Source organism: Azohydromonas aeria (assembly GCF_009760915.1).
Classification (GTDB): domain Bacteria; phylum Pseudomonadota; class Gammaproteobacteria; order Burkholderiales; family Burkholderiaceae_C; genus Azohydromonas; species Azohydromonas aeria.
Genome location: NZ_VIDQ01000038.1, coordinates 1 through 55,413, shown reverse-complemented (window position 1 = coordinate 55,413; position 55,413 = coordinate 1). Strand labels below are relative to the sequence as shown.

General features: G+C 69.0%; 55 protein-coding genes and 3 pseudogenes (1 of these 58 only partly in view). 31 read left to right on the top strand and 27 right to left on the bottom strand.

Translation table 11 applies throughout. The annotated features are described in order from the left end of the window. The 8 genes from mhpA to FJ694_RS20860 all read left to right on the top strand — a co-directional run. Window positions 1–294: the 3' portion of a bifunctional 3-(3-hydroxy-phenyl)propionate/3-hydroxycinnamic acid hydroxylase MhpA gene (gene mhpA / locus FJ694_RS20895; RefSeq protein WP_157269269.1), read on the top strand. It extends 1,497 nt beyond the left edge of the window; 294 of the gene's 1,791 nt are visible here — the last part of the coding sequence; its start codon lies beyond the left edge, outside the window; the stop codon is at window positions 292–294. Beyond that, window positions 291–1,241 (top strand): 3-carboxyethylcatechol 2,3-dioxygenase, encoded by a 951-nt coding sequence (locus FJ694_RS20890; RefSeq protein WP_157269268.1) that lies wholly within the window; start codon window positions 291–293, stop codon window positions 1,239–1,241. The genes mhpA and FJ694_RS20890 overlap by 4 nt, the downstream gene beginning before the upstream one ends. A gap of 19 nt (window positions 1,242–1,260) precedes the next feature. Beyond that, a complete protein-coding gene (gene mhpD, locus FJ694_RS20885) occupies window positions 1,261–2,049 on the top strand; it encodes a 2-keto-4-pentenoate hydratase (protein ID WP_157269267.1) in 789 nt (262 codons plus the stop codon). Between the two features lie 32 nt (window positions 2,050–2,081). Then, window positions 2,082–3,059 (top strand): Bug family tripartite tricarboxylate transporter substrate binding protein, encoded by a 978-nt coding sequence (locus FJ694_RS20880; protein WP_157269266.1) that lies wholly within the window; start codon window positions 2,082–2,084, stop codon window positions 3,057–3,059. A gap of 11 nt (window positions 3,060–3,070) precedes the next feature. After that, a complete protein-coding gene (locus tag FJ694_RS20875; protein ID WP_157269265.1) occupies window positions 3,071–4,015 on the top strand; it encodes an acetaldehyde dehydrogenase (acetylating) in 945 nt (314 codons plus the stop codon). 14 nt (window positions 4,016–4,029) lie between these two features. Continuing rightward, window positions 4,030–5,073, top strand: a complete 1,044-nt coding sequence (dmpG, locus tag FJ694_RS20870; protein ID WP_157269264.1) for a 4-hydroxy-2-oxovalerate aldolase — start codon at window positions 4,030–4,032, stop codon at window positions 5,071–5,073. A 34-nt stretch (window positions 5,074–5,107) separates the two neighbouring features. After that, window positions 5,108–5,971, top strand: a complete 864-nt coding sequence (locus tag FJ694_RS20865) for an alpha/beta fold hydrolase (RefSeq protein WP_157269263.1) — start codon at window positions 5,108–5,110, stop codon at window positions 5,969–5,971. Between the two features lie 118 nt (window positions 5,972–6,089). Further along, window positions 6,090–7,076 (top strand): Bug family tripartite tricarboxylate transporter substrate binding protein, encoded by a 987-nt coding sequence (locus FJ694_RS20860; RefSeq protein WP_157269262.1) that lies wholly within the window; start codon window positions 6,090–6,092, stop codon window positions 7,074–7,076. A gap of 131 nt (window positions 7,077–7,207) precedes the next feature. Here the strand turns inward: FJ694_RS20860 and FJ694_RS20855 are convergent, their stop codons facing one another. From FJ694_RS20855 to FJ694_RS20790, 14 genes are all read right to left on the bottom strand, one after another. Next, window positions 7,208–8,320: a porin gene (locus FJ694_RS20855; RefSeq protein ID WP_157269261.1), complete on the bottom strand. Its 1,113-nt coding sequence runs from the start codon at window positions 8,318–8,320 to the stop codon at window positions 7,208–7,210. Window positions 8,321–8,462: 142 nt separating this feature from the next. Then, window positions 8,463–8,903 carry a PaaI family thioesterase gene (locus FJ694_RS20850; protein WP_157269260.1) on the bottom strand — a complete coding sequence of 147 codons (441 nt, stop codon included), beginning with the start codon at window positions 8,901–8,903 and terminating at the stop codon, window positions 8,463–8,465. Then, window positions 8,893–9,672 (bottom strand): enoyl-CoA hydratase/isomerase family protein, encoded by a 780-nt coding sequence (locus FJ694_RS20845; protein ID WP_157269259.1) that lies wholly within the window; start codon window positions 9,670–9,672, stop codon window positions 8,893–8,895. The genes FJ694_RS20850 and FJ694_RS20845 overlap by 11 nt, the downstream gene beginning before the upstream one ends. A gap of 10 nt (window positions 9,673–9,682) precedes the next feature. Next, on the bottom strand, window positions 9,683–10,348 hold the full coding sequence (locus FJ694_RS20840; protein WP_157269258.1) for a 4-carboxy-4-hydroxy-2-oxoadipate aldolase/oxaloacetate decarboxylase: 666 nt from the start codon (window positions 10,346–10,348) through the stop codon (window positions 9,683–9,685). Between the two features lie 5 nt (window positions 10,349–10,353). After that, entirely contained in the window at window positions 10,354–11,007 is a 654-nt protein-coding gene (locus tag FJ694_RS20835; RefSeq protein WP_157269257.1) for an RraA family protein, read from the bottom strand. Between the two features lie 8 nt (window positions 11,008–11,015). Beyond that, complete coding sequence (locus FJ694_RS20830) at window positions 11,016–11,672, bottom strand: RraA family protein (protein ID WP_157269256.1); 657 nt, start codon at window positions 11,670–11,672, stop codon at window positions 11,016–11,018. An 8-nt stretch (window positions 11,673–11,680) separates the two neighbouring features. After that, window positions 11,681–12,679: a DODA-type extradiol aromatic ring-opening family dioxygenase gene (locus tag FJ694_RS20825; protein WP_157269255.1), complete on the bottom strand. Its 999-nt coding sequence runs from the start codon at window positions 12,677–12,679 to the stop codon at window positions 11,681–11,683. 15 nt (window positions 12,680–12,694) lie between these two features. After that, a complete protein-coding gene (locus FJ694_RS20820) occupies window positions 12,695–13,897 on the bottom strand; it encodes a CaiB/BaiF CoA transferase family protein (protein WP_157269254.1) in 1,203 nt (400 codons plus the stop codon). A gap of 11 nt (window positions 13,898–13,908) precedes the next feature. Then, window positions 13,909–14,322 carry a Zn-ribbon domain-containing OB-fold protein gene (locus FJ694_RS20815; protein ID WP_157269253.1) on the bottom strand — a complete coding sequence of 138 codons (414 nt, stop codon included), beginning with the start codon at window positions 14,320–14,322 and terminating at the stop codon, window positions 13,909–13,911. Between the two features lies 1 nt (window position 14,323). Continuing rightward, window positions 14,324–15,526, bottom strand: a complete 1,203-nt coding sequence (locus FJ694_RS20810; RefSeq protein ID WP_157269278.1) for a thiolase family protein — start codon at window positions 15,524–15,526, stop codon at window positions 14,324–14,326. A 14-nt stretch (window positions 15,527–15,540) separates the two neighbouring features. Further along, window positions 15,541–16,521 (bottom strand): Bug family tripartite tricarboxylate transporter substrate binding protein, encoded by a 981-nt coding sequence (locus FJ694_RS20805; RefSeq protein WP_157269252.1) that lies wholly within the window; start codon window positions 16,519–16,521, stop codon window positions 15,541–15,543. 39 nt (window positions 16,522–16,560) lie between these two features. Further along, window positions 16,561–17,691, bottom strand: a complete 1,131-nt coding sequence (locus tag FJ694_RS20800) for an acyl-CoA dehydrogenase family protein (RefSeq protein ID WP_157269251.1) — start codon at window positions 17,689–17,691, stop codon at window positions 16,561–16,563. A gap of 11 nt (window positions 17,692–17,702) precedes the next feature. Further along, window positions 17,703–18,902, bottom strand: a complete 1,200-nt coding sequence (locus FJ694_RS20795; protein WP_157269250.1) for an acyl-CoA dehydrogenase family protein — start codon at window positions 18,900–18,902, stop codon at window positions 17,703–17,705. Between the two features lie 12 nt (window positions 18,903–18,914). Further along, a complete protein-coding gene (locus FJ694_RS20790) occupies window positions 18,915–21,041 on the bottom strand; it encodes an acetate--CoA ligase family protein (protein ID WP_157269249.1) in 2,127 nt (708 codons plus the stop codon). Window positions 21,042–21,441: 400 nt separating this feature from the next. On the opposite strand from FJ694_RS20790, the gene FJ694_RS20785 reads away from it, so the two are divergent. The 12 genes from FJ694_RS20785 to FJ694_RS20730 all read left to right on the top strand — a co-directional run bounded on the left by FJ694_RS20785 (window position 21,442) and on the right by FJ694_RS20730 (window position 32,949). Continuing rightward, on the top strand, window positions 21,442–22,146 hold the full coding sequence (locus tag FJ694_RS20785) for a GntR family transcriptional regulator (RefSeq protein WP_157269248.1): 705 nt from the start codon (window positions 21,442–21,444) through the stop codon (window positions 22,144–22,146). A 14-nt stretch (window positions 22,147–22,160) separates the two neighbouring features. Then, window positions 22,161–22,559 (top strand): RidA family protein, encoded by a 399-nt coding sequence (locus FJ694_RS20780; protein ID WP_157269247.1) that lies wholly within the window; start codon window positions 22,161–22,163, stop codon window positions 22,557–22,559. Between the two features lie 11 nt (window positions 22,560–22,570). Further along, window positions 22,571–23,572, top strand: a complete 1,002-nt coding sequence (locus FJ694_RS20775) for an amidohydrolase family protein (protein ID WP_157269246.1) — start codon at window positions 22,571–22,573, stop codon at window positions 23,570–23,572. 38 nt (window positions 23,573–23,610) lie between these two features. Continuing rightward, window positions 23,611–24,849, top strand: a complete 1,239-nt coding sequence (locus FJ694_RS20770) for a Rieske 2Fe-2S domain-containing protein (protein ID WP_157269245.1) — start codon at window positions 23,611–23,613, stop codon at window positions 24,847–24,849. A gap of 29 nt (window positions 24,850–24,878) precedes the next feature. After that, window positions 24,879–25,859 (top strand): tripartite tricarboxylate transporter substrate-binding protein, encoded by a 981-nt coding sequence (locus tag FJ694_RS20765; protein ID WP_157269244.1) that lies wholly within the window; start codon window positions 24,879–24,881, stop codon window positions 25,857–25,859. A gap of 10 nt (window positions 25,860–25,869) precedes the next feature. After that, the gene (locus tag FJ694_RS20760) at window positions 25,870–27,150 is read left to right on the top strand and encodes an aromatic ring-hydroxylating oxygenase subunit alpha (RefSeq protein ID WP_157269243.1); all 1,281 of its coding nucleotides are present in this window, start codon (window positions 25,870–25,872) and stop codon (window positions 27,148–27,150) included. 12 nt (window positions 27,151–27,162) lie between these two features. Continuing rightward, on the top strand, window positions 27,163–28,131 hold the full coding sequence (locus FJ694_RS20755; protein WP_157269242.1) for a PDR/VanB family oxidoreductase: 969 nt from the start codon (window positions 27,163–27,165) through the stop codon (window positions 28,129–28,131). 105 nt (window positions 28,132–28,236) lie between these two features. Beyond that, window positions 28,237–29,031, top strand: a complete 795-nt coding sequence (locus FJ694_RS20750) for a crotonase/enoyl-CoA hydratase family protein (protein ID WP_157269241.1) — start codon at window positions 28,237–28,239, stop codon at window positions 29,029–29,031. A gap of 20 nt (window positions 29,032–29,051) precedes the next feature. Then, window positions 29,052–30,398 carry a 3-hydroxyacyl-CoA dehydrogenase gene (locus FJ694_RS20745; RefSeq protein ID WP_157269240.1) on the top strand — a complete coding sequence of 449 codons (1,347 nt, stop codon included), beginning with the start codon at window positions 29,052–29,054 and terminating at the stop codon, window positions 30,396–30,398. A gap of 25 nt (window positions 30,399–30,423) precedes the next feature. Then, window positions 30,424–31,203 (top strand): SDR family oxidoreductase, encoded by a 780-nt coding sequence (locus FJ694_RS20740; RefSeq protein ID WP_157269239.1) that lies wholly within the window; start codon window positions 30,424–30,426, stop codon window positions 31,201–31,203. Window positions 31,204–31,247: 44 nt separating this feature from the next. Next, the gene (locus FJ694_RS20735) at window positions 31,248–31,997 is read left to right on the top strand and encodes an electron transfer flavoprotein subunit beta/FixA family protein (RefSeq protein ID WP_157269238.1); all 750 of its coding nucleotides are present in this window, start codon (window positions 31,248–31,250) and stop codon (window positions 31,995–31,997) included. A gap of 1 nt (window position 31,998) precedes the next feature. Then, entirely contained in the window at window positions 31,999–32,949 is a 951-nt protein-coding gene (locus FJ694_RS20730) for an electron transfer flavoprotein subunit alpha/FixB family protein (protein ID WP_157269237.1), read from the top strand. A gap of 175 nt (window positions 32,950–33,124) precedes the next feature. Here FJ694_RS20730 and FJ694_RS20725 read toward each other — a convergent pair whose 3' ends face one another. Further along, window positions 33,125–33,337 (bottom strand): hypothetical protein, encoded by a 213-nt coding sequence (locus tag FJ694_RS20725; protein WP_157269236.1) that lies wholly within the window; start codon window positions 33,335–33,337, stop codon window positions 33,125–33,127. Further along, a pseudogene (locus FJ694_RS20720) lies at window positions 33,315–33,902 on the bottom strand (ATPase); the annotation flags it as partial. The pseudogene FJ694_RS20720 and the gene FJ694_RS20725, both read right to left, overlap by 23 nt. A 1,517-nt stretch (window positions 33,903–35,419) precedes the next feature. On the opposite strand from FJ694_RS20720, the gene FJ694_RS20715 reads away from it, so the two are divergent. The 4 genes from FJ694_RS20715 (at window position 35,420) to FJ694_RS20700 (ending at window position 38,451) form a co-directional block, all read left to right on the top strand. After that, window positions 35,420–35,566: a hypothetical protein gene (locus FJ694_RS20715; RefSeq protein ID WP_157269235.1), complete on the top strand. Its 147-nt coding sequence runs from the start codon at window positions 35,420–35,422 to the stop codon at window positions 35,564–35,566. Window positions 35,567–35,680: 114 nt separating this feature from the next. Then, window positions 35,681–37,141 (top strand): replication initiation protein, encoded by a 1,461-nt coding sequence (locus FJ694_RS20710; protein ID WP_157269234.1) that lies wholly within the window; start codon window positions 35,681–35,683, stop codon window positions 37,139–37,141. A gap of 537 nt (window positions 37,142–37,678) precedes the next feature. After that, a complete protein-coding gene (locus tag FJ694_RS20705) occupies window positions 37,679–38,206 on the top strand; it encodes a hypothetical protein (protein ID WP_157269233.1) in 528 nt (175 codons plus the stop codon). Next, on the top strand, window positions 38,203–38,451 hold the full coding sequence (locus FJ694_RS20700) for a hypothetical protein (protein WP_157269232.1): 249 nt from the start codon (window positions 38,203–38,205) through the stop codon (window positions 38,449–38,451). The genes FJ694_RS20705 and FJ694_RS20700 overlap by 4 nt, the downstream gene beginning before the upstream one ends. Window positions 38,452–38,773: 322 nt before the next feature. On the opposite strand, the gene FJ694_RS20695 is transcribed toward FJ694_RS20700, so the two are convergent. Beyond that, the gene (locus FJ694_RS20695; RefSeq protein ID WP_157269231.1) at window positions 38,774–39,676 is read right to left on the bottom strand and encodes a LysR family transcriptional regulator; all 903 of its coding nucleotides are present in this window, start codon (window positions 39,674–39,676) and stop codon (window positions 38,774–38,776) included. Between the two features lie 142 nt (window positions 39,677–39,818). On the opposite strand from FJ694_RS20695, the gene FJ694_RS20690 reads away from it, so the two are divergent. Further along, window positions 39,819–41,264 (top strand): MFS transporter, encoded by a 1,446-nt coding sequence (locus FJ694_RS20690; protein WP_157269230.1) that lies wholly within the window; start codon window positions 39,819–39,821, stop codon window positions 41,262–41,264. Between the two features lie 173 nt (window positions 41,265–41,437). After that, window positions 41,438–41,704, top strand: a complete 267-nt coding sequence (locus FJ694_RS20685; protein ID WP_157269229.1) for a hypothetical protein — start codon at window positions 41,438–41,440, stop codon at window positions 41,702–41,704. A gap of 25 nt (window positions 41,705–41,729) precedes the next feature. On the opposite strand, the gene FJ694_RS20680 is transcribed toward FJ694_RS20685, so the two are convergent. From FJ694_RS20680 to FJ694_RS20670, 3 genes are all read right to left on the bottom strand, one after another. Beyond that, window positions 41,730–42,275, bottom strand: coding sequence for an RNA 2'-phosphotransferase (locus FJ694_RS20680; protein ID WP_157269228.1), 546 nt, complete (start codon window positions 42,273–42,275; stop codon window positions 41,730–41,732). Continuing rightward, window positions 42,272–42,541 carry a hypothetical protein gene (locus tag FJ694_RS20675; protein WP_157269227.1) on the bottom strand — a complete coding sequence of 90 codons (270 nt, stop codon included), beginning with the start codon at window positions 42,539–42,541 and terminating at the stop codon, window positions 42,272–42,274. Before FJ694_RS20675 ends, FJ694_RS20680 begins: the two co-directional genes overlap by 4 nt. Before the next feature lie 140 nt (window positions 42,542–42,681). Continuing rightward, complete coding sequence (locus FJ694_RS20670; RefSeq protein WP_157269226.1) at window positions 42,682–43,875, bottom strand: GGDEF domain-containing protein; 1,194 nt, start codon at window positions 43,873–43,875, stop codon at window positions 42,682–42,684. Window positions 43,876–44,342: 467 nt separating this feature from the next. Here FJ694_RS20670 and bla point away from each other — a divergent pair, with 467 nt between their 5' ends. After that, window positions 44,343–45,230: a class A beta-lactamase gene (gene bla / locus FJ694_RS20665; RefSeq protein ID WP_198320921.1), complete on the top strand. Its 888-nt coding sequence runs from the start codon at window positions 44,343–44,345 to the stop codon at window positions 45,228–45,230. 131 nt (window positions 45,231–45,361) lie between these two features. Here the strand turns inward: bla and FJ694_RS20660 are convergent, their stop codons facing one another. After that, complete coding sequence (locus tag FJ694_RS20660) at window positions 45,362–46,735, bottom strand: alkaline phosphatase PhoX (RefSeq protein ID WP_157269225.1); 1,374 nt, start codon at window positions 46,733–46,735, stop codon at window positions 45,362–45,364. Between the two features lie 219 nt (window positions 46,736–46,954). Next, window positions 46,955–47,155 carry a hypothetical protein gene (locus FJ694_RS20655; protein ID WP_157269224.1) on the bottom strand — a complete coding sequence of 67 codons (201 nt, stop codon included), beginning with the start codon at window positions 47,153–47,155 and terminating at the stop codon, window positions 46,955–46,957. A 231-nt stretch (window positions 47,156–47,386) separates the two neighbouring features. Here FJ694_RS20655 and FJ694_RS20650 point away from each other — a divergent pair, with 231 nt between their 5' ends. Together FJ694_RS20650 and FJ694_RS20645 are read left to right on the top strand one after the other, a co-directional pair. Continuing rightward, window positions 47,387–47,647, top strand: a complete 261-nt coding sequence (locus FJ694_RS20650) for a hypothetical protein (protein ID WP_157269223.1) — start codon at window positions 47,387–47,389, stop codon at window positions 47,645–47,647. A gap of 57 nt (window positions 47,648–47,704) precedes the next feature. Further along, entirely contained in the window at window positions 47,705–48,901 is a 1,197-nt protein-coding gene (locus FJ694_RS20645) for a toll/interleukin-1 receptor domain-containing protein (protein WP_198320917.1), read from the top strand. Window positions 48,902–49,462: 561 nt separating this feature from the next. Here FJ694_RS20645 and FJ694_RS37185 read toward each other — a convergent pair. Continuing rightward, window positions 49,463–49,843, bottom strand: a pseudogene (locus FJ694_RS37185) (EAL domain-containing protein). Between the two features lie 271 nt (window positions 49,844–50,114). Between FJ694_RS37185 and FJ694_RS20630 the strand changes: the two are divergent. Both FJ694_RS20630 and FJ694_RS20625 read left to right on the top strand, forming a co-directional pair. Then, on the top strand, window positions 50,115–51,095 hold the full coding sequence (locus tag FJ694_RS20630; protein ID WP_157269219.1) for a Bug family tripartite tricarboxylate transporter substrate binding protein: 981 nt from the start codon (window positions 50,115–50,117) through the stop codon (window positions 51,093–51,095). A 121-nt stretch (window positions 51,096–51,216) separates the two neighbouring features. Then, window positions 51,217–51,858 carry a flavin reductase family protein gene (locus tag FJ694_RS20625; RefSeq protein ID WP_157269218.1) on the top strand — a complete coding sequence of 214 codons (642 nt, stop codon included), beginning with the start codon at window positions 51,217–51,219 and terminating at the stop codon, window positions 51,856–51,858. Here the strand turns inward: FJ694_RS20625 and FJ694_RS20620 are convergent. From FJ694_RS20620 to FJ694_RS20605, 4 genes and pseudogenes are all read right to left on the bottom strand, one after another. Beyond that, window positions 51,855–52,226, bottom strand: coding sequence for a hypothetical protein (locus FJ694_RS20620; RefSeq protein ID WP_157269217.1), 372 nt, complete (start codon window positions 52,224–52,226; stop codon window positions 51,855–51,857). The two genes, FJ694_RS20625 and FJ694_RS20620, sit on opposite strands and share 4 nt — an antisense overlap. Before the next feature lie 172 nt (window positions 52,227–52,398). Then, a pseudogene (locus tag FJ694_RS37985) lies at window positions 52,399–52,500 on the bottom strand (PEPxxWA-CTERM sorting domain-containing protein); the annotation flags it as partial. Window positions 52,501–52,620: 120 nt separating this feature from the next. Continuing rightward, a complete protein-coding gene (locus FJ694_RS20610) occupies window positions 52,621–53,109 on the bottom strand; it encodes a hypothetical protein (protein ID WP_157269216.1) in 489 nt (162 codons plus the stop codon). Between the two features lie 680 nt (window positions 53,110–53,789). Further along, window positions 53,790–54,947, bottom strand: a complete 1,158-nt coding sequence (locus FJ694_RS20605; protein ID WP_157269215.1) for a PEP-CTERM sorting domain-containing protein — start codon at window positions 54,945–54,947, stop codon at window positions 53,790–53,792. Between the last annotated feature and the right edge of the window lie 466 nt (window positions 54,948–55,413).

The following is a 55,413-nucleotide window of genomic DNA, read 5'->3' as shown; positions in this document are numbered from 1 at the left end:
TGGGAGCGGCTGGGCGCGCGCTTCGTCACCGTCAAGCCGGCGGTGCAGATGGCGCACCACGACGACCATCGCAACGGCGTGACCTGCATCGGCGACCTGGGCAACCGTCTCAAGGCCTGGTTCGCGCAGCAGCCCAGCTCGGTGGTGTTCATCCGCCCGGACCGCTTCGTTGCCGCGCTGTGCTCGCCGCAGGAAGTGGATGCCACCACCCGCGCGCTGGCCGATGCGCTGGCCATGCCGCTGGCCGCGCCGGCCACCGCCGCGCCGGTGCTGGAACTCGCGGAGGCCGCATGAGCAGCCAGCGCGCGTTCCTGGGCCTGTCCCATTCGCCGCTGATGGGCCTCAACCCCGTGGCGGCACCGGTCGAGGCTGCGCTGCAGGGTGCCATCGCGCAGGCCCGCGAGCAGGTGCAGGCCTTCAGACCCGAGCTCGTCGTGCTGGTGGCGCCCGACCACTACAACGGCTTCTTCAACGAGCTGATGCCGCCGTTTTGCATCGGCACGGCCGCGCGCTCGGTGGGTGACTACCTCACGCCGCCCGGCGAACTGCATGTGGATCCGGACGCGGCGCTGGCGCTGGCCAAGCACCTGATGGACGCGGACTTCGACCTCGCCGTCTCGCGCCGCATGCAGGTGGATCACGGCTTCGCCCAGGCGCTGCAGCTGCTGTGGGGCAGCCTGGACACGCCGCCAGTGCTGCCCATCTTCATCAACGCCGTGGCCCAGCCGGGCATCCCGCGGCTGCGCCGTTGCCGCCAGCTCGGCCAGGCCATCGGGCGCTTCCTGGACACCGTGCCAAAGCGCACCCTGCTCATCGGCTCGGGCGGCCTTTCGCACGAGCCGCCGGTGCCCACGCTGGCGCACCCGGACCCGGCCGTGCGCGAGCGCATCACCTTCAGGCGCGAACCCACGCCGGTCGAGCGCGACGCCAAGACGCAGCGCGTGATGGCCGCGGGCCGCGCCCTGGCTGCAGGCGACCCGGGCATGAAGCCGCTCAACCCGGCCTGGGACGCGCGCTGGATGGATGCGCTCGAAACCGGGGGCGCTGCGATCGACGCGTTGTGCACGCTGAGCGAGGACGGCATCGAGCGCGAGGCCGGCCTCTCGGCCCACGAGTCCAAGAGCTGGCTGGTGGCGCGCAGCGCCCTGCCTGCCGATCGTCCTGCGCACTGCACGCTGCGCCACTACCAGGCCATCCCCGAATACATCGCCGGCTTCGGCTTGCTGTGCCTGCAGGCCTGAACCCACTCCAGGAGAAGACATGGAAACCCGCATCAACGAATGGGCGCAGCGGCTGCGCCGGGCTGAAGCTCAGCGCGAGCCCATCGAGGCGCTGCGCGACGAGATCGGCCCCGATCCCGACGGCCGCATCGCCTACGCCATCCAGCAGGCCAACGTGGAGCACGCGCTGGCTCAAGGCCGGCGCATCGTCGGCCGCAAGATCGGCCTGACCTCGGCCGCGGTGCAGCAGCAGCTCGGCGTGGACCAGCCCGACTTCGGCACGCTCTACGCCGACATGCTCTACGGCGACGACGAGGTCGTGCCGCTTTCGCGCACGCTGCAGCCCAAGGTGGAAGCGGAGGTGGCGCTGGTGCTCTCGCGCGACCTGCCGGCCGCCGATACGACGCTCGTCGAGCTGATCAACGCCACGGCCTACGTGCTGCCGGCCATCGAGATCGTGGGCAGCCGCATCGCGCGCTGGAACATCCGCTTCACCGACACCGTGGCCGACAACGCTTCCAGCAGCCTGGTGGTGCTCGGCGGCGTGCCCAGGAAGCTCGATGGCCTGGACCTCAAGCTGTGCGCGATGTCGATGACGCGCGGTGAGGAGACTGTCTCCAGCGGCAGCGGCGCCGCCTGCCTGGGCCATCCGCTCAACGCCGCGGTGTGGCTTGCGCGCAAGCTCGCCGCGCTGGGGCAGCCGCTGCGCGCCGGCGACCTGGTGCTCACCGGCGCGCTGGGTCCCATGGTCGCCGTGCAGCCCGGCGACCGCTTCGAGGCCTGCATCGAAGGCGTGGGCAGCGTGCGCGCGCGCTTCTCCGCGGCCTGACCGCCTTTCAAGGCAAACCCCGAGGATTCACCATGAACCACTCCCGTCGCTTCACCCTGGGTGCGCTGACTGTCGCGATCGTCTCGGCACTGACCGGCCCGGCGCTGGCACAGGATTTCCCGAGCAAGCCCGTCACGCTGGTCGTGCCCTTCCCGCCCGGCGGCATCACGGACCAGATCGCGCGCGTGCTGGCCGGCAAGCTGCAGGAAGACCTGCGCCAGACAGTGATCGTGGACAACAAGCCCGGCGCGGGCGGCCAGATCGCGGCGCAGGCCGTCAGGACGCAGCCGGCCGACGGCCACACCGTTTTCGTGGCCGCCACGGAGATGTTCGCCGTCAACCCGACGCTGTACCGCAAGTTCAGCTACGACCCGGTCAAGGACTTCCAGCCCGTCACGGCGCTGATTTCCTCGCCCCTGGTGCTCGTCGTGCCCAAGGGCAGCCCGGTGAACTCGGTGGCCGAGCTGGTGGCTGCCAGCAGGAAGGATGGCGGCCTGAACTTCGCATCCCAAGGCGTAGGGTCCATCGGCCACCTGCTGGGCGAGCTCTACCGCAGCCGCAGCGGCGGCGATTTCCACCACGTCGCCTACAAGGGCTCGGCCCCGGCGCTGCAGGATCTCATGGGCGGCCAGGTGGACCTGATGTTCGACCCCGTCATCACCACCGCGCCGCTGATCCAGAGCGGCAAGCTGAAACCCCTGGCCATCGCTGCGACGAAGCGCGCGGCCCAACTGCCCGAAGTGCGCACGCTGCAGGAACTGGGCACCACGGGCGTGGACGCCAGCGTGTGGTTCGGCGCGGTGGTCAAGGCCGGCACGCCGGCGCCGGCCGTGGCCCGACTCAACGAGTCGCTGGCCAAGGCGCTGCGCAGCCCGGACGTGGTCAAGCGCTTCACCGACCAGGGACTGCAGCCCATGCCGATGAGCCCCGAAGCCTTCGGCAGCTTCATGAAGGAAGAGATCACGCGCTGGAGCGCGCTGGTCAAGACGAGCGGCGCGTCCGTCGATTGAGGAACTCACCCATGAACAGCACCAAGCTCAAGGCCGCCATCATCGGCAGCGGCAACATCGGCACGGACTTGATGATCAAGATCCTGCGCCACGGCAGGCACCTGGAAATGGGCGCCATGGTCGGCATCGACGCGGCTTCCGACGGCCTGGCGCGCGCGGCGCGCCTGGGCGTGGCCACGACGCATGAAGGCGTCGAAGGCCTGGCGAAGCTGCCGGTGTTCGCCGACATCGACATCGTCTTCGACGCCACCTCGGCCGGCGCGCACGTCAGGAACGATGCCTTCCTGCGCAGCCTGAAACCCGGCATCCGCATGGTGGACCTCACGCCGGCGGCCATCGGCCCGTACTGCGTGCCCGTGGTCAACGGCGAGCAGCACCTGGATGCGAAGAACCTCAACATGGTGACCTGCGGCGGCCAGGCCACCATCCCGATGGTGGCGGCGGTGAGCCGCGTGGCCAAGGTGCACTACGGCGAGATCGTCGCCTCCATCTCCAGCAGAAGCGCGGGCCCGGGCACGCGCGCCAACATCGACGAGTTCACCGAGACTACCTCCAAGGCCATCGAGGCCGTGGGCGGTGCCGCCAAGGGCAAGGCCATCATCGTGCTCAACCCGGCCGAGCCGCCGCTGATGATGCGCGACACGGTCTACACGCTGTCGGACTTCGCGGACGAGGCCGCTATTGCCGCTTCGGTCGAGCGCATGGCCGCCGACGTGCAGGCCTACGTTCCCGGCTACCGCCTCAAGCAGCAGGTGCAGTTCGACCGCATCGAGCAGCCGCTGCTGATCCCCGGCGTGGGCCGCATCGCAGGCCTGAAGACCAGCATCTTCCTGGAAGTCGAAGGCGCCGCGCACTACCTGCCCGCCTACGCCGGCAACCTCGACATCATGACCAGCGCCGCGCTGCGCACGGCCGAGAGCATCGCGGCGAAGCTGCTGAAGCCGCTCACGGCTTGAAGGAGACCCCCACCATGAACGGCAAGAAGCTCTACATCTCCGACGTGACGCTGCGCGACGGCAGCCACGCCATCCGCCACCAGTACAGCGTGGCGCAGGCCGCGCAGATCGCCAAGGCGCTCGACGAGGCCAGGGTGGACTCCATCGAGGTCGCCCACGGCGACGGGCTGCAGGGCGGCAGCTTCAACTACGGCTTCGGCGCGCACACCGACCTGGAATGGATCGAGGCCGTGGCCAGCGTGGTCAAGCACGCCAGGATCGCCACGCTGCTGCTGCCGGGCATCGGCACCGTGCACGACCTGAAGGCGGCCTATGACGCCGGCGCGCGCGTCGTGCGCGTGGCCACTCACTGCACCGAGGCCGACATCTCGAAGCAGCACATCGAGTACGCGCGCCACCTGGGCATGGAGGCCGTGGGCTTCCTGATGATGAGCCACATGACCACGCCGCAGAAGCTCGCCGAGCAGGCCAGGCTGATGGAGAGCTACGGCGCCACCTGCTGCTACGTCGTGGACTCCGGCGGCGCTTTGGGCATGCAGGACGTGCGCGACCGCTTCCGCGCATTCAAGGACGTGCTCAAGCCCGAGACGCAGACCGGCATGCACGCGCACCACAACCTGAGCCTGGGCGTGGCCAACTCGATCGTCGCGGTGGAAGAAGGGTGCGACCGCATCGACGCCAGCCTCGCCGGCATGGGCGCCGGTGCGGGCAATGCGCCGCTGGAAGTCTTCATCGCCGCGGCCGAGCGCCTGGGCTGGAACCACGGCACGGACCTGATGCGGCTGATGGACGCGGCTGACGACATCGTGCGCCCGATGCAGGACCGCCCGGTGCGCGTGGACCGCGAGACGCTGGCCCTCGGCTATGCCGGCGTGTACTCCAGCTTCCTGCGCCACTCGGAAGCCGCCGCCAGGAAGTACGGCCTCAGCACCGTGGACATCCTGGTGGAGCTGGGCCGGCGGCGCATGGTCGGCGGCCAGGAAGACATGATCGTCGACGTGGCGCTGGACCTGCTCAAGGCGCGGGACGCCGGCCGCTCTGCCGCCGAAGCCGCCTGATCCACTTCACCATTTACGCCTTGAAAGACACTCCATGAGCACTACGCCCCTGACCGAAGCATCCACCAGCCGCTTCGTCCGCATCCAGGAAGGCGACCTGGAACTGCAGCTCCACTACAACGACTGCGGCAGCGGCGACGAGACAGTCGTCATGCTGCACGGCTCGGGCCCGGGCGCCAGCGGCTGGGCCAACTTCAACCGCAACGTCGAGCCGCTGGTAGCGGCCGGCTACCGCGTCATCCTCATGGACTGCCCAGGCTGGAGCGAGAGCGACCCGATCGTGTGCACCGGCTCGCGCTCCGACCTCAACGCCCGCGCCCTCAAGGGGCTGATGGATACCATCGGACTGGACAAGGCCCACCTCGTCGGCAACTCCATGGGTGGGCACAGCGCCGTGGCCTTCGCGCTGGCCAACCCCGCGCGGGTCCGCAAGCTCATCCTCATGGGCGGCGGCACCGGCGGCGCAAGCTCCTTCGTGCCCATGCCCACCGAGGGCATCAAGCTCATCGGGGCGCTCTACCGTGACCCCACCATCGAGAACCTCAAGCGCATGATGAGCGTGTTCGTGTACGACACGAGCAGCCTGACCGAAGCGCTGTTCCAGGCACGCCTGGACAACATGCTCACGCGCCGCGACCACCTGGAGAACTTCGTCAAGAGCGCCGAGGCGAATCCGAAGCAGTTCCCGGACGTGGGCCACCGGCTGGGCGAGATCAAGGCGCCGGCATTGGTGATCTGGGGCCGCGACGACCGCTTCGTGCCGCTGGACACGGGCCTGCGCCTGGTGGCGGGGCTGCAGAACGCGGAACTGCACGTCTTCAGCCGCTGCGGCCACTGGGCGCAGTGGGAGCATGCCGACAAGTTCAACCGCATGGTGCTGGACTTCCTGGCGCACTGAGCAACGCTTCTCGGGTCACACTTCACCCGACACTCTCCATCTCATCGGCATGCGCCATCGCGCCCCGGGGCATCCCGGGCTGCGATGGCGCTGTCGTCGTTTCGCAGGAAAGACGCGCATGACATCGAACACGCTGCGCCGTCGCCAGGCGATGGCGCTGCTGGCGGGCCTTCCGCTGCTCGCCGGCCGTGGCGCACGGGCACAAGGCGGCTACCCGGACCGTCCCATCCGGCTCGTGGTGCCCTACGCGCCCGGCGCCGCGGCGGACCAGCTCGCCCGCGTGCTGGCCCGGCCGCTGGCGCAGGCGCTGGGGCAGCCGGTCGTGGTGGACAACCGAGCCGGCGCCGGCGGCACGCTGGGTGCGGACCTGGTCGCCAAGGCGAGCGCGGACGGCTACACGCTGCTGCTGGGCACCGACGCCACCCAGGCCACCAATCTTCACCTCGCCCGCAAGTTTCCCTACGACCCGCTGCGGCAGTTCACGCCGCTGGCGCCGGTGGCCGTCAACCCGATCGTGCTGGTGGTCCACCCTTCGCTGCCCGTGCGCAGCGTGGCCGAGCTCATCGGGTACGCCAAGGCGCATCCGCGCGCGCTGAGCTACGGCAGCTCGGGCATCGGCACGCCGCACCACCTCGCCGGCGAGCTGCTCAACGAGCGGGCCGGCATCGCCATGGTCCACGTGCCCTACAAGGGCGGCGGGCCGGCCATGACCGACCTGCTGGGCGGCACCATCAACGTGCTGTTCGCCAGTCTGGCCACCGCGTTGCCGTACATCCAGAACGGACAGATTCGCGCACTGGCGGTGACGCAGGCCCGGCGCCATGCCGGCCTGCCCCAGTTGCCCACCATCGGCGAGACGCTGGCCGATTACGCGCTCGCGGGCTGGCTGGGTTTCTTCGCGCCGGCCGGGCTGCCTGCGCCAATCCAGGCCCGACTGCAGGGCGAGCTCAACAAGGCCCTGGCCGAGCCTGGCGTGCGCACAAGCCTGGAGCAGGCCGGCCTGGTGCCGTCCGGCGGCACGCCGCAGGCACTGGCCGAGCTGGTACGCGAAGAGCTCGCCACGCGGGGCCGGCTCGTCAAGGGCGCGGGCATCGAACCGGAGTAGCCCGAAGCGAGAAAGGCCGCCGCTTTCAGCGGCAGCGCGGCAGTGAAAAGTGGCGCTGGCGACCACGCACCAGCGCCGCAAGCCGTGCCGCCCGGTGGCGGCAGCGGCATCCCTGGAAGCCTGAGCCCGCGTCAGAACGCGTGGCGCACGCCCAGCGCCAGCGAGCTGGCCGAGCCGCCCGCGGGCAGCGTGTTGCCGGGACCGAAGATGCCGTAGAGCGCCGTGGTGGCGCGCCCGTTGTAGCCGCCGTTGTCGTCTTCGATACGGGCGTAGCGCAGGTACACGTCGGTGCGCTTGGACAGCCGGTAGTTCAAGCCGACGTTGAGGTAGGTGTTGCGGCCCTCGGCCTTGGCCGCGCCGGTGGCATAGGCCTGGCCGTTGTCCTCCACGCGCGCCACCTGCGCCACGGCGCTCCAGGCCGTGCCGATCGGCACCTTCACGCCCAGCGCCAAGCCGCGCGTCTTGGGCGTGGCGCCGCCGACCAGCTCGTTGCGGTGCTCCCAGAAATTTCCGCCCACGGCATAGCCGCTGACGTTGTAGATGGCGCCGATGTTGTAGGACTTCTGGTCCGCGTCGCCTGCGGCCGTCGCCTGGCCGCCCTGGTGGTAGGCCAAGCTGGCGTCCAGCCCGCCACCCTGGTAACGCAGCAGGCCGCCGACGTTGCGCTTCATCGTGCCAGCGGCCACCCAGGGCGTGGGCACGCTGGGCGCGGTGGCAGCGTTCTCGCCCGCGGCCACGGCCACGGCGGCGCTGAAGCCGCCGAGGGACGGCGTCCAGTAGCTCACCTGGTTGTCCTGGCGGCTCTGGTCGCCGTTGGAGACGTACATCGCCAACACCGGAGAGAAGGCCGAGAAGGGATCGACGTCGCTGAACACCATCGAGTAGTGGATCGGCGCGTACTGCCGCCCCAGACGTACCTCGCCGGCCGCCGGCGAAGACAGCGACACGTAGGCTTGGCGACCGAACAGCCGCCCGCCCTGCAGCGAGGTCCCCGTGTCGATGGAAATGCCGCTCTCTAGCACGAAACCCGCCTTGAGCCCGTCGCCCAGGTCCTCGACGCCGCGCAGGCCCCATCGCGAGGGCTGCATGCCGCCGTTGGACACCTTGGCGGTGGACCCCTTGCCCGAGATCCGGGCGGACTCCACGTACGCGTCGGCAATGCCGTAGAGGGTGACGTTGCTCTGGGCGCAGGCGGCGCCGGCGCAGGCCGCGAGCGCGGCGGCGGTGATGCAGTTCTTGTTCACGGGTCGTCTCCTTGGATGTGAAAAGGCGGGCCCGTTCGGATGCGGGCCCTCGAAGGCAAGGCTCCGCCCGGCCGGGCGCCAAGCTCGGCTTGCGGTGAAGCCTCGGGAAATGAAGCCGCCGCGCCGAGGGCGGCGGCCTGCTTCAGCGTTTGCGCACGACCGTGCAGACGGCCGCTGCGGTGGCCACGACCCGGCCGTCCTGCAGCAGATCGCCCGCCACGTGGCAAACCTCGCGACCACGGCGTACCAGCTGCGCGCGGCCCTGCAGCGCGCCGGCGCGCGCGGGCCGCAGGAAGGAAAGGTTCAGGCTCAGCGTGGCGCAGTGCTCGCCCGGCGCCAGCGTGGCGGTGACGAGGAAGGCCGTCACGTCATCCAGCATCGCGCCCAGGACGCCGCCCTGCACCTGGCCGGCCGGGTTCAGGAAGGCCTCGCCGGCGTGGTAGTCGGAGTCGAGCGTGCCCGCCTCCAGGTCCACGGCGGTGATGCGCCCGCCCAGCGTGGTGCTCACGGGCGGGGGTGGCAGATCGCCACGGCGCACGCGCGCGAAGTAGCTCTCGGCGGCGGAGGTGATGTCAGCAGCCATGGAACTCGGGCTTTCGCTTGTGAACGCGCGCGGCGATGCCGTCGCGCTGGTCCTGGGAGGCATCGGCGTGCGCGATGTCGCGCCGCAGCTCGGCAGCGTCGAGCGTGCCGGCGGCGATGCGGTTGAGGTGCTTCTTCATGCCCAGCAGCGCCAGCGGCGCCATGCCGGCCAGGTGCTGGCTGAGCTCGTCCACCGTGGGCGCTAGCGCGTCGGCCTCGACCACTTGGTCCAGGAATCCGCACGCCAGCATCTGCGTGGCATCCAGCGTCTCGGCGGCCAGCAGCACGCGCCTGGCCACGCGCAGGCCCAGCAGGCGCACATAGCGCTCCATGCCGCCGCGGTAGAACAGGATGCCGATCTGCGCCGCCGGCACGAACATGCGCGCCTCGGCCACGCCGATACGGAAGTCGCAGGCCAGCGCCAGGTCGGTGGCGCCGCCGTGGAAGCCGCCGTTGATGGCCGCGACGGTGACCGGACGCGCCTGCTCGATCTCGCCGGCCAGGGCTTCGAACGACTCGCCGGCCGCGGCCACCGCCCCGCGCTCGGCCGTCTGCCCCAGGTTGAAGCCGCTGCAGAAATGCCGGCCCTGGCCGCGCAGCCGCAGCACCAGCACGCCGGGCGTGGCGTTGACCTCCCGCAGCTGCGCGCGCAGCAGCTCCAGGTCTTCGAGCTCCAGGCGGTTGCCGACGTCGGGCCGGCGCAGCGTGATGGTGGCGACGCGGCCGTCGATCGCCAGCTCCGGCGGGCTGCCGGTGGGTGAATGGCTCATGGCGTCCTCCCTACCGGAATCCGTACACCTGCATGGTGCTCTCGCCCGCGCGCAGCCGCGCCAGGATCGCGACCTCGTCGGCCTCGCGCCGCCGCGAGCGGTCCACGATCTCCGCAGCCCGTTCGCGCGGCAGCACGCACACGCCGTCGCCGTCGGCCGCTACCAGGTCACCGGCGTGGACCGCCACGTCACCGACGAGCACCGGCGCGCCGATCCAGCCGATGGCACCGTAGTCCTTGCCCGTGCCGCGGATGCACAGGCCACGCGCGAACACCGGGAAGCCGATCTGCTCCAGCAGCACACCGTCGCGCACGCAACCGTCGATCACCAGCCCGGCCAGGCCCCGCGCCTGGGCCATGGTGCTCATGATCTCGCCCCAGTAGCCGTGCTCGAAGACGCCGCTGGCGTGTACCACCAGCACGTCGCCCGGGCGGGCCACGGCCAGCGCGCGGTGCAGCCACAGGTTGTCGCCCGGCGGGGAGTGCACGGTCAGCGCCGGCCCGCAGGCGCGCATGGCGCGCCCCACGGGCTTGAGCGCCGAGGGCAGCGCACCGATCTTGCCCCCGGCCTCGTGCAGCGTTGCCGTGGGCAACTCGCCGGCGGCGGCCACCACGTCCGGGGCGATGCGCTCGAAATCCAGCCGCGTCGTGCTCGCGGCATCGTGTTCACGGGTCATGGCGTTCACACCTTGGTCTGCAGCTGGTGGTACTTGAACTGGCGCCGCGCCTCGTCGAGCCGCATGCCGCCGCGCACGGCCTCGCGGATGGCCTCCTCGGCCTGCTCGATGCCCTCGGCGACATCCAGCACGCGGTCCTCGAGATCACGCGGAATCACGACCACGCCGTCGGCATCGCCGCGCAGCAGGTCGCCCGGGGCCACGCGCACGTCGCCGATGTTGACGGGCACGCCCGTGGCCTCGACCTGCACCCGGTCCTTGCCGGTGCGCATCCAGTGGTCCTTGGCGAACACCGGGTAGCCCAGCTTCAGGCACATCGCCACGTCGCGGCACACGCCGTCTATGACGGTGCCGGCGATGCCGCGGCGGTGCGCGATCTCGGTGAGGATGTCGCCCCAGACGGTGGCGTTGTCGCGCCCGCCGTTGTCCAGCACCACCACGCTGCCCGGGGGCACGTCGTCGATGTAGTCGCCCACCGTGCCGGCCGGGTTGCCGGCCGGGCCGTAAAGCAGCGTCCAGGCCCGGCCCGCCATGCGAAAGCCGTTGTCGCGCGGCTTGATGCGGTAGCACTGGCCGTTGAGGCCCAGATTGTCGAGCGCGTCGCTTAGCGTCGCGGTGTCCAGGCGCGCGGCGCGCGCGACGTTCTTGTCCTGTTCCATGATGTCCCTCAGTCCTTGAGCATGTGTTCGTAGTTGCCGCCCATGACCTGGCCGATGGGCGTGCCCGCGGCGATGGCCTTGGCCATGGCCGCCTCCCGGGCGACGATCGTTTCGGCCGCATCGAGCACGCGCCCGATATCGCACGCGGCGATGAAGATGACGGCGCTCTGGTCGGCGAGCACGTAGTCGCCGGGCGCCACCTCGGCGCTGCCAATTCGCACCGGCACCTGCGTGCCGAGTTCGACCACGCGCCCGCGGGCCGTGAGCGAAGTGAGGCTGCGGCTGAAGATCGGGAACTCGTAGGCGACGGCCTCGTCCACGTCGCGCAGCGGGCCGTCGGTGATGACGCCGGCCACGCCGCGCACCTTGGCGCCCAGCGTCAGCAGCCCGCCCCAGCAGCCCGCCTCGATGCCGCTGCGCTGCTCGACGACGATGACGTCATCGGGGCCGGCGCTCTCGATGGCGCTGCAGCCCAGGTGGCGCGGCGGCCCGGGCGGCGGCTGGCCAGGGCCGACCTTCATGGTCACTGCCCGGCCGGCGATGCGCCCGCGCCCCGAGCGCTGCGGCAGCCCGGTGACGGCGCCGCTCAGGCCCAGCTTGTCCAAGGCATCGGACACCGCGCAGGCGTCGAGCCGGCGCAGGCGTTGCACATTGATGTCGGTCATGATGGTTCTCAGTCCAGGGTGTGCCAGGCGGCGAAGCACAGTCCGGTGCCGGTGAGCGCGGGGCTGCGGTAGCCCGGCACGTAGGACACCCATTCCAGGTCCAGCGCCTTCACGGCTTCGGCGGCGATGAGCCAGTTGCGGATTTCGGAGCTGCCGGCCTGCAGCTGCTTGGGGTCCAGGCCGGCGAGCCAGGCCATGTCCTTCTCGCGCAGCGCCTGGATGATCCCGTGGTCCAGTTCCTCGTCCACCACGAAATGGCTCAGGCCGCCGGAGGCGAGCACGCCCACGCGCAGGTCCTCGGGATAGGCCGCGACGAGCTCACGCAGCGCGGCACCAAGCTGGACGCAGCGCCGCGGCGTGGGCTGGTTGGGCGGGTCGAAGGTGTTGACGATCACGGGGATGACTGGCAACTCCGTGCCCTGCAGGTACCAGCGGTGGATGAAGCTGAAGGCGTGGCCCTCGAACTGGCCGCGCTCCAGACCGTCCATGGCGGTGATGTCGAAGTCGCGGTCGCAGAGCTGGCGGATGAGCCATTCGGCCATGTCGGCCTTGACCGGGTAGTCCCGGTCGGCGTCCGGCTCCTGGCGCGCCATGCGCGCGCGCTTGTACCAGCCGTCGCCGGGCGAGAGCTCGGCCCGGGCGTTGCGGATGGTGGCGCCGTAGTAGATGGCGAAGGCCGGGTTGTTGGTGGTGCGGAACAGCTCGTTCTGGTCGTCGCCGACCACCAGCAGCACGTCGAGCCGGGCCGCGTGGATGCGGCGGCGCAGCTCGGCCATCGCGGCCTCGGCGGCGTCGAAGCGCTCGCCCATCTGCTCGGGCGTGACCATCGACTCGGCGTGCGCGGGCGCCTGCGCCAGCAGCGCCTCGTAGCTCGTGCGCTCGCCGGCGCGGTCGTAGTAGTGAGGGTTCTTCGGATCGACTGCACGGAAGCCGTGCTGCCAGTCCTCGCGCTGCGAGGCCAGCATGATGCTGTGCGAGGAGCCGAAGGCGGCAACGATTCGGGCCATGGAATGGGTCCTGTCTCAGACGATGAAGGCGGCGCGCAGCTCGGCGACGCGCTGCGCTCCGTAGCCCAGCTCCTGCAGGATCGCGTCGGTGTCCTGCCCCTGCTGCGGCGCCGGGCGCGGCGGCTCGGTGCGCGGGTGCGCCGACAGCCGCATGGGCTGGCCGATGAGCGACACGTCGCCCAGCTCCGGGTGTGACATGGGCCAGGTGATGCCCAGGTGGCGCACCTGCGGGTCCTCGAACACCTGGTCGATGCGGTGGATGGGGCCGCAGGGCACGCCGGCCTTGAGCAGCCGCTCGGTCCACTCGGCCGTGCCGCGGCGCAGGAAGGCCTCGCCCACGGCGGCGTTGACGCGCTCGCGGTTGGCGCAGCGCTCGGGGTCGGAGCCGAAGCCGGGCTCGTCCACCAGGTGCGGCACCTCCAGCGCCTCGCACAGCCGCGTCCACATGGTCTGGCCAATGGCGGCGACGTTGAGGAAGCCGTCGGCCGTGCGGAACACGCCGGTGGGCACGGTCAGCGGGTGCTCGTTGCCGTTCTGGCCCGGCACCTTGCGGTCGATGAGCCACTGCACGGCCTGGAAGTCCAGCATCGCGATCTGCGACTCCAGCAGCGAGGTCTGCACCCACTGGCCCTCGCCCGTGGCCTCGCGTTCCAGCAGCGCCGCGAGCACGCCCTGGGCGCAGAAGTGGCCCGCACACAGGTCGGCGATGGGGATGCCCACGCGCATCGGGCCGTGGCCGGGCTCACCGGTGACGCTCATGAGCCCGCCCATGCCTTGCGCGATGGAGTCGAAGCCGGGCCACCGGGCATAGGGCCCGTCCTGGCCGAAACCCGAGATGCTGGCGTACACCAGGCGCGGGTTGATGGCGCGCAGCTGCTCAGGGCCAATGCCCAGGCGGTCCTTGACGTCGGGGCGGTAGTTCTCGATGAACACGTCCGCCTTGCGCACCAGCTCGTGCAGGATCGCCACGCCCTCGGGCGTCTTCATGTTGAGCGTGAGGCTTTCCTTGTTGCGGTGCAGGTTCTCGTAGTCGGCGCGGTTGTGGTCGCGCCCGCCGATCATGTCGTCGCCGCCGGGAGCCCCGGGCGGGATCTCCAGCTTGATGACACGTGCGCCCATGTCGGCGAACAGCCGCACGGCGGTAGGGCCGGCGCGCACGCGCGTGGCGTCCAGGATGGTGAAGCGCGAGAGCGCGCCCTGGCGGGGGGTGGTGGTCATGGGCGCTCCTCTCAGGCGGGCGTGAACATCGGCACGGCGTGGCCGCCGTCGCTGGGCTTGAATACGACGCGCACGCGCTGGGCTATGGCCAGCGCGGCGGGATCGCAATCGACCACATTCGTCATCAGCGTGACGCCCTCGTCGAGCGTGACCAGCGCCAGGGTGTAGGCGGCCTCGCCGCGGCCCATGGTGCTGTGGCTGTAGATGCGCCCGAAACCGCTGGCCTGCACCCAGCGGGTGCTGGCGCTCAGGCAGTGCGGACAGACGTCGCGCGGGTAGTGGTGCACCTCGCCGCAGTCGTCGCACTGCTTGAGCAGCAGCCGGCCTTCGTCGGCGGCACTCCAGTAGGGCTGCGACTCCGGCAGCACGCGCGGCGCGGGAATGCGCCGTGGCTGCGCGGCGCCCTTGTCTTGTGGCGAGCTCATCTCAAACCCTTTCCAGAATCAACGTGGCTGCGGTGTGGCGGGAGGCGAGTGCGCCGCCGATGCCACTGGCCAGCGCCAGGTCGCAGTTGGGTACCTGCACGGCGGGGTGCGCCTCGCCGCGCAGCTGGCGCACGGCCTCGATGACCTTGGTGACGCCGCCGCGGTTGGCGGGGTGGTTGTTGCACAGCCCGCCGCCGTCGGTGTTGAACGGCAGGCGCCCCACGCCGGAGATCAGCCCACCGTCCTGCACGAAGCGCCCGCCCTCGCCCTTGCGGCAAAAGCCCAGGTCCTCCAGCTGCATCAGCACCGTGATGGTGAAACTGTCGTAAAGCGAGGCGTACTTGATGTCGGCCGGGGTCACGCCCGCCTCGGCGAATGCCATCGGCCCGGACCAGGCGGCGGCCGAGTAGCTCAGGTCCACGCGGCCGGCCATCGAGTGCTTGGGCGCCTCCCCGGCGCCGCGCACCTTCACGAGCGCCCGCTTCTGCTGCGCCGCGATGTCGCGCGCGATCTCCGGGCGCGCCACGATCAGCGCGCCGCCGCCATCCGTCATCACGCAGCAGTCCAGCCGGTGCAGCGGGTCGGCCACCAGGGGCGAGGCCAGCACCTCCTCCACCGTCACCACCTTGCGCAGCAGCGCATGAGGGTTGTGCTGGGCGTGGTGTGAGGCGGCCACCTTGATCCAGGCCAGCTGTTCGGACGTGGTGCCGAACTCGTGCATGTGGCGCCGCGCCACCATGGCGTAGAGGTTTTGCGTGGCCGGGCCGTAGGGCAGCTCGAAGGCCAGCTCCGGCGCATCCGGGTCAGGCGCCTTGAGCGCGAGCTGCGGCGGCCTGCCGGCCTTGGCCAGCGCGGCCGAGGCTGCGCGCGGCCGCCCGGCCAGCGTGATCAGCGCCACGTTGCAGCGGCCCGCGGCAATCGCTTCGGCCGCATGCGCCACATGCAGGATGGGCGCGGAGCCGCCGCACTCAGTGCTGTCCACGTGGCGCAGCTTGAGTCCCAGGTACTCGGCCACCGTGGTGGTGCCCAGGCCCGGGGCGTCGCCGGCGCAGAAGTAGCCGTCGATGTCGGACTTGCTCAGCCCGGCGTCTTCCAGCGCGCCGCGCGCCACGTCGGCATGCAGCCGCACGACGGAGAGGTCGTCGGCCTGGCGGGTCGGGTGCTCGTAGGCCCCGACGATGTAGGCTTTTCCGTTGAGGCTCATGGTGTTCACGGCGCTCACTGCTCGGGCCGGAAGCCAGTGGCCTTGACCACGCCGCCCCAGTACTCGATTTCCTTGCGCACCAGCGCATCGACCTCGGCGCCGGGCCGGAAATCGGGCGTGATGGTCTGCTTCGTGATCAGGATCTCGCGCACCTCGGGCTGGGCCAGCACCTGCTTGACGGCAGCCTGCATGCGCTCCATCTCGGCCCTGGGCGTCCGGGCCGGTGCCCAGAGCGCGGTCCAGGCATCGCCGGTGTCCACGTTGAAGCCCTGCTCGACGAGCGTGGGCACCTCGGGCAGCAGGGGCGAACGCCTGCCGCCGAAGACGCCGATGAGCTTCACCTGCCCGCTGCGCTGGTGTGGTGCGATGTCGCCAGCCGTCATGATCCCGGCGGCCACCTGCCCGCCCACGAGGTCCGTCACCAGCGGGCCATTGCCGCGATAGGGCACGACGCCCAGATCCACGCCGGCGGCCTTGGCCAGCTGCAGCCCGTTGAAGTGCGTGTGGCCGCCCAGGCCGGCCGTGCCGAAGCTGCCCTGCCGGGGGTTGGCCTTGACCCAGGCGACGTAGTCCTTGACGTTGTTGACGCCGCTGCGGGCGTTGACCGCCAGCGCCAGCGGGTACGACACCACCATCGCCACCGGCGCCAGGTCGGTCAGCAGGTCGTACTTGAGCACCGAGGCCGGGTAGAGCACGTGCTGGAACACGGCCGTCGCGTTGGGCGCGAGCATGTAGGTCTGGCCGTCGGGCGCCGCGTTCTTGAGCGCCTGCGCCGCGAGCTGGCCGCCGGCGCCGGGCTTGTTCTCGACGATGACGGTCTGGCCCAGGGGCTGGCGCAGCTTTTCCGCCAGCAGCCGCGCCACTGTGTCGGTCGAGCCGCCGGGCGCGAAGCCGACGATGATGCGTACCGGCGGCTTGTCCTGCGCCTGGACGCCGACGCCCAGGGCCAGCACGGCCGCGGCCAGCAGCGTCTTGACGAATCGGACTTGGTTCATGGGTGTCTCCTGAAGTTGTCGTGCACGGGCGCTTGCGCCTCAGTGGGTCTGCTCGGTGAAGCGGCGCAGGTGGTGGTGGGCGTCGCCCAGGGTCTGCGCGATGGCCATGAGCCGCTTGGCGTAGTGCCCGACGCGGCACTCCTCGGTCATGCCCATGGCGCCGTGCATCTGGATGGCAGCCAGGCTGACCTGGCGGCCCAGTTGCGCGCTCATTACCTTGGCCGCGGACACCAGGCGCCGGCGCTGCGGCGCCGAGTCCGCCGCCAGCGCCATGGCCGCCGCGCAGGCCATCGACTTGGCCTGCTCCAGCGCGATCACCATGTCGGCCAGGCGGTGCTGCAGCACCTGGAACTTCGCCAGTGGCGCGCCGAACTGCCTGCGGGTGCGCAGCTGCTCCGTCGTGAGATCGATCAGGGCCTCGATGGCGCCGGTGGCCTCGGCGCACAGTGCGGCGTTGGCGCGGTCCAGCGTTTCGTCCAGCAGCACGTGGGCTGCACCTTCGGTGCCCACCAGCCGCCCGGCGTCCACCCGAACGCCGCGCAGCTCGACATGGGCAGCGCGGCGGCCGTCCAGGGTGTCGAAGCCGTGCAGGCGCAACCCTGGTGCGTCGGCGTCCACCGCGAACAGGCTCAGGCCTTCGGGGCCATGGCGCTCGCCCGCAGTGCGTGCCACCACCAGCAGGAGGTCGGCACTGTCTCCTTCGAGCACCAGGCTCTTGCGACCATCGAGCACCCAGCCTTCTCCGTCACGGCTGGCGTGGGTCTGCACGTCGTCGAAGTGGTAGCGCGCCTGGGGCTCGCTGCAGGCCAGCGCCAGCCGCAGCTCGCCGCTGGCCACGCGCGGCAGCCAGTGCGTGCACTGCTCTGGTGAGCCGGCGCGCGCCAGCAGCCCGCCGGCCAGCACGACGCTGGAGAACCAGGCGCCGCCGCCGAGCGCGCGACCCAGCTCCTGCGCCACCAGCATCGTCTCCACCGGGCCCTGGCCGCTGCCGCCGAGCTCGGGATCGAAGGGCAGGCCCAGCAGGCCCATCTCCGCCATCGCCGCGTGGCGCCGGGCGGCCGTCTCCGGCGCCGGCACGTTGCCGCGCTCGTGCGCGGGGTACTCGCCGTCGCAAAAGCGCTGCACCGCCTCGCGCAGCGCCAGGTGATCGTCGTTGAGCGCGAAATCCATGATGTGTCTCCTCAGGCCGACAGCACGGCCTTGGCGATGAGGTTGCGTTGCACTTCGTTGGCGCCGCCGTAGATGGACAACTTGCGTGCGTCGAGGCAGTTCGCCGCCAGCGAGCCCAGCTCGGCCGGGGCCGGCGGCTCGTCCAGCGCCTCCAGCATCTCCAGGTGCTGGTGCCCGGCGTCGAAGGGCACGGCGTGCGGTCCGGCGATGTCCACCAACAGCTCGTAGATCGCCTGGCGCAGCTCGGTACCGCGCACCTTGAGCATCGAGGCTTCCACCGCCGGCACGCGGCTGCCCTGGTTCGGGCTGAGCAGGCGCAGCGCCGTGAACTCCAGCGCCAGCAGCTCGATCTCGAACTGCGCCAGCCGGGCCTGCAACAGCGGGTCGCCGTCAAGCCCCTGCTGCTGAGCCAGGCGCCGGGCACGGGCGAGCTGCTGCTTGCACGAGCCGATGCCGGCGATGCCGGTGCGCTCATGGCCCAGCAGGTACTTGCCGCAGGTCCAGCCCTTGTGCAGCTCGCCCACCAGGTTCTCGGCGGGCACGCGCACGTTGTCGAGGAACACCTCGTTGAGGTCCTCGCCGCCTTCGAGCATGCGGATCGGGCGCACCTGCACGCCGGGCGAGGCCATGTCGATGAGCAGGAAACTGATGCCTTCCTGCGGCTTGGCCGCGTTCGGGTCGGTGCGCACCAGCGCGAACATCATCGAGCACCACTGCGCGTAGGAGGTCCACACCTTGTGGCCGTTGACGACGAAGTGGCGGCCGTCGGGCTCCAGCACGGCGGTGGTGCGCAGCGCGGCAAGGTCCGAGCCGGCGCCGGGCTCGGAGAAGCCTTGAGCCCACCAGGTGTTGCTGTGCCGGATGTCGGGCAGGTACTTCGCCTTCTGCTCGGCGGTGCCGAAGGCTATGAGCACCGGGCCCAGCATCTGGATGCCACTGGCAATGATGCGCGGCGCGCCGCCGAGCAGCGTTTCCTCGTCGAAGATGTAGCGCTGCAGCGGCGTCCAGCCCGGGCCGCCGTGCTCCACGGGCCATCCCGGCGTGATCCAGCCGCGCTCCTCCAGGATGCGGAACCAGGTCACGTAGTCCTCGTGCTCCAGGCGCAGGCCCAGCTCCACCTTGCGCTTGATGCGCGCGGGCAGCCGCTCCTGCACGAAGCGGCGCACTTCCTGACGGAAGGCTTCATCCGCGCGGGAAAATTCCAGCTTCATGCTCTCGGTCCTTCAGGCCTTGCACACCAGCAGCGCATCCAGCGCGAGCGCGCGCTCGGGGTAGGCCACCAGCGGGTTGATGTCGATCTCGGCGATCTCGGGGTTGGCGCGCATCTGTGCTCCCACGCGGGCGACCACGCGCGCCACCGCGCGCACGTCCACCGCCGGGGCGCCGCGCACGCCGCGCAGCAGCGAGGCCGCCTTCAGCCGCGACAGCTCCTCGACGATGTCGTCCTCGGCCATGTCGGCCGGGATCAGGCGCACGTCCTTGAGCGCCTCGATCCACACGCCGCCCAGGCCCACGAGCACCACCGGGCCCCAGTCGGCGTCGCGGCGGGCGCCGACGACCAGCTCCAGCCCGCGCGCGCCCATGGCCTCCACCAGCACGCCGTCGAGCTCCAGCTCGGGGCGGTGGCGCTTCACGCTGTCGTGCAACTGCTGCCAGGCCTGACGCAGCGCGGCCTCGCCGGCCACGCCGACGATCACGCCGCCGACGTCGCTCTTGTGCGGCAGCGCGCTGGCCTGCGCCTTGAGCACCACCGGGCCGCCGATCTCGCCGGCGATGCGCAGCGCCTCGTCGAGGCTGCGGGCCAGCGCGCCGCGGGGCGCCTCGATGCCGGCCTCGGCCAGCCAGACCTTGCCCTGGTACTCGGCGAAGATGCCGTTGGCCGGGACGGCGCCGGGCAGCTTCAACTTGCGGGCCGCGGCGGCGGCGCGGCCGGCGCGGGCCACGTTCTCGGCGTAGATCGCCACGCGGCGCAGCGCGCGCAGCGCGCGGTCGCCGGAGCGGAACATCGGCACGCCGCTGGCCTGGATGGCCTCGACGAAGAAGGGTTCGATCGGGCCGCCGTCACCGTTGAGCACCAGCACCGCGGGCTTTCTGGCGCGAGCCAGTGCGGGCAACAGGTGCTCGGCCTTGTCGCGCTGTGCCACCGCCGGACCCACGGGGATGGCCAGCACCAGGCTGGCGACGTTCGGGTCGGCCAGCAGCGTGTCGGCGATCTCGCCGACCAGCCCCGGCTGGCGCACGCCGATGGTGGTGTAGTCCAGCGGGTTCTCGGCCACGGCGTAGCTCGGCAGCTTCGCCTGCAGCGCCTCGACGGTGGCCGGCGCCAGGGCGGGCATGGGCAGCCCGATGTCGTCGGCAAAGTCCAGGGCAATGTTCTTCATCGCGCCCGAGCCGGTCATGAACGCCACTCCGCCCGCCTGCGGCGCGGGGTGGCACAGCAGGATGGCCGTGGTGTCGAACAGCTCGTCGAGCGAGTCCACCTGCAGCACCGCCTCGCGCGCCAGCAGCGCCGCGGCCGTGGCGTGGTCGCCAGCCAGCGCACCGGTGTGCGAGGCCGCGGCCTCGCGGGCGCGCTCGCTCTTGCCCGGCATCAGCAGCACCAGCGGCTTGCCGGCCTCGCGCGCCTGGCGCGCCAGCGCCAGGAACTGTTGCGGACGGCGCACCTGCTCGACGTAGGCCGCGATGACGCGCGTCTGCGCGTCGGCGATGTAATGGGCCAGCAGGTCTTCCACGCCCACGCCGGCCTCGTTGCCGGTGGAGAACACCGCCGTGAGCGGCAGGCCGCGGCCGATGAAGGCGTCACGCAGGCAGGCGGCCATCGCGCCGCTTTGCGCCACCACGCCGATGCCGGGGCGGCCGTTGCACGGATAGGGCGACACGGGCTCGAAGGTCAGCGGCACGCCGGCCTCGAAGTTCGTGAAGCCCATGCAGTTCGGGCCCACCAGGAGCATGCCGGCCTCGCGCGCCATCGCGGCGAGCTGCTCCTGGCGCTGGCGGCCTTCGTCACCGGTCTCGGCATAACCCGAGGCGAAGAGCACTGCGGCATGCGTGCGGCGCGCGGCCAGGCTGCGCACCGCGTCCATCACGCCTGCCTCGGGAATCGCCAGCACCGCCAGATCGATGCCCTCGGGCAGCTCGTCCACCGTCTTCACGCAGGGGCGGCCGTTGATCTCGCTGCTGCTGCGGCTGACCAGATGCAGCTGGCCCTGCCAGCCGAAGCGTTCCAGGTTGCCCAGCACGAAGCCGCCGAAGGAGCGGGGGTCGGCCGAGGCGCCAACGATGGCGATCGATCGCGGCTGGAGCACGCGGCCGACCGGCTGCAGGTCGGTACGCGGGGCGGAATCCGTCATCTCTAGTCCTCTCGCAACAGGCGTTGTGTCGATGGACTGGATTCTGTGGCATACAAAACAGCTGTGTAAATACACCAGACTACGCTCTTCGGTGTTTTTATCTGGGGGTTTTCCCGAAGACGTGATGCGCGTCGAAGCCGTTTCCCGAAGACGCCGGCCCCTTTGGCTGGGCGCTTCATCACCCTTGCCACCTAGGTACATGCGGCGCTGCTGGTACGGGCTGCTGCCAGATGTGGAATTGCGGCAGCGGAACGCTAAGCTACGGACACCACGGATGGGAAACCTCAGTGGAGCAAGGTTGTGGCATTCGGGAAATCCATTGCTTGCATGCCACAAAGAGTTCAACGTATATTTGCCTCACGCCATGAGCACGACCAACGAACCCAGCACGCCTACTCCCATGGACAGCACCCTCAGCACCGAAGAGCTGCGTCCGCGCGCCGGCCGGGCCAACGAGATCCGGGCCGCGCTGCAGGACGAGATCGAGAGCGGCAAGCTGCCGCCCGGCGCGGTGCTGGACGAGCGCGCGCTGGCCGCGCGCTTCGACGTCTCGCGCACCCCGGTGCGCGAAGCGCTGCAACAGCTCGCCGCACGGGACCTGGTGCGCATCGCGCCGCGCCAGGGCGTCACGGTGGCGCGGCTGTCCATCGGCAAGGTGCGCGGGATGATGGAAGCGCTGGGCGAGCTGGAGGCGGTGTGCGCCAAGCTCGCTGCCCGCCGCATTGACGACGAGCTGCGCCACCGCCTGGACGAGGCCGTGGCCCGCTGCCAGGACGCCGCCATCAACGGCGGCTCGGCTGAGTACGCGCTGGCCAATACCTTCTTCCACGAAACCATCTACGCCGGCAGCCGCAACGAGTACGTCGCCGAGCAGATCCGCCTGGCGCGCCGCCTCATCCAGCGCTATCGGGCCAAGGACTTCCAGAGCAAGGCGCAGATCAGCAAGTCGCTGCAGGACCACTTGAAGATCGCGCGCGCCATCCAGGCCGGCGACGAGGCGGGCGCGGCGCAGGCCATGTTGCTGCACGTGCCCATGGGCTCCACCGGCTTTTCCGAGTTCCTGGCCACCGTGCCGATGAGCTTCTTCGACCACGACGGCGCCTGACGCGCCGGCCCCTCATGAAACGCTTCCCCCGCTCCATCGACCTTCCGGGCCTGGCCCACAAGGCCCCCATCCCGCAAGCCGCCCGTGTCGGAGCGCTGCTGTGCTCTTCGGCCATTGCCGGCAAGGACCCGGCCACCGGCCAGTTGCCGGCGGACACCGCGGCGCAGGTGGCCAACGCCTTCGTCCACATGGACCGGCTGCTGGAGGCCGGTGGAGCGCGCCTGGACGACGTGGCCAAGCTCACCGTCTACCTCAGGGACCCGGCCGCGCGCGACGCCGTCAACGCCCAGTGGCTGCAGCGCTTCCCGGACCCGCACGACCGCCCGGCGCGGCACATCGTCGAACACGACCTGCAGCACGGCATGGCGCTGCAGCTGGAATTCCTGGCTTTCGTCCAACCTTCCGACCGCTGAGAGAACTTTTCATGATCATCGATTCGCACGCCCACATCGTCATGCCCCCCGAGAGCTTCCGCTTCATGGCGGAGCTCGTCGGCGGCCGGGCCAATCCGCACACGCTGCCCAAGATTCCCGAAGCCTCGGTGCGCAAGGTGGCCGAGGAGCTGGTGCGCACCATGGACAGCGTGGGCACCGACGTGCAGTTCATCTCGCCGCGGCCGTACCTGCAGATGCACTCGGTCAAGCCGGGCAAGGTCACGGAGCTGTGGTCGCGCCACTGCAACGACCTCATCGCGCGCTTCGTCGAGCTGTTCCCCGACCGCTTCCGTGGCGTGGCGGGCCTGCCACAGTACATGGACGAGCCGCTGGAGCAGCGCGCCATTCCGGAGCTGCGCCGCTGCGTCGAGCAGCTGGGCTTCGTGGGCTGCCTGATCAATCCCGATCCCACCGAAGGCGCCGGCCCCACGCCGCCGGGGCTGGGCGAGGAATTCTGGCATCCGCTGTACCAGGCGATGGTCGAGCTCGACGTGCCAGGCCTGATTCACTCCGCGGGCAGCTGCAGCGCGCGAGAGAGCTACACGCTCAAGTTCATCAACGAGGAGAGCATCGCCATCGTCTCGCTGCTGGGGGCCAAGGTCTTCGACAAGTTCCCCGAGCTCAAGATCGTGGTGGCCCACGGCGGCGGCGCGATCCCCTACCAGATGGGGCGCTTTCGCTCCTGGAACGCGCGCAAGGGCGAGGCCTTGAGCTTTGACGAGCAACTGCGCAAGCTCTATTTCGACACCTGCAACTACTCCAAGGAAGCCATCGAGCTCCTCATCAAGGTGGCGGGCACCGACAACGTGCTCTTCGGCACCGAAAAGCCGGGCACCGGCAGCGCGCGCGACCCGGTGAGCGGCCGCGACTACGACGACATGAAGCCCGTGATCGAGAGCATCGAGTGGCTCACGTCGAAGCAGCGCACCGACATCTTCGAGTGCAACTGCCGGCGCGTGTACAGCCGCGCCTTCCGCAAGGACGGCGAGTAAGCCTGCCCGACGCCGCACACACACAGAAGGAGACAGCCATGGCCATGACCAGGGAAGACAACGAACTGCTGACCCGCGTCGAGAACGGCGCGCCCATGGGCGAGATGATCCGCCAGCACTACTGGATCCCGGCCGTGCCGGCGTCCAAGCTCGTGGCCGACGGCGCGCCGGTGCGTGTGCGGCTGCTGGGCCGCAACTACGTGGCCTTTCGCGTGACGGACGGCAGCGTGGGCGTGGTGGACGAGCAGTGCCCGCACCGCAAGGCCTCGCTGGCGCTGGCCCGCAACGAGGACAACGGCCTGCGCTGCCTCTTCCACGGCTGGAAGTTCAACGTGCGCGGCGAGGTGGTGGAAGCACCCAACCACACCGGCGACCAGCGCCAGTTCTGCAGCCACGTGCGCGTCAACCGCTACACGGTGGCCGAGCGCGGCGGCATCGTCTGGGTCTGGCTCGGCCAGGGCGAGCAGCCGCCGAAGTTCCCCAACCTGCCCTTCGTGGACCTGCCCGAGGACCAGCGCGCCGTCACCAGCCAGGAGGTGCCCACCAACTGGGTGCAGGGCGTGGAGGCGTCCATGGACAGCTCGCACGTGGGCGTGTTGCACGAGTCCACCACGCAGATCACCGCCGGCTCGGGCAACGAGCGGCTGCACATGACCAAGGCGCTGGCGCCGAAGCTGGAGTTCGAGGAGCGGCCCTACGGCTACCGCTACGCCGCGCTACGCGCGTTGCCTGACGACAAGGTGTATGCGCGCGTCAACAACTTCGTGATGCCCTGGTACGGCATCATCTGCCCGCCCGACGCCAGGGGCCCCAGCACGGTGTTCTTCTCGACGCCGGTGGACGACGTCACGCACCGCGCCTGGTTCGTGCACTTCAACCCGCACCGGCCGCTGGGCATGACGGTGATGTCGGCCTCGCCCGACGTGTGGAACTTCCCGCCGCTGCCCCCCGGCAGCCCCGAGGACAACTGGGGCCAGAACCGCGACCTGATGCGGCGCGGCCACGCCACGGGCTTCCCGCAGCACCTGGGCACCGAGGACTTCGCCATGTTCATCAGCCAGGGCCCCATCGTGGACCGGACCGACGAGCAGCTGTGCTCGGCCGACGGCGCGGTGCTGCGCGTGCGCTCGCAGCTGCTGCGCTCGGTGCGTGAGCACATGGCAGGACAAACGCCCAAGCTCGCCGACAGCCCGGAGCTCGACTACGCCAAGGCCGTCTCGGTCGGGGGCGTGATCACCGCGGGCACCGACTGGCGCGTGCTGGCCGAAACCGCCTGAACGCAGGGCATTGCAGCGTGAACTACCGCATGACCTCCCCTGCCCGCCGCCGGTTGCTGCTGCTGAGCGTGGCCGCGGGCCTGGCGCCAAGCCTGCTGCGGGCGCAGCCGGACAAGCCCGTGCTGCGCATCCTGGTCGGGCTGCCGCCGGGCGGCGGCACCGACGCCATCGCGCGCGCCATCGCCGACCGGCTGCCCGAGCACCTGGGCCAGCCGGTGATGATCGACAACCGCGTGGGCGTGGGCGGGCGGCTGGCCTGCGATGCGCTCAAGGCGGCCAAACCCGACGGGCTGACCTGGATGATCGCGCCCAATGCCACGCCGACCTTCCAGACCCTGGTGTTCGGATCGCAGATCAAGTGGGACCTGTGGCAGGACTTCGCGCCGGTGGCCGGCCTGGTGAGCTACCCGCTGGGCATGGCCGTGAGCACTGCCACGGGTGCTGCCGGCGTGCGCGAGTTCGTGCAGTGGGTGCGCTCGCATCCGAAGGAGGCCAGCTTCGGCGTGCCGGGGCTGGGCGGCCAGAACCACTTCCTGGGTGCGCAGTTCGCCAAGGCCATGGGCATCGATCTGCCGGTCACGCCTTACAGGGGCACGCCGCCGCTCATCACCGATCTGGTGGGCGGCCACGTGCCGGCGGCGGTGACGCTGATGGACGAGATGCTCAAGCACCACCGCAGTGGCCGGGCGCGCGTCATCGGCATCTTCAGCGACAAGCGCTCGGAGCTGATGCCCGACATCCCGACCATGGCCGAGCAGGGCGTGAAGATGCTCGCCAGCGAGGGCTGGACCGCGATGTGGGCGCCGGCCAGGACGCCGCCTGCCGAGATTGCGCGCATGCAGCAGGCGCTGCGCAAGGTGCTGGAGACGCCCGCGGTTCGCGAGCTGCTCACCATGCGGCTGGCGGTGGTGCCGGCCTACCTCGACGGCGCACAGATGGCCCAGCGCCAGCGCGACGAGCTCGCGGCCTGGGAGCCCGTCATCAGGGCTTCGGGCTTCAAGCCGGAGTGAGGACGCCCAGATGCTGAGCACCGAGAAGAACCGCCGGCTCACCGAGGTCGGCCCCGGTACCCCGATGGGCGAGCTTCTGCGCCGCTACTGGCATCCGGTGGCGGGCATCGACGAGCTCGAACGCCACCCGGTCAAGGCCGTGCGCCTGATGGGCGAGGACCTGGTGCTATTCAAGGACGCCGAGGGGGCTTACGGCCTGGTGGACCGGCACTGCGCGCACCGGCGCGCCGACCTGTCATACGGCTTCGTCGAGCCAGGCGGCCTGCGCTGCAACTACCACGGCTGGCAGTTCGACGTGTCCGGCCGCTGCGTGCACCAGCCCTTCGAGGAGGCGGCCGACCCGCAGGCGCGCGCGAAGTGCAAGGTGCGGCTCAAGGCCTACCGCGTGCAACCCCTGGCCGGGATGCTGTGGGCCTACATGGGCCCCGAGCCCGCGCCGCTGCTGCCCGACTGGGAAGCCTTCAGCTGGGCCAACGGGTTCGTGCAGGTGGTGTTTTCCGAGGTGCCCTGCAACTGGCTGCAGGCGCAGGAGAACTCCATCGACCCGGTGCATTTCGAGTGGATGCATGCCAACTGGGGGCGGCGGCTGCGCGGCGCGGACGGCCATGCGCCCAGGCACCTGCGGCTGGGCTTCGAGGAGTTCGAGTTCGGCTTCACGTACCGGCGCATCAGCGAGGACACCGACGAGCAGCACCCGCTGTGGACCATCGGGCGGGTGTGCCTGTGGCCCAACGGCTTCTTCCTGGGCGACCATTTCGAGTGGCGCGTGCCGGTGGACGACACCCACATGCTCAGCGTCACGTGGAGCTTCATCCGCGTGCCGCGTGAGGCCGAGCCCTACGTGCAGCGCTCCATCCCCTCGTGGACCAGCCCGATCCGGGAGGCGGCGACCGGGCGCTGGATCACCAGCCACGTGATCAACCAGGACATCGTGGCCTGGGTCGGCCAGGGGCCGGTGATGGACCGCAGCCGAGAGACGCTGGGCGCCAGCGACCGCGGCATCGCCATGTTGCGCCGGCGCCTTTTCGACGACATGGACGCCGTGGCGCAGGGCCTCGACCCCAAGGGCCTGATCCGCGATCCCGAGCGCAACCAGCGCGTGTTCCTGCCCAGCGACTCGCGCGAGTTCTTCCTGCACGGGCTGCCGCGCGCCGAGTATGAGCGCCATCCCAAGTGGAGCAAGCTGCTGCACCACTTCATCTTCCACGCCGGCCAGCCCGAGGCCGTCCAGCGTGCCTGCGAGGAAGCCACCGGCGTGGCGATCCGGGCCGTGGACGTGGTGGACATCTAGCGAGAACGAAGCATGAGCTTTCCGCAAAGCATCGAGGTGCGCGTGCGCGCCGTCACCTGGGAGGCCGAGGGCATCTTCGGCTTCGAGCTGGTACCCCTGCCCCCGCGCAAGTCGCTGCCGCCCTTCACGGCCGGCGCGCACATCGACCTGCACCTGCCCAACGGGCTGATCCGCAGCTACTCGCTGCTGAACTCGCAGGACGAGACGCACCGCTACGTCATCGGTGTCAACCGTGACGCGGCCAGCCGCGGCGGCTCGCGCTACCTGCACGAGACGCTGCGCCCCGGCGACGTGCTGACCATCGGCGCGCCGCGCAACAACTTCGCGCTCAACGAGCAGGCCGCGCACAGCGTCTTCATCGCCGGGGGCATCGGCATCACGCCGCTGCTGGGCATGATCCGCCGCCTGCAGTCGCTGGGGCGGTCGTGGCAGCTGTTCTATGCCGCCCGCACGCGCCAGGGCGCAGCTTTCGTGGACGAGCTCCAGCGGCTGCGCGATGCCACCGGCGCCGCCGTGCAGTTCTGCTTCGACCGCGAGAACGGCGGGCGCATGCTGGACCTGGGCGCCATCGTGTCGGCGCTGCCGGCCGCAACCCATGTGTACTGCTGCGGCCCGCTGCCGATGCTGGAGGCCTTCGAGCGTGCGACGGCCGCCCTGCCGCCGGGGCAGGTGCACGTGGAGTACTTCGCCGCACGCGAGGCAGCCGCCACCGAGGGCGGCTTCACGGTGGAACTGGCACGCAGCCGCCGCAGCCTCGTGATCCAGCCTGGCCACACCATCCTGGACAGCCTGCTGGAGATCGGCGTGGAGCCGCCCTATTCCTGCCGCGAAGGCGTCTGCGGCACCTGCGAGGTGCGGGTCATCGACGGCACGCCCGACCATCGCGACCTCGTGCTCAGCGCCGCCGAGAAGGCGGCCAACGACCGCATGCTGATCTGCTGCTCCGGCGCACGCGGAGCCAAGCTGGTGCTGGACCTCTAGCACGCCGGCGCGCCGGCTCCGGGCCGGCCCCTGCCTCTTCAACCACCTCGCCGCTGCGCCGAATGCAGCGCGGCGGGCCCGAACACGCCCCTCCAGGAGACCTTGATGAACGAAGCCCTCGTCACCTACCAACTTGAAGGGCCGATCGCCCTGATCGGCTTGAACCGTCCCGCCAAGCGCAACGCGATCAACGAGGCCGTGATCGACGAGCTGCGCACAGCCGTGGCCCGCGCGGCCGACGAGGCCGACGTGGCGGTGCTGCACGGCCACGGCAGCAACTTCTGCGCGGGCCTGGACCTGGCGGAGGCGCTGGCGCGAGCCACGGGCCAAGTCCAGGCGCCGCGCAAGCGCAAGCGTCACAGCTGGCATGAGGTGTTCGACCTGATCGCGCGCGGCCCCATTCCCTACGTGGCCGCGCTGCACGGCGCCGTGGTGGGCGGCGGGCTGGAGCTGGCGACCGCAGCGCACGTGCGCGTGTGCGACGAAACCGCCTTCTTCGGGCTGCCCGAAGGGCAGCGCGGCATCTTCGTGGGCGGCGGCGGCACCGTGCGCATCCAGCGCGTGGTGGGCTACACCGTGATGGCCGACATGATGCTCACCGGGCGGCTGCTGTCGGCCGCGGAAGGCGAGCGCGAGCACATCGTGCGCTACGTCGTGCCGCCCGGCCAGGCGCTGGCCAAGGCGATGGAACTGGCCGCCAAGATCGCCCGCAACACGCCCGACACCAACTGGCGCATCACCAGCGTGCTGCCGCGCATCAACGACCTCTCGCACGACGACGGCCTGTTCATGGAGTACCTCAACTCCAACCTGCAGCGCTCGCCCGAGACGGCCGAGCGGCTGCGCGAGTTCGTCGAGGGCCGTGCGGCGCCGCTGCAGGCCCCGGGCCAGGACGCGTGATGCCGCAGCGAAAGACAAGCATGAGCACCGACCTGATGAACCCCACCCCGGCCGAGCGCGAGCAGGCCGCCGTCCACCTGGCCGCGGCGCGCGCGCAAGCCGCCAACGTCGGCCTGGCCGTGGGCACGCGCGAACGCCCTGTCAAGCGTGTCGCCGTGATCGGCGCCGGCACCATGGGTGGCGGCATCGCCATGGCCCTGGCCAATGCCGGCATCCCCGTGACGCTGATCGACGCCGATGCGAAGGCTCTTGACCGCGGCCTGGCCCGCGTGCGCGACAACTACGCCGTCAGCGTCGCGCGCGGCCGGCTCGACACCGCCGCGATGGAGCAGCGTCTGGCACTCATCGGGGCCAGCGTGGTGCTGGCCGAAGGCGTGCGCGACGCGGATCTCGTAATCGAGGCCGTGTTTGAGGACATGGCGCTCAAGCAGAGGCTGTTTCGCGAACTCGACGCTGCCGCCCGGCCAGGCGCGATCCTGGCCACCAATACCTCCGGGCTGGACATCGACGAGATCGCTGCCGTGACGTCGCGGCCGCAGGACGTCGTGGGGGCGCACTTCTTCAGCCCGGCGCACGTGATGAAGCTGCTGGAGGTGGTGCAGGCCCGGCACACGGCGCCGGACGTGATCGCCACGCTGATGGCGCTGGGACGGCGCATGGGCAAGGTCGCGGTGCTCGCGCGCATCTACCCGGGCTTCATCGGCAACGCGCTGTTCCGCAACTACACGCGCGAGGCGCATTTCCTGGTGGAGGATGGCGCGCTGCCGCACGAAGTGGACGCCGCGCTCAAGCGCTTCGGCTATGCCATGGGCATCTTCGCGGTTCACGACATGGCCGGCAACGACGTGGGCTACCAGACACGCAAAGCGCAGATGGCAACCCGGCCCACGGACCGGCGCTGGAACGACCTGATCCTGAAGCTGGTGGACCTAGGGCGCCTGGGCCAGAAGAGCGGTGCCGGCTGGTACCGCTACGAGACGGGCAGCCGGGAGCCGCAGCGTGACGTGGTGGTCGAGCAGTTCATCGTCGAGGAGTCGGCGCGCATGGGCATCCGGCGGCGCCCGGTGTCGCAGGAGGAGATCCTGCAGCGCTGCCTCTACGGCATGGTCAACGAGGGGGCGCGGCTCCTGGAGCAGGGCATCGCGCTGCGGCCCGGCGACATCGACGTCGTCTACGTCACTGGTTACGGCTTCCCGGCGCACCAGGGCGGCCCGATGTTCATGGCCGACCGCATCGGCCTGGACCGGGTGTACGCCGACATCCAGCGCCTGCATGAGGAGCACGGATACTGGTGGCAGCCCGCGCCGCTGCTGCAGCGGCTGGCGCGCGAGGGAGGCCGTTTCGCCGACCTGCAGGCCCGGGTCTGACCCTCCGACGAGCAAGGGACGACGCATGGATCTCGGACTCCAGGGCCGCCAAGCCATCGTGTGCGCTTCCTCGCAGGGGCTGGGCTACGCCTGCGCCCAGGCACTGGCCGCCGAAGGCTGCGCGGTGTTCCTCAACGGCCGCCACGAAGACAAGCTGCAGGCCGCCGCGCAGGCCCTGCAAGCGGCCAGCGGCGCCCGCGTGACGCCCGTGGCGGCCGACCTGCGCACCGAGGAAGGCCGGGCGCGGCTGCTGGCGGCCTGCCCCGAGCCCGACATCCTGGTCAACAACAACGCCGGTCCGCCGCCGGGCCGGCTGGCCGACTGGGACCATGCGGCCTGGCTGGACGCCTTCGAAGCCAACTTCCTGCCGGGGGCGCTGCTGATCCGCGCGGTCGTGCCCGGCATGCGAAGCCGGCGTTTCGGCCGCATCGTGAACATCACCTCGGCCATGGTGAAGTCGCCGCAGCCGGAGATGGGCCTGTCCGCCGCGGCGCGATCGGCCCTGACGGCACTGGCCAAGGCGGTGTCGCGGGAAGCAGCGATTGACAACGTGACGCTCAACAACCTGCTGCCCGAGCGCTTCGACACGCCGCGCCAGGAAGCCATGGCGCAGCGCCTGGTGTGCGAGCACGGCATCACGCGCGAGGAGGCGCGCGGCCGCATTGCCGACACCCTGCCCGCCCGGCGCCTGGGCCGTCCCGAGGAGCTCGGCGCCGCCTGCGCCTTCCTGTGCAGCGTGCATGCCGGCTTCATCACCGGCCAGAACCTGGGGCTGGACGGCGGCGCAGGCACCAGTCTGCTCTGAGGCTAGGTCTCCAACTTTGCAAATCATCGAACTCAGGAACAGCCATGAAGATTCTCGTGCCCGTGAAGCGGGTGGTGGACTACAACGTGAAGGTCCGGGTGAAGTCCGACGGCTCGGGCATGGACCTCGCCGGCGTGAAGATGAGCATGAACCCCTTCGACGAAATCGCCGTCGAGGAAGCGGTCCGGCTCAAGGAGAAGGGCGTGGCCACGGAGATCATCGCCGTGTCCTGCGGCGCAAGCGCATGCCAGGAGACGCTGCGCACGGCGCTGGCCATCGGCGCCGACCGCGCCCTCCTGGTCGAGACCGACGTCGAGCTGCAGCCGCTGGCTGTGGCCAAGATCCTCAAGGCGCTCATCGACAAGGAACAGCCGGGCCTGGTGATCCTGGGCAAGCAGGCCATCGACGACGACTGCAACCAGGTCGGCCAGATGCTGGCAGCCCTGGCCGACCTGCCGCAGGCCACCTTCGCGTCGCGGATCGAGGTCGGCGACAACCAGGCGCGGGTGACGCGCGAGGTCGATGGCGGGCTGGAGACGCTGAGCGTGAAGCTGCCGGCCGTGGTGACCACCGACCTGCGCCTGAACGAGCCGCGCTACGTGACGCTGCCCAACATCATGAAGGCCAAGAAGAAGCCGCTGGAGAACGTCAAGCCGGCGGACCTGGGCGTGGACGTGACGCCGCGGCTAAAGACGCTCAAGGTCAGCGAGCCGCCCAGGCGCGGCGCCGGCGTGAAGGTGCCCGACGTGGCCACCCTCGTGGACAAGCTCAGGAACGAAGCCAAGGTGATTTGACATGACCGCACTCGTCATCGCCGAACACGACAACGCGGGCCTGAAGGCCGCGACCCTGAACACCGTCACCGCCGCGCTGGCTTGCGGCGGCGAGGTGCACGTACTGGTGGCCGGCGAGAACGCCGCCGCCGTGGCGCAGGCCGCCAGCCAGATCGCCGGCGTCGCCAAGGTGCTGCATGCCGACTCGCCGGCACTCGGCGCGCAGCTGGCCGAGAACGTCGCGGCTCAGGTGCTGGCCGTGGCCGACGCCTACAGCCACATCCTGTTCCCGTCCACCGCCGCCGGGCGCAACGCCGCGCCGCGCGTGGCCGCGAAGCTGGACGTGGCGCAGCTCAGCGACATCACCAAGGTGCTGAGCGCTGACACCTTCGAGCGCCCGATCTACGCCGGCAACGCCATCGCTGTTCAGCAGAGCGCCGACCCAGTCAAGGTCATCACGGTGCGCACCACCGGCTTCGACGCGGCGCCGGCCACCGGCGGCAGCGCGGCCGTGGAGACCATCCCGGCCGTCGCCGACAGCGGCAAGAGCGCCTTCGTCGGCCGCGAGCTGACCAAGAGCGACCGGCCAGAGCTGACCGCCGCCAAGATCATCGTCTCGGGCGGACGCGCGCTGGGCTCGGCCGAGAAGTTCACGGAAGTGCTGACGCCGCTGGCCGACAAGCTCGGTGCCGCGCTGGGCGCCAGCCGCGCCGCGGTGGACGCCGGCTACGCCCCCAACGACTGGCAGGTGGGCCAGACCGGCAAGATCGTGGCCCCGACGCTCTACATCGCCTGCGGCATCTCGGGCGCCATCCAGCACCTGGCCGGGATGAAGGACTCCAAGGTGATCGTGGCGATCAACAAGGACCCGGAGGCGCCGATCTTCAGCGTGGCCGACTACAGCCTGGAAGCCGATGTCTTCACGGCAGTCCCCGCGTTGACGGCCTCACTGCAGGCGGGTAGTGGCGGGTAGCCGCGCGAACTGCGCCGGCGCTCGCCGGTTCCTGACGCGCCTTGACGGTCGAGTCCCTCTCGCAACAAGGTGCGGACCAGGGGATCACCTGGTGCTTGTCGGGGAGAGCCGCCGTGGCAGCGGCCGAACCAAGCCCAGCAAATAGAGCCCGGGACAGTCCAGCCGCCACGATCGGTCAGCTGGTGTGTTCGCTGCCCTTGTCCTGCCGTGGCGTGCTCACTGCGGACGAGCCAGGCGTCACGCTGGCGTCGCTGACCAAGCGGCCGTTGAGCGAATACCAGTTGGGAATGCCCAGCGCGCGGTTGCGGGCCTGTGCCTCGCGCACAGCCTGGTTGCCGATGCGCATGATGCTGGCGGACCAGCGTTCAGCCTTCTTCGGAGGGGTCATGTTTCGGAGTAGGAAGGAGGGCCTGGAAAGCGGTCCACATCTGCTCGTCGTAGACCTGCCACTGGCCGTCCAGCGTCTCGGCAACGACGAGGAAGGATTCTCCGCCATTGAACACCACCATGCTTTGGTGGGCCAGCGGGCGGTACTGGTGCCAGAACACCGGGGCAGCCCGCAGGAAACGGCGGCGCACGTCTTCTTCCGGCACGTCGTGACCACCCTGCGCAACCCGTTCGGTGATGCGGCGCAGGCACAGCTCGGCGCTGTCAAGGAAAACGAACACCAGCGTGACCTCGTAGCCGCGCTCGCGTGCCTTGGCGATGCTGCGAGCGAGGCTCGCGCCAGAGAGGGTTGACTCAATCACCAGTGACTCGCTGGCCTGCAGCGCGACGCCGAGCCTCTTGCTGAACTCGCGCCCGGCAGCTACGCGCACACGGGCTGGATCCGAAGGCGACAACTGCAGGGCAATGTCGTCAGCGCCCAGGTAGGGCAGCCCTTCGCTGCGGGTGTAGAGCCGGGCAAAGGTGGTTTTGCCTGCGCCATTGGGGCCGCCGACGAGGACCAGCCGCGGCTGGCGGTGAGTAGATCATGGCGGAATTTTCGTTGTTTTCCATGGGGCCGCTGCAGCGTTGCTGCTTGCCAAGGCTGGCTGCTAAACAACGTGCGTGGTGCATGTCCAGCCTCGTTCAGAGAAAGGCCACCGAAGGCGCTATTGGGTATCAGGAACACAGTGCAGCCAGCAAACAAGCAACGAGGGCTTAGTTGCAACATACCCGAATCCCACAACCCACCCACCAGCCGGCTCCCCTTCCCTCCCCCTTCTCCCCTCTTCAAAGCGGCCGGAGCAGGCGGGGCGGGTGGGGAAAACGGGCTCGGCAGGGGTGGTGGGAAGTACTCTCAGGTATGTTGTCTTGATGGCAGAAGCAGGATCATGCTGCTGCAACGTCTTGCCTGGCCAAGCGGTGGTGCAACGCCACAGCGCGCACTCCGGGCTGTGGCGCGCGACTTGGCACCAGGCATGGCGTCAAGACCGCACCTTGCGCGGCCGGCCGCGGCGTTTCACCGCAGGCGGCAACTCCAGATCCGCCGGCGTCAGGTCGAAACCGCGTATGGGGTTTCTGATCCTCGCCAACGCTTCCAGCCGGGCGTCGTCCTCCAGCGACTTCAACTGTGCCTGGGCCTCGGCCAGTTCGGCACACAGCTCCGCGATGCGAGCCTGTAGAGATTCACGGATGGGTTTGGCTACCGGCTTGACTCAACCGGCCGGCTCGTCTGTCATGTACATCCCAGATGGATGCCGCTCCAACCCTGGGCTTCCAGATCACCTACCCCAAGGTGACGGATTCTGTGCAGAAGCGATGCTCCTGGTGCCGAGCCGCTGGGCGCTTCTCCCGATTGGACGACAGCACAGGCCACATGCTGCGGTGCCCATCCGCACAGAAACCGTCACCTTGGGGCGGACCAGCGTGATGGCCTGGGGACGCCAGACGTCGGCGAGGTCCTTTCGCACATAAAGCGTCACCTTGCATGGCTGGAATCTGGTCGCACGCGTTGACTCCATGATGGCCTGCACAGAAACCGTCACCTTGGATGTCATGCAGGGTCGGCTCAAGGGCCACGTGACGCTACCGCTTGCGGTTCTCTGCACAAAAACCGTCACCTTGGGCAGCCTCTGCGCAGTCATGAGGATGCATGGCGCCTCCACTTCACCGGGTTGCACAGATTCCGTCACCTTGTACCGGGACCTATCAGTCGCAAAGCAGCAAGTTGCCGTGCTCAAGCGCCTGCACAGAAACCGTCACCATGAGGCACCTCCACCGTCTGACGGTGACGCGTAACACGGGTTGCACAGAAACCGTCGCCTTGCACAAGAACCGTCACCTTGCTGCACAGAAACCGTCACCTTGCTTTGCACAGATTCCGTCACCTTGGGTAGTTGTCCACCACAGAAACCGTCACCTTGCCTTGGAAACTGCACAAATACCGTCACTTTGACTTTGCTAAGTAGTTGATCGGAAAAGATTTTTTTGCTTCTGAAATGCTTGCTGGCTTACTAATTTATTAAGCTAGCTGGTGGTGCAGACCTTGAAGAGCAAGACTTCTTCGGCCAGCGGTTTGATGCTGGGACGGCAGCTCAACGCCAGCGCCGACGTACTGATGAAACCCAACGGCATACCTATGCGGCCGCACGCCAAGGCGCAAGGCAAGGTGACGGAGTCTGTGCAGGCATAGCTCGTGCCGTTGGCGCAAAGCTGTGATGGAAAAGTGACTGCTTGCGTTGACCAGCAGTCACCATGCGGTTAACCTGCGGCGCCGTTCACATTCGCAGCAGCCGCACGAGGCTTCATGGCCAAGACCAAACCGGGACAGGCAAAGACCGCGGTTGCCCAAGCGCGGGACTCCCTGAGCGAGCAGTACGCGCTGCAACTCTTCGAGGACACCATCGGCCGCAAGGGCCGTTCCGCAACGATCGCGGACGCTGAAAGCGATCTCACATTCCCGAAGAACAACGTCTTCGTGGACGTGTCGGGAATAGGCCTGCTGGCACGGCGCGGCCTCAACGTGATGAACTACCTCGCCGGCGACGCCCCGGTCGAGCAGTTGGACTTCGACTGTGACGTCGACCTGTTCAAGTTCCTCATCAACTACGCCAGCCGCAACCAGAAGCACCTCAAGGATGCGCTGCGCGAGGCTCAGAAGACCAGCATCGTCGTCGAGCGCGACAGGCCCGAGAATGCCCCAGGCAACCCCGAGTTCGTCTCCATCCCGCTCGTCGGCATGGTCGGTATTGCCAATGGCCGGGTCTTCTTCCGCTTCGATCCCACGATCCGGAAGCTGCACAAGGATCCTCGTGGCTACACGCTGTTGTCGTTGCGCATGACATCGAACTTCAAGTCGGTCTTCGCGCACTCCCTGTACGAGAAGCTGAAGTCGGTCGCCTATCGAGGGTCACCAACGGAATGGCTCACCGTGGAGGCAGCACGGGTCTGGGTAGGCGCACAGGATTCCAAGTTCATGGACGAGTTCAAGATGTTCCGCCAGCGGGCGCTTTCCGTGGCGATCGAACAGATCAACGAACTGTCCGACCTTCATGTCGAATACGAAACCAGGAACGTCCCCGGCTCGAAGAAGGTCTCGCACATCAGGTTCGTCTTCCGTGTCCAGGAAGGAGAGATGACGCAGTCGATGCGCTTGACGGAGGTTCGCAAGACCATCTACGACACCCTGCGGGGAGAGTTCGGCGTTGGGGCCATAGACCTGCAAGCCATCACGATGAATGCCGAGAAGTTCACGCCGGAGCGCATACAGGCCGCCATCGACTTCGTACGGCACCGCATGACCACGGGTCGCGGCAAGAAGGTCCAGTTTCCGGGACGCCTCTTCATGAAGGCTCTGCAGGAAGGATGGACCGTACCAACGGCTGAAGTGCAAGACGCTCAGCCAGCAGCCGCCAGGCGCAAGCCTGCTGTCGCAACGCAGGTTGCGAGCGCAAGCGTGGTCGAGGAACCGAACCCCCTCGCAGAGGCCTTGCGCCAGGAATTCGTGCGCGATGGCGAGCAAGGTTTCAAGCTTTACTTGGCAAGCGATGCCGAGAAACGCCGGGAGCAGCTGGCAAGCTTTGCCAGAACGGCGCACTTCCGTGTCCTGTGCAGCCAGCTGCAACTGGACAAGAAATCCTTTTCAGAGGAAACGTTGCACTCCAACGAGCGTCTGAGGCACGCGTTCGGCAAGCATGTTCTCAACGCTCGAAAGAAGGCCGCGAGAAAAGGGCAAGACACGTCCCAGGTCGAAATGGTTCTGTCCTGATTGCCGGGAACGAAGGCATCTTGTCACACCGTCAGCGATCGTTGTTGAACCATGCTCAAGCAGCTCGGCTGCATTGCCGCAGCAGCATCGCGGTGAAGACAAGTCCGATGGCATCAACGCAGCCACTGCACCGCGGCGGCCGGCTCAAGTGCCCTGCTCCACTGGCGGCGCGGCATCGAAGTGCTTGGCGCCCATGGAACTCCTACGGCTCCTGATTTCGCGGGCCAGGGCCTTGTGAGCTGCAGTTGCAACAGGCAGGCCAGGGCCGAAGCGTTGGGTGTGGTCGGGGACCGTACGTCGTTCGCAAGCCCCATGCCGCGTTGATGCCGTGCCGGTCAAACGGCAAATTCGGATCCACCAGGGCGAACCTCGGCAGCCTCAAGGGCGACGTGCGGCACTGGATGCGCCCGGGCTTGGCTGCATAGCACGATGCACTTGCCCCGTGTACTGGCCGGTCGGTCTGTGTTGGCAGGGTTTCTCAGGAACCCGCGCACGGTACGCTCGATGCTTGGCAGACGAATGCGCGGGAGTGGGGAATTGAGGAACGATGTCGCCGAGGCACTGGCGGCCGCTACGGACGTGGTCAACGAATGGCTGGTGGCCCAGCAGCATGCCGGCGTCACACTGGCCTTGGCCGATGCGCAGACGATCAAGGACACGGTGCAACGCTTCCTGCGCGGCGCCCGGCGCCGCAAGGTTTCGCACTGGGACTGGGAGCGCAAGTTCTACAAGCGGGTGCGTCATCGAGACGCCTGGATCTTCGACCTGCGCCGAGGCAGCCAGCCGATGGTGCTGTGCCTGGGCACCATCGCGATCCGTGAGGACCATGTCATCCTGGAGTACCTGGAGCGTCGTGCCTATGCACGGGTCAAGGGCGTGGCGCTTGCGGCGGCCTACCAGTTCGCGTTGGCCGTCGCCAACGTGCTCGGCCTTTGCGAGGTCCGCGTCAACGACCCGATCAACGACAAGCTCGCGCGCTACTACGAGCGCAAGCTCGAGATGACCCCGGTTCGGCATCCTGCGGACGGCAGGGTAAAGTACCTGTATCGAAGGATCGAACCATGAAGCGCATCACCATCCGCCCCGGCAAGAGCGTCGTCGTCAGTGACGAGGCGTTGGCGCGTGCTCGTGGCGCCCTTGCAGCGTTCGGCGTGCGCGCTGATCAGCTCACGCAGTTGGCTGCCTACAAGGGCGACGTGACGATCGGCAAGGCCGGCCGTGGCGGCAAGAGCCGAGTGGTGCGCGCGCGTACTGGTAAGGCCGGCCAAGGTGCTGCCTCTGCCCGGCAGGCCAAGCTGGTTACGGAATAGGATTTTCAGCCCTGCAGACACCGAAGCCTGCCGCGCGCGGGCTTTGTCTTGAGCGTTTTGCCTTGAGTCGACCGGCCTTGACGCCAGGAGGTCGCCTCGCGTGATGGCGCGCCGCGGCGGGTCAGTCCAGGCCTGGGCTTCGTTGGAGCCCAACAACGCTTGTGTTTAAGGCATCAAGCCACGCGGCTGGCAAGCCTGGGCGATCATGCGCACTACCACAGACTGGCCGCAGGCCTGCAGGCAACGCGCGCCAGTCCATAGCGTCCACTGCACAAGCCACCCCAACGCCTCTTGAGGCCGGGTGCTGAGCAAGGCTCGACGGCTACCAGGTGGCTGGTCCCGCGCAGGCGTCCTGGACGCAGCCGCGCAGCCAGCGGTGAGCCGGATCGGCATCCAGCCGCGGATGCCACAGCAGCGACACCGTGATCTCCGGTACCCACACCGGCAGGGGAAAGCACAGCATGCCTGCGCGCAATCCGGCGGTGTGGCGCTCGGGGACGCTGGCGATGAGGTCCGACGCGCGCGCCAGCGCCAGCGCCGCGGAAAACCCGCCCACAACCGCCGCGACGTCGCGCTGCAGGCCTACGGCGGCCAGCGCATCCTCCACCGGCCCCTGCGCCAGGGCCCGCCGCGAGACGAGCACGTGCCTGCCCTGCGCGTAGCGTGCGGGCGTGACCTCGCCCTCGCCCAGCGGGTGGCCGGCGCGCACGACGCCGACGAAGCGGTCCCGCAGCAGTGCCTGTGCCCGCACCTCCGGGCCCATCGCGCTGCTGACCACGCCGGTCTCCAGGTCCGCGGTGCCGTCGCGCAGCAGCGTGCTGTCCTTGTCGAGCTTGGGCATGAAGCGCAGGCGCACGCCGGGCGCCTCGACGCCGACCCGCTGGATCAGCCTCGGTCCGAAGGTCTCCACGAAACCGTCGCTGGTACGCAGCGTGAAGGTTCGCACCAGCCTGGCGAGGTCCGGCGCCGTGACGGGGCGCAGGGCAGCCTCGGCGTCCTGCACGATGCGGCGCACCTGCTCGCGCAGCTCCAGCGCCCGCGGTGACGGCACCAGGCCCCGCCCGGCGCGCACCAGCAGCGGATCGCCCGTCGTCTTGCGCAGCCGCGCCAGGGACCGGCTCATCGCCGAAGGGCTCAGGCGCAGCCGCCGGGCCGCGCCCGCGACGCTGCCTTCGGCCAGCAGGACGTCAAGCACGGCGAGCAGGTTCAGATCGGGATGTGACATGGCAAGCGCGCCAGCGTAAGCGGCGCTGGCATGGCGTCAGACGCACGAATGAAGTGCAAATGATGCGCCTTCCGCCGTGACCGGCCCGTGCCTATTGTGACCGTGACGGCTGCACTGGCAGCCCTTGATCAGGAGAAGGCACATGTCGGAAACCTCAGCAAGTCACCAAGCCGCGTCCGCGGTGGGCGTCATCGCGCCGGCCGGCGGGGCACCGTGGGCGCTGGCGCTGTGCGCGCTGTTGCCCGCCTTGGGTACCAGCATCGCCAACGTGGCGCTGCCGACCTTCACCGAGGCCTTCGGTGCCTCGTTCCAGCAGGTGCAGTGGGTGGTGCTGGCCTACCTGCTGGCCAACACCACGCTGGTGGTCGGCGCCGGGCGGCTGGGCGACCTGGTCGGGCGCCGCCGGCTGCTGCTGGTCGGCCTGCTGGTCTTCATGGCCGCCTCGGCGCTGTGTGGCGTGGCACCGTCGCTCGGGCTGCTGATCGCCGCCCGGGCCGTCCAGGGCATGGGAGCGGCCGTGCTGATGGCGCTGTCCGTGGCCATGGTGGGCGAGGTCGTGCCCAAGGCCCAGGCCGGGCGGGCCATGGGGCTGCTCGGGGCCGCCTCGGCCGTCGGCACGGCGCTGGGCCCGACGCTGGGCGGGCTGCTCATCGCCGGCCTGGGCTGGCCGGCCGTCTTCCTGGTCAACGTGCCGCTGGGCCTGCTGGCCTTATGGCTGGCATGGCGCCACCTGCCCCGCGACCGCCGCGTGCCAGACGCGGCCCGGGCCGGCTTCGACGGGGCGGGCACCGTGCTGCTGGCTCTGACGCTGGCGGCCTATGCACTGGCGATGACCACAGGCCGCAGCCGCTTCGGAGCGCTCGACCTGGCGCTGCTGCTGGGCGCCCTGGCGGGCTTGGCACTGTTCCTGTGGGTGCAGACTCGGGCGGCGGCGCCGCTGATCCGGCTGGCGCGGCTGCGCGACCCCGTGCTGGGCGCGGGCCTGGCGGTGAGCGTGTTCGTCTCGACGGTAATGATGGCGACGCTGGTGGTGGGGCCCTTCCACCTCGGGCGCGCGCTGGGCCTGCAGACCCTGCACGTCGGCCTGGCCCTGTCGGCCGGCCCGGTGGTGGCGGCGCTGGCCGGCGTGCCCGCCGGGCGCCTGGTGGACCGCTTCGGGGCGCGGTACATGACCGTCGCCGCACTCGCCGGGATGGCCGCGGGCTGCCTGGCGCTGTGCCTGGTGCCCACCGCCTGGGGCGTTGCCGGCTACGTGCTGCCCATGGCCCTCCTCACGGGCCACTACGCGCTGTTCCAGGCGGCCAACAACACCGCAGTCATGGCGGACGTGGCCGCGGACCAGCGCGGCGTGGTGTCCGGACTGCTGAACCTCTCGCGTAACCTTGGACTGGTCACCGGGGCGGCCGTCATGGGCAGCGTGTTCGCATGGGCCGCTGCAGGCGTGGACTTCGCTGCGGCCTCACCCGAGTCGGTCGCCGGCGGCATGCGCACGACGTTCGCGGTGGCGGCAGGACTGATCAGCGTCGCGCTGGGTGTTGCAGCGGTCAGCGGGGGCAGCCTGCGGCTGGGGCGGCATTGGCGGGCGTAGGTCATGCGCAACGCAACCAGGCTCCTGATCGGCCTTGGCCTGTTGCCCGGCATCGCTTGGGAACCCTGCGATGGTCTGGCGTCCGGGTGGCCGGGCCCCGGGGGCCGCGCGATGAATGCAGGCGCGCGTGTTGCCGCACCCCCGCGCATGAGTCATGGCTCGGGTCGATCAGCATGAGCCTGTCGGTAGAGCTGGACACCGCCGCTGGCGAGGCCCGGCCCCGTGCCATCCACTTCGGCAGCCGGCGTGTTGCGGTCAACGAGGTGTGCGACCGCTGGCATGGCCGGTATCGCACCTGGTGGAAGGTCGCCACTGACAAGGGCTTCTACATCCTGGTGTGCGAGGACTCGACCGGCCAGTGGGACCTGGCCGCCGCCGTCGGCGAGGCGCCTCGGGACGATGCCTGGCCTGCGCCGCGGCGCCTCGCACTGAAAACCTGATGCCGGCGCCGGCGTCGCCGCCACATCAGCCGGCGCGGCGCAGGAATGCCGGCGGCACCCTGGCCGTCAGCCACACCCCGTTCTCGGCCTGGTGGAACACGAAGCCCTGCGCATGCATGCGTGCGGCGTCCACCACGAGCACCACGGGCAGCCCGTAGCGGATGCCGACAGCGCGGGCCGTCTGCTCCTCAGCCGACAGGTGCACGTGGTGCCGCGAGCCGGGCTTGAGGCCTTCCCGATCTATCGCCGCGACGAAGCGCGAAGCCGTGCCGTGGAACAGTACCTCGGGCGGCTGCCGCGGCTCGAACTGGCGCTGCACGCTGCGCGTCGAGTGGCCCTGGACCGCACGGATGCGCTGGCCGTCGGCCGAGAACTCGAAGCGCTTCTTGTCGTTGGTGGCCACGACCTGTTCGATGAGCTCGCGGGAAAGCTGCTTCCCTTGCCGCGCAGTGCCGGCAATGAGTTCGTCCACGTTGCCCCAGCCGTCGGCGTCGAGCACCAAGCCGATGGCTTCGGGCTGGTGGCGCAGCACGAAGCTGAGGAACTTGCTGGCCTGGACGATCTTGCTCACACCGGCCCCTGGCCCGGGTCCAGGCGCGCCAGCAGCGCCTTCACAGCAGCCTTTGCCTGGCTCTCCTGCCAGTACGGGCTCCGCAGGGCCCAGGCGCAGTGGGTGCCGTGGCTGCCTTGAGCGTCCTCGTAGAACACGGCAGGCCCACTGACTCCCTCACCGATGTAGACGGCGCCCAGCGGGCAGCCCAGTTCTGCCGCGATGAATTTCAGGACGGCGGCGTGCTTGACGGAGAGCGCTTCGTTGAAGGGGAAAAGACGACTCACGGCAAAACCTCTGCAGTGTGCTTTGAAGGGTACTTGACATCCTCATTGCCCCGAAGACACAGCAATTCCGGCCCGAGTCCCCGACTGGCCCGTTCCGCGACCCCGGTCCCTGCCGGGAGCGCGGATATGGACCCGCAGCGTCATGGCTCCAGGCAAGCGCGGTTTCGGCCGCTTCGCTTGGCCTGGTACAGCAGCGCATCGGCTTGGCTCTGCAGCGACTGTAGCGAGCCGACGCCCGCGGCCGTGCACTTCAGGCCGCCGACGCTTATCGTGACGATGCCCAGGCCGTCGGGACGGTGCGCATGGCGGATGCCGTGCGCGCGTACGGCTTGCACCATGCGCTGGGCGATCCGGCTCAAGTCGCCCGCATCGTCGGTTCCCACCAGCACCGCGAACTCCTCGCCGCCATAGCGGCCGACGAGGCACTCCGCCTTGCGCAGCTCGGACTCCAGCAGCCGGGCCACCTGCGCCAGGCAGGCATCGCCGGCGGGGTGGCCGTAGTGGTCGTTGAAGGCTTTGAAGTAGTCGATGTCCACCATCAGCAGCCCGAAGCCCTGCCCATGCTGCCGGTACCCGTCCCAGTACCGGTGCGCCTGCCCGTCAAGGTGGCGCCGGTTGGCGATGCCGGTGAGCGCATCGGTCCTGACCAGCGCGGACAATTGCGCATTGGCCCGCGTTAGCGCATGGCTGGCATGCCGCGCCATGTGGTGGCGCAGGAAGGTGCGCCGGCCCGCTACCGTGTTGCTCCAGCTGATGAAGAGGCTGAACAGCAGCACCGGGAGATACACCAGCAGGAAGACGATCTGCGGCTCGTGCTGGCCGTGGCTGAGCCGCCGTGAGCCGTCCAGGATCACGGCCGAGATCAGCAGCGACACCAGCAGCGCCGGCACGAACCGCACGCGCACGCACAGGTTGGCCAGCACGATGAAGATGAGAGCCGCGTACTGGTAGGTCTGCACCGCGGGGCTGGCACTGCGCTCGAGCAACCCGTACCAGAACGGCACCACCATCAGGATCGACAGCGGCAGCACCAGGTCCAGCACCCGCATGTCGCGGCACCAGCGCAGCGCCGACTGCGACGCCGCCACCGCAAGCAGCACCAGGCCGCTGCGCGTGAACAGCGACTCGCGGGCCATGTCCGGTATCACGTAGGCGTCAGCCAGCCAGTACGACAGGAACGCCAGCTGGCCCAGGACGTTGATCAGCAACAGGAAGCGCCGCTGGTGCCGGAACTGGTAGGCCAGGTAGCGCCTCAGCAGGCTGCGCGGCAGCAGGCACAGCGGGGTGCGAGCCAGGCGCGCCAGCTCGGTGTCGGAAGGCAGGGATTCGTACATCTTCTTGGCCGCGAGCGTGCCGCGACCCACCGCCGCCGGGCCTGACGGGCCGAAACTCTGCGCACGCCGGGGCCGGCGCGACTGCCGCTTGTCGTTGAATGTTGTGCCCGGCATTGGCCCACAGGCGCCGGCTGGCGGCATCACGGGATCGTGAACTCTTTGGCAGACCGGGCCCGGATTCGAGAGGCCGATGCGCAAGGGCGTGCGGAACGAGGACGCTGCGTGCCGATGCCGGGCAGCACGCGCGCAGACGCCGGCGCCGTGCACTGAGCGCCTCGAACCGATGCCTGCCCAGCAGCCGCAAGGCGCAGGCCCAGTGCATTGGCGCGGTTGGGACCGGTGTCAGCAGAGGTCGGTGTCAGGGCTGTTCACATGCCTGACACTTGATATCGCGGCAAGGCGACAGATGCAGCCGCGGTGAAATCGCACTCTTGCCTGAAGCCTGGTCCATGCCCATGCCCATGTCCATGACCCGACGCGCCGCCTCGCTGGCGCTTGGCAGCTTGCCGCTGCTGACCGCCCTGCCCCGTGCTGTCTTCGCTGGCACCGACCCTGCGCAGGACGCGCTGTCCCGAGCGCTGCCTGTCATGGAGGAGCGTCTGGGCGCACGGCTGGGCGTGCACATCCTCGACACCCATACCGGGCACCAGTGGACACACCGTGCCGGCGAGCGCTTCCCAATGTGCAGCACCTTCAAGGTCCTGGCCTGCGCCGCCGTGCTGGCGCGCGTCGATGCGGGCGCCGACAACCTGAAGCGGCGCATCCGCTTTCAGGGCAGCGACCTCGTCACCTACTCGCCGGTGACGGAGCCGCACGCTGGTAGAGAAGGCTTGCTTCTGAGCGAACTGTGCGAGGCCGCCATGACGCGCAGCGACAACACGGCCGGCAACCTCATCCTGCGCAGCCTGGGCGGTCCAGCCGCGGTGACGGCCTTCGCGCGCTCCCTGGGAGACGAGGCGACACGGCTGGATCGGTGGGAGACGGCTCTCAACGAGGCGCGGCCCGGCGATCCGCGGGACACCACGACACCCGCAGCCATGAGCACCTGCCTGCAGGCCCTGGTGCTGGACCAGCGTCTGGCGCCCGAGTCCCGCGGGCAGTTCGTGCGCTGGCTGCTGGCCAACCGCACCGGCGACGCGCGGCTGAAGGCCGGGCTGCCCGCCACTTGGCGCATCGGCGACAAGACCGGCAGCGGTGACTTTGGTACCGCCAACGACGTGGCAGTCATCTGGCCGCCGGGCCGCTCAGCAGTGATTGCCAGCGTCTACATCACGCAAACCGTTGCTTCCTTCGACGACCGCAACGCGGCGATCGCCGAGATTGCGCGGGTGCTGTCCACGGTGGTGGGCCACTGATCGACGCCGGTGCCGCCGCAGGGCCGCTGCACATGCGCCGGTGCCGTGAGATACCGCGGGCCAATCGCGACTGCCCGGTCCAGCAGTGCGTAGGCCGCACCGACCGCACTGGCGACCTGCGCGGCTGATTTTCAGCGTTGACCCTTGCGCCAGGGCCCCTCGATCACCAGCGTGATGCCCGGTGACTGGATGTTCACGAACATGAAGCGGCCGTTGTGCGAGAAGCAGCCGCCGCAGAACTCGCTGTCGTTGATCCGGTTCTCCGCCACGCGGAACAGCTCACCCTGCGAGTTCAGGCCCACGATGTTGTTGCCGCCGGCACCGTCCTCGTACATGTATAGCCGCCCGTCGGGGCCCAGCGTGATGTTGTCCGGTGCCTCCAGCACCGCACGGTCGGTGGACTCGACCACCAGCGTGAGCGTCTCGCTCGCCGGGTCGTAGGCCCACACCTGGCCGGCGCCGATGTCGCCGCCACTGGTGCAGCAGAAGTACACCAGCCCGTTGCCCCACCAGGCGCCCTCGCCGCGGCGAAACCGCGCCGCGCCCTTGGCCTGGCCCTGGGCGCGCGTGCTGTTGGCAAAAACGTTGTCCGCAGGGTCGGGGCTGTCGATGGTCACCCATTCCACAGGCAGCGGCTTATTGAGGCGGCCCAGGAAGCCCGTGCTGGTGTCCATCGAGGCGGCGGACTCCCTGAGTTTGAGCGCCTGCAGCGTGCCGCCGGCGAGCAGCTGGCCCGGCACCTTGGGCACGTAGCGGTAGAACAGGCTGTCGCCCGTGTCCTCGGTCTCGTAGATGATGCCGGTGCGCGGGTCGGTGGCGGTGGCCTCGTGGTTGAAGCGGCCCATGCCCACGATCGGTTGCGCACGCGTCGGCCCAGAGGCCATGGCCGGCACCTCGAAGACGTAGCCGTGGCGCTGCCGATACGTGCCCGCGTTAGCCAGGCTGGTCGACTCCTCACAGCTCAACCAGGAACCCCAGGGCGTGGGGCCGCCGGCGCAGTTGTTGTTGGTGCCGCCCAGCGACGCATAGTGGCGCAGCAGCCGGCCGTCGCTGTCGAGCACCAGCGTGGTGGTGCCGCCGTTGGCCCAGGGGTCGAACTTCAGCGCCTCGGGCACGTCCACGCCGCGCTGGTTGCCGAACTTGGTTTCGCGGTTGCTGAGCTCGTGGTTGCGCACCAGGATCGTGGTGCCGTCGTGGCCGCGGAAGCACGCCATGCCGTCGTGGTCGCCGGGCACCAGGGTGGCGTCGCTCATGGTCTGGCCGGTGATGGAAACAGCCCAGTAGCGAAAGCCTTCGGGCAGCGAGATCAACGGCTGGCCACGGTAGTCGAAGGCGCCTGGCAGCATCACCTCGGCAGTGTTGAGCGGCAGCGCCGGTTGCAGCGGTCCGAAACCGGGGCCGAAGGCAGGCACCCCTTGCGCCGCGCGGCTTTGAAGTGCGGCCAGCGGTGCGGTCAAGGTGCCGGCACCCAGCATGCGGATGAAACTGCGACGGGACGAGGTCATTCAGGAGGCTCCGAAAAGTGGCTTCAGTGGGCAAACAGCTGCACCGCGCTGTCGCGCCGGCAACGCCTGCACGCCGGCCACCCTAGGAAGCGCTGATGACGGCCGCGTGACGCTGCCGGCTGCCTCGACAGGAATCACATCCCGTTGCAACCCCGGCTCGCTCGCGACGCTGCAGCTTCACGACCCGATGCGCCACTTTTCGAGAAGTCGAAGCGCAGGTCAACCAGGCAAGCTGGCACTGGTGCGGCGCTTGACCAACTCCAGCACCGTCTTGAACTGCGGATGGCGGCAGGGGCGGACCCACTCGAACAGCACCAGCGCTGCCTCGACCACGGCCTCGGCACCGTTGATGGCCGGCATGAGCTGTCCCCAGTAATCAACCAGCACCAGCACGCTGCGCTCGACGTCCATCTTCAGCATGGCCTGTTCCCATCCCGCTTCGTATTGCATGACGGCAGGATAGGCGGGTGCCGTGACGCGGCCGTCAGTCCCAGCCATGGCCGCGGCGGCCTGGGAGCATGAGGCTGCCCCGATCGGGACCGCGCGCACTGGGCTACGGCGCCGGTTTGATCTTGATCGTCAATACTCCGTGGACTCCTGAAAAGCATCATCCTGCGCTGGCCCACGAAGCCGGCGAACAGGGAGCGCCCGATGGAGCCGTACAAGACGCCCGTGGAAAGGGCGAGGCGGCGCGTCATCGAGGCAGAGCGCCGAGTCACTGCGCAGCTGGACCTGATCACGGAGCTGGCCCGCACCCTGCGCGGCACGGCCGACAAGTGGGCTGCGCTGCAAGGCCTGTGCGACCAACTCCGGCACGAGCGTGCGGAGCTGGAGCAGTTGATGGCCGTGGGCGAGAAAAAGGCCAGACCAAGGAGCGCGATGGCAAGCCAGGGTGGCCGCTCAACGTGCTGAAGCGGCCAATCTGCAAGGGCAATGCGGCAAGATCTGGAACCCGGCACCACACGGCTGATGGCCGAGCTCCCTCACGTGGCCGAAATCTTCATCAACTACCGCCGACAGGACTGCCCTGCTGCCGCTGGCCGGCTTGCCGACCGATTGCACGCCGAGTTCGGTGCCGACCAAGTCTTCCTCGACGTGGGCGATATCGTGCCCGGCGCGGACTTCGTCCAGACACTGGAGCGCGCGCTGGGTGGGGCCACGGTGGTGCTGGCGCTGGTAGGCCCAAACTGGCTGCAGGCGGCAACGAGAGACGGCTGGCGCCGGCTCGACGATCCGCAGGACTTCGTGCGGCGCGAGATCGAGTTGGCGCTGGCCCATGGCAAGCCGGTGATCCCGGTGTTGCTGGAGGGCGCCCGGATGCCGCAGTCGCATGAGCTGCCGCCCTCGATCCAGGCGTTTGCGAGTTGCCAGGCTGTGGCGCTGGCCAACGACCGCTGGGACGCCGACACGACGGCGCTCATTGGCGTGCTGGCATCGCAGTACGGCATCGCTCCCGCCTCGTTACATGGCCAGATCGCGGGCACTTGGTGGCGCCATCCGGTGGGGCTCGCGATCGATCTCATGGAACTGCTGGTCCATCCCCGCGCACTTATTGCGCGTCGGATGGGCAACGGCGTGGCTGCTGGCGCCGACGGCGCGCTGCTGCGTTCGCTGGCGATGCTGGTGCTGTGCCTGGCGCTGGGCAACCTGCTGCTGGGCATGGCGCTGCAAGGGCCACCGCTGCGCTGGCTGGCGCCGGGCATCACGCTCGGGCTGCTCGTGGCCGCGGCGTTGTCGGCAACGCTGGCGGCAGCTTGGCGCCTGGTGCGGCGCGCACCGGGCTGGCGGCGTGTCGCCACGCCTTTTGCGTACCTCTTCGCGGGCGCGTGGCTGTACTTCTGCGTCGGCGCCTTCGTGATGCTCCTGGGTGTCGAACTGGTGCAGCCGTTGGTGCTGGAGCACTTCATCGCGCAGGCAAGCCGGGAAGGCACCGTGGGGCTGCCCGCGGCGTCCGCCCTGCTGGCGCAAGCGTTGCGGGGTCCGGCGCTGGCGGGCGTCGTCATTGGCAGTGCGGCTTGGCTGGCGGGCCTCGTGTGGTGCATCAGGGGCTGGGCGACCTTTCGGATTGCCCTGGGCGCCGGCAACGTGGCGGCCTGTAGCGCCACGCTGCTGTGGCTGGCGATACTGCTAGCGCTGGCCACCCTGGCTTCATGGGTCGCGGCATAGCACCAGCTACCAACGCTCAGATGAGGATCGGCTCGGCCGGCTTCGGCATCGCGCACCTGCCGCTTCCGCACAATGACTCCACCGAGCTGTCGCAGCTCGACGCGTGTATACCCGTGCCGTGCTCTTCGCAGCCGTGCGTCCGGAGTCAACTCACACCGCCAATTGGTTAGCCGCTGCCAGCGGCCACCTCAGCGTAAGCGTCCGGCGGCACCGCGGTTGATTCGGCGACCGAGGCCGTTGATTGTCCTTAACCTTGGCTTTGCCTGCGCGCCCCAGCACCCGCAGCACGCCGGCCGCGGTGCGTATGCCCGGCGCCAGCACCGCCCCCATGAGCAGTTCCTGGGTATGCGCCCAGGTGCGGTGGCTGAACAGCGCTGCAAAGCTTAGGATCACCGAAGCAAAGCGATACCAAGTGGTCGGACGCTGTATGACTGCATGAAGTGGTAGAGGCGGGTGCAGCGTTGATTCAGCGCGAATGGCTGCAGTCTCAACGGCCAGCGCAAGCAGCGCCCGGCATGCTTGGCTTCAATGCGTGACTTGCGCCACACGGACATGTGCCAATCAGGCCATGTGCTGCCGGGATGCGCTCCAGCTCTCGGCCGCCACCGGCCGGCCCGTGTGCCAGCCCTGCGCGTAGTCGATGCCGATGGCACGCAGCTTGTCCAGGACCGCTTCGTTCTCGACCCATTCCGCCACGGTGCGCATGTCGAAGGCGGAAGCCACGCGGTGGATGGACTCCACGATGGCTCAGTGCTGGGCATCCTGGTCCAGGTTCCTGACGAAGCTGTCGTCGATCTTGAGCAGGTCGGCTTGCAGCGTGCGCAGGTAGCTGAACGACGACAGCCCCGCGCCGAAGTCGTCCAGCGCGAAGCGCGCGCCCAGCGAACGCAGCCGCGAGATGAAGGCCTGGGCTGTGCCGCTGCTGCTGATGGGCGAAGGCATTTGATCCCGATGACGGAGTAACGGCAGGTGCGCTGGTGTCCTGGCGGGACTCACTACCGGCGCTTGCCCATGGTGCCAAAGTGTATGCACCGGCAGTGTGCAAAAACGCTGCATGAGTGGGCAATCCACGCCTGGCCAGCGACCTGGCCGCCCCACGTTGGCGCATTTCGCCAGCGCTGCACTGGCATAGCTGGTGCTAACGATACCCCCGTCAAAGGCGTCTTGGGCATCGTCGTGACCCAGCCCATCCCAAAACAAGCGAGGAGTACTGATGAAACGTCGTGATCTGCTGGCCGCCGGCGCCGCGGGCCTGATCGCCCCCTGGGCAAATGCCCAATCATCGACCTGGCCCGCCAAGGGCACCATCCGCCTGATCTGCCAATATCCGCCCGGCGGTCTGGTGGACACCGTGGCGCGGCTGATGGCGCCTCACCTGTCGCAGGCGTTGTCGCAGACCGTCGTGGTCGAGAACCGACCGGGTGCCGGGGGCCTGATCGGCACCGAGTATGCCTCCCGGCAGCCCGCCGACGGCTATTCGCTGCTGGTGAGCCATGCGTCGGTCCATGTCTTCGCCGCCGCCACGCGCCGCACCCTGCCTTTCGATCCGGTGAATGACTTCACGCACATGGGCATGCTGGTGGAAGCGCCCATGGTGATGCTGGTGCGTGCGCAATCGCCCTACCAGACGCTGGCGCAATACCTGGCCGCGGCCAAGACCAAGCCGGTTCGCTATGGCACCTCGGGCGTCGGCTCCGCCAACCACCTGTATGGCGAGTTGCTCAAGATCGAGAGTCAGGCCGATCAGCAGGATCACGTTCCCTACCAGGGCAGCGCTCCGGCGATGCAGGATCTGCTGGGCGGGCAGATCGACACTGTCTTCGACCCGGTGACCACGAACGTCAACCAGCTCAAGGGCGGTACCCTGCGCGCGCTTGCCGTGTCCACGCCCAGCCGCCTGCCGGCCTTGCCCAACATCCCCACTTTTGCCGAGCAGGGCTTCCCTTCGCTCACCGGTTCGCAGTGGCTGGGCCTGTCAGGGCCCAAGAACCTGCCTGCGCCCATTGCTCAGCGCCTGACCACACTCATCCCCCAGATCCTAGCCAAGCCCGATGTCATGGTGCGCCTAGAAGAGCTGCAGACGCTGCCGCGCAAGACGCCCGTGCTGGGCAACGAGTTCGCTCAGCTCATTCGGTCGCAGATCACCAACTGGAGCGCAGTGGCCAAGCGGGCCAGCGTGGAAGTGATCGCTTGACCCGTCGAGCGACCGTCGCGCTCTGCTTTCTACAGGCGGCGGCCTCGGCCCTTCCGGGTCGGGGCGCCGCTCTATTCCATTGATGGGTGCGGAACGCCGTCCGCACCAGGACCACGAACCGATGACCGAAGTCGATTTCGACAGCATCACCAGCTACCAGCGCTACAAGCTGATGGCCAGCCTGATCGTCCCGCGGCCCATCGCCCTGGTGACGACACTGAGCGCCGCTGGAGTAGCCAATGCCGCGCCCTTCTCGATGTTCAACATGATCGGGGAGGACCCGCCCATCCTGATGATCAGCATCAACCGTCTCCAGGACGGGCGGCTTAAGGACACGGCGGCCAACATCTTGCATAGCGGCGAGTTCGTGGTCCACATGTCGGACGAGCCGATGGCGCAGAAGATGCACGCCTGCGGCGCAGCGTTCCCCTCAAACGTGAGCGAACTTGCTGCGGTGGGGCTGACACCCGTGCCGTCACGCTGCGTCGCTTCGCCGCGCATCCTGGAGGCACCCATCGCCTTCGAATGCGTGCTGCATGAAACGCTGGAGACACCCAGCCGCTACGTCTTCATCGGCCGCATCAAGTGGCTTGCGGCGCGGGACGGCCTGATCGATACCCAGACCTGGCGCGTGAACCTGCGCGACTATCACCCGGTTGCCCGCTTCGGTGCGAGCTTCTACACGCGCACCACCGACCGCTTCTCCCTGGCCGACCGGGCCAACGGGCCTGCACCCGTCTCGACGTCCATCGACGAGATCTAGCTCGCCGGGTGGAGGGCATACCTGGCCGGGGCCAGCGACGCTTGAATGATGGTGCCGGTTTGGGCTTGGCACCCAAAGTCCCACGAGCAGTTTGTGCGTTTGGCGCGGGTGCTGTTGACGGTGGAGGGCAACTGATCGACGCCGTTGCCACCGCAAGCCCGCTGGACATGCGCTGGTGCGGCGAGGTGCCGGCGGGCCCATCGCGACTGCCCTTTCCCGCGGTCGTTGAGGTCGAAGGGATCTACAGAGAAACCCAAGTCCACCTGCTGACCCTTGCTGAAGATGAAGCCCATGCCCCGCCCGTCTGTGCCAATCAGGTCACCGCGTGCGTTGATCGACACGCTCTGGGTGCCAAACAGGCCCGTCATCGCGTCAATGCTCTACACGAGATAGTGCGAGCCATTACCTTGAGCCGCAACGGCAGTAGCTGCTGCAGCCAACGCTGCCGCAGCGGCGTTTTGAATAAGCTGTTTCCTGTTAACGGTCGGGCTCCTTGCAGATGGGGCTGGCGCGACCAGCCCTGGGACACTTCACTCAACCCTATGGCTGCCGCGCTGAACGCCGCCTGGCAACCCAGCCCACCAAGCCAACCCCGGCCAGCATGAGCGCGTAGGTCGAGGGCTCGGGAACGCCCGGCACGGCGGAAAAAGCGACCACGCCCCACTTGCCCCACTTGCCCCACAGCGTGGCCTGGTGGCTCAGGTCGTTGCGCATGAACACCGAGATTTCCCCGGTCTCGTGCACCTCGTCCGGCGGGGACTGTCAATCGGACTGGGCCGTGACGGAGCGTGTGGGGTTGTCCCCGTCAAGGAAGCGGGAAGTGAAGAACACGCCGGCGGTGCCGGACTCCGTGCCGCGCAGCAGGGGTGAGGGGTTGCGGAAGGGATCGACCTTGACATCCAGCGTGTACTGACCGGTGATGCGCAACCCGGTGTGGGCGGACAGTTGGAACAGCGGCATGCCGGGCACGCCCTCATAGCGCGCCACGGTTTTGGTCACGTAGCGCTGGTTGCTCAAATCAGGAAAGTCCGCCGCCGCAAGGCCGAAACTGCCGTCGGCGCTGGAGGCGAACAGGCCATCCTGCGACACCGCGGCTGAGCTGTTGGGGAAGAAGCCGACGCTGGCCGGCTCCGTGAAGCTGCCAAAGTCCTTGCAATTGCCGCAGTACCCTGCGTACTTGACGCGGGCCATGGACTGGCCAGTGAACTTCACAGTGGGCGTGATGCCATCGCCGGGGTCCAGGTCGACCAACTCGGAGTTATCGTCCTTTTCGGGAAAAACGGTGCGCTTCGACGTAAAAACTTCAAGAAAATCAAGGGGTTAGCTACAGCCACGTAAGGTCGAGCATTCGCCTGCCGTAAGTGCTTGTCACACAATGAGAAATCGGTCGGCGGCGCACCATTCTTCTCAAAAAGGACGACAACTCCAGCCTTGGCGTTGCCGGAGCATGTGCCCAGGATTGGGCTATTGCAGCCCCGCCAAGCGCTGCCCTGGCCCCGGGAGTTATCCGAGCCGCTGCATCCTGGCGGGCGCTCCAGCGCAGCCCGGGAGTCAGACGGACAGCGTCATGGCTGGAACAACTCGTCGTTAGTGACAGGGGCTGGTGCCGCCCGGTACAGCGCGGGTGCAGCTTGTCCTAGGGCCATCGGCGTGGTAGCTGCGCCCGCCATGTCTTCGCGTGAGCTTTTTTGGGACTTGGTTGCAGGTGTGGTAGCTGGCGGCGGTCAACGCAATCAGCGCCGCCAAGGGAGCCGGGCCAGCCACATGCGCAGTCGGAGCTCGACCGGCCCGGAGTTGACGAGCGTCAGCGAGACGGTAGTGCCCAGATGGCGATCAGCAGCCCGCAACATGCTCTCCCTCACGGACCGGGGATGAACAGGGCCACGATACTCCCGTTGTCCATCACTCCAAGGCGAAGAACAGCACTGTCGCTATCGCAGCATGTGCTGGACAGCACGCCGGCGCGCTACCGCACCGGCCACTGTCACCCCTGCGAGCATCAACGCCCATGCGCCGGGTTCGGGCACCGGCACGGCCAGGAAGGCGGCGGGGCCGCCGGTACCTGGCGTGTCCCCGGTGCCCACGATCCAGCCGCGGTCGTTGAGGGCGCGCGCCTCGGTCAGCGTCCAGACCGCGTCGGATTCGGGCGTGAGTAGCGTGTTGAGGTCGTACAGCGTCTCGCCGTGCCACAACGCCGCGTGTCGGTTGGAACCGTCGAACGCGACCGTGCCCACGATCCAGCCGCGTTCGTTGATGTCCTGGACACCGGCGAACCCGCGGCCCGAGTCGAGCAGCCGAAAGCCTCCCGTGTCGTCGTAGATGAATCCCCGTAAGCGCATTTCGTCGCCGTCGCGGGTAAACAACTGCCCCACGATCTGTCCGGCCTCGTTGATTGCGCTCGCCTCGGAGAAGGGCTCGCCGACAAAGGTAAGCGTGCCATCTTCCCAGCGGGCGGCGCGTTGCAGGCCGTCCACGCCGGGCGCGTAGCCCACCACCACGCCGGCGTCGTTGACATCATTGCCGATGCTTGATGACGCGCCGGGCGCCAGGCGCCGGCTGGCCGTGCCGTCCCAGAAGTAGGCGTCGGCCGGGCCGCCGTCGTCGTCAATGCCCGTGGCCTGGCCCGAGGCGTTGATTGCAGTGACGGTGCCCGCGCCCGACGGGGTGGGGATCTGCCGCACGCTGGCGTCGCGGCTGTCATAGAGGAAGGGAATGGGCGGCACCGCGTTGTCGCGGTCGAAGCCCTGCAGGCCAATTTGGCCGAGCTCGTTGATGCTGTGCGCGCTGCTGTCGCCGAAGCCCGGCGCGCGCAGCGGCTGCATCATGCCGCGGCGCCACAGGAAGCCCAGCGTCTCACCGTCGGGTACGCCGTCGATGGAGCGGCCCACCACTTCGCCGCGGTTGTTGATGTCCAGCGCGTCGGCTCGGGAGTGGAACTCCAGCAGCCCGAGGTTGATGACGCGGTACTGCGGTGGCGCGGCCGGCGCGGCGCCGGCGTGGGCGCCGATTAGCAATGTGGCAAAAAGTGCCGCCCCGGCCCGGACGGTTCGGGCGCCGCAGCGCGGCGCGATCGATGGCCCAGCTCGCATGACCTGCTCCTGCACAGCCGAAGGGCTGCGGCGAAGGAGCGTGCGCCATGGAAAGCCGCTTCGATGGTGGCTGGAGGAAAGCGGTGATGCAGGGGGCAACGGACGGCCGCCAGAGCGTGCTGCAGCTCCAGCACGCGGCCCAGCACCTTGCCCGGCGCGAGCTTAGCGTCTTCGAGCATCACCTTGCCGGCCTCGCGATCTTGGACAGGTCCAGGATGCTACTGATAACTCCTCATCGCCTAGAGTTATCAACCATGCAGTCTCACCAAAGAGTGTTTTGCATCAGCAGTTGATTGCTGCGGCAAGACAATTGCTCACATCTACCCTGTCCTGACAAGCAGGCATGCTGCCTTTCGAGCTGGATGTTGAGCAGAAAAGAGCGCCAGCGCATCTGGCACCAGGGCTTTGACCAAGCGCGTTTCATGGGCGCCAAGTGCCCTTACTCAGCCGGTTCCGATCAAGCTGA

Coding starts and splice junctions, on each gene's coding strand:
- FJ694_RS20890 (WP_157269268.1), top strand. CDS start 291: ATGAGCAGCCAGCGCGCGTTCCTGGGCCTGTCCCATTCGCCGCTGATG.
- mhpD (WP_157269267.1), top strand. CDS start 1,261: ATGGAAACCCGCATCAACGAATGGGCGCAGCGGCTGCGCCGGGCTGAA.
- FJ694_RS20880 (WP_157269266.1), top strand. CDS start 2,082: ATGAACCACTCCCGTCGCTTCACCCTGGGTGCGCTGACTGTCGCGATC.
- FJ694_RS20875 (WP_157269265.1), top strand. CDS start 3,071: ATGAACAGCACCAAGCTCAAGGCCGCCATCATCGGCAGCGGCAACATC.
- dmpG (WP_157269264.1), top strand. CDS start 4,030: ATGAACGGCAAGAAGCTCTACATCTCCGACGTGACGCTGCGCGACGGC.
- FJ694_RS20865 (WP_157269263.1), top strand. CDS start 5,108: ATGAGCACTACGCCCCTGACCGAAGCATCCACCAGCCGCTTCGTCCGC.
- FJ694_RS20860 (WP_157269262.1), top strand. CDS start 6,090: ATGACATCGAACACGCTGCGCCGTCGCCAGGCGATGGCGCTGCTGGCG.
- FJ694_RS20850 (WP_157269260.1), bottom strand. CDS start 8,903: ATGGCTGCTGACATCACCTCCGCCGCCGAGAGCTACTTCGCGCGCGTG.
- FJ694_RS20845 (WP_157269259.1), bottom strand. CDS start 9,672: ATGAGCCATTCACCCACCGGCAGCCCGCCGGAGCTGGCGATCGACGGC.
- FJ694_RS20840 (WP_157269258.1), bottom strand. CDS start 10,348: ATGACCCGTGAACACGATGCCGCGAGCACGACGCGGCTGGATTTCGAG.
- FJ694_RS20835 (WP_157269257.1), bottom strand. CDS start 11,007: ATGGAACAGGACAAGAACGTCGCGCGCGCCGCGCGCCTGGACACCGCG.
- FJ694_RS20830 (WP_157269256.1), bottom strand. CDS start 11,672: ATGACCGACATCAATGTGCAACGCCTGCGCCGGCTCGACGCCTGCGCG.
- FJ694_RS20825 (WP_157269255.1), bottom strand. CDS start 12,679: ATGGCCCGAATCGTTGCCGCCTTCGGCTCCTCGCACAGCATCATGCTG.
- FJ694_RS20820 (WP_157269254.1), bottom strand. CDS start 13,897: ATGACCACCACCCCCCGCCAGGGCGCGCTCTCGCGCTTCACCATCCTG.
- FJ694_RS20815 (WP_157269253.1), bottom strand. CDS start 14,322: ATGAGCTCGCCACAAGACAAGGGCGCCGCGCAGCCACGGCGCATTCCC.
- FJ694_RS20810 (WP_157269278.1), bottom strand. CDS start 15,526: ATGAGCCTCAACGGAAAAGCCTACATCGTCGGGGCCTACGAGCACCCG.
- FJ694_RS20805 (WP_157269252.1), bottom strand. CDS start 16,521: ATGAACCAAGTCCGATTCGTCAAGACGCTGCTGGCCGCGGCCGTGCTG.
- FJ694_RS20800 (WP_157269251.1), bottom strand. CDS start 17,691: ATGGATTTCGCGCTCAACGACGATCACCTGGCGCTGCGCGAGGCGGTG.
- FJ694_RS20795 (WP_157269250.1), bottom strand. CDS start 18,902: ATGAAGCTGGAATTTTCCCGCGCGGATGAAGCCTTCCGTCAGGAAGTG.
- FJ694_RS20790 (WP_157269249.1), bottom strand. CDS start 21,041: ATGACGGATTCCGCCCCGCGTACCGACCTGCAGCCGGTCGGCCGCGTG.
- FJ694_RS20785 (WP_157269248.1), top strand. CDS start 21,442: ATGGACAGCACCCTCAGCACCGAAGAGCTGCGTCCGCGCGCCGGCCGG.
- FJ694_RS20780 (WP_157269247.1), top strand. CDS start 22,161: ATGAAACGCTTCCCCCGCTCCATCGACCTTCCGGGCCTGGCCCACAAG.
- FJ694_RS20775 (WP_157269246.1), top strand. CDS start 22,571: ATGATCATCGATTCGCACGCCCACATCGTCATGCCCCCCGAGAGCTTC.
- FJ694_RS20770 (WP_157269245.1), top strand. CDS start 23,611: ATGGCCATGACCAGGGAAGACAACGAACTGCTGACCCGCGTCGAGAAC.
- FJ694_RS20765 (WP_157269244.1), top strand. CDS start 24,879: ATGACCTCCCCTGCCCGCCGCCGGTTGCTGCTGCTGAGCGTGGCCGCG.
- FJ694_RS20760 (WP_157269243.1), top strand. CDS start 25,870: ATGCTGAGCACCGAGAAGAACCGCCGGCTCACCGAGGTCGGCCCCGGT.
- FJ694_RS20755 (WP_157269242.1), top strand. CDS start 27,163: ATGAGCTTTCCGCAAAGCATCGAGGTGCGCGTGCGCGCCGTCACCTGG.
- FJ694_RS20750 (WP_157269241.1), top strand. CDS start 28,237: ATGAACGAAGCCCTCGTCACCTACCAACTTGAAGGGCCGATCGCCCTG.
- FJ694_RS20745 (WP_157269240.1), top strand. CDS start 29,052: ATGAGCACCGACCTGATGAACCCCACCCCGGCCGAGCGCGAGCAGGCC.
- FJ694_RS20740 (WP_157269239.1), top strand. CDS start 30,424: ATGGATCTCGGACTCCAGGGCCGCCAAGCCATCGTGTGCGCTTCCTCG.
- FJ694_RS20735 (WP_157269238.1), top strand. CDS start 31,248: ATGAAGATTCTCGTGCCCGTGAAGCGGGTGGTGGACTACAACGTGAAG.
- FJ694_RS20730 (WP_157269237.1), top strand. CDS start 31,999: ATGACCGCACTCGTCATCGCCGAACACGACAACGCGGGCCTGAAGGCC.
- FJ694_RS20725 (WP_157269236.1), bottom strand. CDS start 33,337: ATGACCCCTCCGAAGAAGGCTGAACGCTGGTCCGCCAGCATCATGCGC.
- FJ694_RS20710 (WP_157269234.1), top strand. CDS start 35,681: ATGGCCAAGACCAAACCGGGACAGGCAAAGACCGCGGTTGCCCAAGCG.
- FJ694_RS20700 (WP_157269232.1), top strand. CDS start 38,203: ATGAAGCGCATCACCATCCGCCCCGGCAAGAGCGTCGTCGTCAGTGAC.
- FJ694_RS20695 (WP_157269231.1), bottom strand. CDS start 39,676: ATGTCACATCCCGATCTGAACCTGCTCGCCGTGCTTGACGTCCTGCTG.
- FJ694_RS20690 (WP_157269230.1), top strand. CDS start 39,819: ATGTCGGAAACCTCAGCAAGTCACCAAGCCGCGTCCGCGGTGGGCGTC.
- FJ694_RS20685 (WP_157269229.1), top strand. CDS start 41,438: ATGAGCCTGTCGGTAGAGCTGGACACCGCCGCTGGCGAGGCCCGGCCC.
- FJ694_RS20670 (WP_157269226.1), bottom strand. CDS start 43,875: ATGTACGAATCCCTGCCTTCCGACACCGAGCTGGCGCGCCTGGCTCGC.
- bla (WP_198320921.1), top strand. CDS start 44,343: ATGACCCGACGCGCCGCCTCGCTGGCGCTTGGCAGCTTGCCGCTGCTG.
- FJ694_RS20660 (WP_157269225.1), bottom strand. CDS start 46,735: ATGACCTCGTCCCGTCGCAGTTTCATCCGCATGCTGGGTGCCGGCACC.
- FJ694_RS20655 (WP_157269224.1), bottom strand. CDS start 47,155: ATGCTGAAGATGGACGTCGAGCGCAGCGTGCTGGTGCTGGTTGATTAC.
- FJ694_RS20650 (WP_157269223.1), top strand. CDS start 47,387: ATGGAGCCGTACAAGACGCCCGTGGAAAGGGCGAGGCGGCGCGTCATC.
- FJ694_RS20645 (WP_198320917.1), top strand. CDS start 47,705: ATGGCCGAGCTCCCTCACGTGGCCGAAATCTTCATCAACTACCGCCGA.
- FJ694_RS20630 (WP_157269219.1), top strand. CDS start 50,115: ATGAAACGTCGTGATCTGCTGGCCGCCGGCGCCGCGGGCCTGATCGCC.
- FJ694_RS20625 (WP_157269218.1), top strand. CDS start 51,217: ATGACCGAAGTCGATTTCGACAGCATCACCAGCTACCAGCGCTACAAG.
- FJ694_RS20620 (WP_157269217.1), bottom strand. CDS start 52,226: ATGACGGGCCTGTTTGGCACCCAGAGCGTGTCGATCAACGCACGCGGT.
- FJ694_RS20605 (WP_157269215.1), bottom strand. CDS start 54,947: ATGCGAGCTGGGCCATCGATCGCGCCGCGCTGCGGCGCCCGAACCGTC.